General features: G+C 40.1%; 47 protein-coding genes and 2 tRNA genes (1 of these 49 running past the window's edge). 23 read left to right on the plus strand and 26 right to left on the minus strand.

The genetic code is table 11. From position 1 onward, the window contains the following. Window positions 1-208 precede the first annotated feature (208 nt). Complete coding sequence (locus VF06_RS16140; protein ID WP_306419476.1) at window positions 209-1,117, minus strand: LysR substrate-binding domain-containing protein; 909 nt, start codon at window positions 1,115-1,117, stop codon at window positions 209-211. Window positions 1,118-1,344: 227 nt separating this feature from the next. On the opposite strand from VF06_RS16140, the gene VF06_RS16145 reads away from it, so the two are divergent. Both VF06_RS16145 and VF06_RS16150 read left to right on the plus strand, forming a co-directional pair. Beyond that, on the plus strand, window positions 1,345-2,223 hold the full coding sequence (locus VF06_RS16145; protein ID WP_099067506.1) for an aspartoacylase: 879 nt from the start codon (window positions 1,345-1,347) through the stop codon (window positions 2,221-2,223). 91 nt (window positions 2,224-2,314) lie between these two features. Further along, a complete protein-coding gene (locus VF06_RS16150) occupies window positions 2,315-2,617 on the plus strand; it encodes a hypothetical protein (RefSeq protein WP_099067505.1) in 303 nt (100 codons plus the stop codon). 351 nt (window positions 2,618-2,968) lie between these two features. Here VF06_RS16150 and VF06_RS16155 read toward each other — a convergent pair whose 3' ends face one another. Further along, window positions 2,969-5,068: an NHL repeat-containing protein gene (locus VF06_RS16155; RefSeq protein ID WP_099073274.1), complete on the minus strand. Its 2,100-nt coding sequence runs from the start codon at window positions 5,066-5,068 to the stop codon at window positions 2,969-2,971. A gap of 779 nt (window positions 5,069-5,847) precedes the next feature. On the opposite strand from VF06_RS16155, the gene VF06_RS16160 reads away from it, so the two are divergent. Both VF06_RS16160 and VF06_RS16165 read left to right on the plus strand, forming a co-directional pair. Then, window positions 5,848-7,017 carry a glycosyltransferase family 4 protein gene (locus VF06_RS16160; protein WP_099067503.1) on the plus strand — a complete coding sequence of 390 codons (1,170 nt, stop codon included), beginning with the start codon at window positions 5,848-5,850 and terminating at the stop codon, window positions 7,015-7,017. 68 nt (window positions 7,018-7,085) lie between these two features. Continuing rightward, window positions 7,086-8,225 (plus strand): glycosyltransferase family 4 protein, encoded by a 1,140-nt coding sequence (locus VF06_RS16165; RefSeq protein ID WP_099067502.1) that lies wholly within the window; start codon window positions 7,086-7,088, stop codon window positions 8,223-8,225. 59 nt (window positions 8,226-8,284) lie between these two features. Here VF06_RS16165 and VF06_RS16170 read toward each other — a convergent pair whose 3' ends face one another. Further along, window positions 8,285-8,656 (minus strand): hypothetical protein, encoded by a 372-nt coding sequence (locus VF06_RS16170; RefSeq protein WP_099067501.1) that lies wholly within the window; start codon window positions 8,654-8,656, stop codon window positions 8,285-8,287. 701 nt (window positions 8,657-9,357) lie between these two features. Between VF06_RS16170 and VF06_RS16175 the strand changes: the two genes are divergently transcribed. After that, window positions 9,358-11,433 (plus strand): beta strand repeat-containing protein, encoded by a 2,076-nt coding sequence (locus tag VF06_RS16175; protein ID WP_099067500.1) that lies wholly within the window; start codon window positions 9,358-9,360, stop codon window positions 11,431-11,433. Window positions 11,434-11,662: 229 nt separating this feature from the next. Here VF06_RS16175 and VF06_RS16185 read toward each other — a convergent pair whose 3' ends face one another. After that, window positions 11,663-11,923 carry a hypothetical protein gene (locus VF06_RS16185; RefSeq protein ID WP_099067498.1) on the minus strand — a complete coding sequence of 87 codons (261 nt, stop codon included), beginning with the start codon at window positions 11,921-11,923 and terminating at the stop codon, window positions 11,663-11,665. Window positions 11,924-12,206: 283 nt separating this feature from the next. Then, entirely contained in the window at window positions 12,207-13,838 is a 1,632-nt protein-coding gene (locus tag VF06_RS16190; RefSeq protein ID WP_242062046.1) for a mechanosensitive ion channel family protein, read from the minus strand. A 584-nt stretch (window positions 13,839-14,422) separates the two neighbouring features. On the opposite strand from VF06_RS16190, the gene ahcY reads away from it, so the two are divergent. Both ahcY and VF06_RS16200 read left to right on the plus strand, forming a co-directional pair. Further along, the gene (gene ahcY, locus VF06_RS16195) at window positions 14,423-15,700 is read left to right on the plus strand and encodes an adenosylhomocysteinase (protein ID WP_099067497.1); all 1,278 of its coding nucleotides are present in this window, start codon (window positions 14,423-14,425) and stop codon (window positions 15,698-15,700) included. Between the two features lie 180 nt (window positions 15,701-15,880). After that, window positions 15,881-17,305 carry a HEPN domain-containing protein gene (locus VF06_RS16200; RefSeq protein WP_099067496.1) on the plus strand — a complete coding sequence of 475 codons (1,425 nt, stop codon included), beginning with the start codon at window positions 15,881-15,883 and terminating at the stop codon, window positions 17,303-17,305. A 33-nt stretch (window positions 17,306-17,338) separates the two neighbouring features. Here VF06_RS16200 and VF06_RS16205 read toward each other — a convergent pair whose 3' ends face one another. Continuing rightward, window positions 17,339-17,656, minus strand: coding sequence for a hypothetical protein (locus VF06_RS16205; RefSeq protein WP_099067495.1), 318 nt, complete (start codon window positions 17,654-17,656; stop codon window positions 17,339-17,341). 301 nt (window positions 17,657-17,957) lie between these two features. Beyond that, complete coding sequence (locus VF06_RS16210; RefSeq protein ID WP_099067494.1) at window positions 17,958-18,242, minus strand: hypothetical protein; 285 nt, start codon at window positions 18,240-18,242, stop codon at window positions 17,958-17,960. A 357-nt stretch (window positions 18,243-18,599) separates the two neighbouring features. On the opposite strand from VF06_RS16210, the gene VF06_RS16215 reads away from it, so the two are divergent. Next, the gene (locus VF06_RS16215; protein ID WP_099067493.1) at window positions 18,600-19,838 is read left to right on the plus strand and encodes a phosphotransferase family protein; all 1,239 of its coding nucleotides are present in this window, start codon (window positions 18,600-18,602) and stop codon (window positions 19,836-19,838) included. Between the two features lie 352 nt (window positions 19,839-20,190). Continuing rightward, window positions 20,191-21,288 (plus strand): T3SS effector HopA1 family protein, encoded by a 1,098-nt coding sequence (locus VF06_RS16220; RefSeq protein WP_099067492.1) that lies wholly within the window; start codon window positions 20,191-20,193, stop codon window positions 21,286-21,288. A gap of 268 nt (window positions 21,289-21,556) precedes the next feature. Here the strand turns inward: VF06_RS16220 and VF06_RS16225 are convergent, their stop codons facing one another. From VF06_RS16225 to VF06_RS16235, 3 genes are all read right to left on the minus strand, one after another. After that, window positions 21,557-21,802 (minus strand): ChaB family protein, encoded by a 246-nt coding sequence (locus VF06_RS16225; protein ID WP_099067491.1) that lies wholly within the window; start codon window positions 21,800-21,802, stop codon window positions 21,557-21,559. A 115-nt stretch (window positions 21,803-21,917) separates the two neighbouring features. After that, window positions 21,918-22,586, minus strand: coding sequence for a DUF1345 domain-containing protein (locus tag VF06_RS16230; RefSeq protein WP_099067490.1), 669 nt, complete (start codon window positions 22,584-22,586; stop codon window positions 21,918-21,920). A gap of 69 nt (window positions 22,587-22,655) precedes the next feature. Beyond that, a complete protein-coding gene (locus tag VF06_RS16235; protein WP_099067489.1) occupies window positions 22,656-23,174 on the minus strand; it encodes an HPP family protein in 519 nt (172 codons plus the stop codon). A 202-nt stretch (window positions 23,175-23,376) separates the two neighbouring features. On the opposite strand from VF06_RS16235, the gene VF06_RS16240 reads away from it, so the two are divergent. Together VF06_RS16240 and VF06_RS40845 are read left to right on the plus strand one after the other, a co-directional pair. Next, complete coding sequence (locus VF06_RS16240; RefSeq protein WP_099067488.1) at window positions 23,377-24,525, plus strand: alanine--glyoxylate aminotransferase family protein; 1,149 nt, start codon at window positions 23,377-23,379, stop codon at window positions 24,523-24,525. 112 nt (window positions 24,526-24,637) lie between these two features. Beyond that, window positions 24,638-24,913 (plus strand): hypothetical protein, encoded by a 276-nt coding sequence (locus VF06_RS40845; RefSeq protein WP_244918048.1) that lies wholly within the window; start codon window positions 24,638-24,640, stop codon window positions 24,911-24,913. 737 nt (window positions 24,914-25,650) lie between these two features. Here the strand turns inward: VF06_RS40845 and VF06_RS16250 are convergent. Further along, on the minus strand, window positions 25,651-27,078 hold the full coding sequence (locus VF06_RS16250) for an FUSC family protein (RefSeq protein WP_099067486.1): 1,428 nt from the start codon (window positions 27,076-27,078) through the stop codon (window positions 25,651-25,653). 228 nt (window positions 27,079-27,306) lie between these two features. Further along, the gene (locus tag VF06_RS16255; RefSeq protein ID WP_099067485.1) at window positions 27,307-28,593 is read right to left on the minus strand and encodes a hypothetical protein; all 1,287 of its coding nucleotides are present in this window, start codon (window positions 28,591-28,593) and stop codon (window positions 27,307-27,309) included. 164 nt (window positions 28,594-28,757) lie between these two features. On the opposite strand from VF06_RS16255, the gene VF06_RS16260 reads away from it, so the two are divergent. Then, complete coding sequence (locus VF06_RS16260; protein WP_099067484.1) at window positions 28,758-29,237, plus strand: hypothetical protein; 480 nt, start codon at window positions 28,758-28,760, stop codon at window positions 29,235-29,237. Window positions 29,238-29,313: 76 nt separating this feature from the next. Here VF06_RS16260 and VF06_RS16265 read toward each other — a convergent pair. The 14 genes from VF06_RS16265 to VF06_RS16330 form a co-directional block, all read right to left on the minus strand. After that, a tRNA-Gln gene (locus VF06_RS16265) sits at window positions 29,314-29,385 on the minus strand. Window positions 29,386-29,782: 397 nt separating this feature from the next. Beyond that, window positions 29,783-30,628, minus strand: coding sequence for an FAD-binding protein (locus VF06_RS16270; protein WP_099067483.1), 846 nt, complete (start codon window positions 30,626-30,628; stop codon window positions 29,783-29,785). A 5-nt stretch (window positions 30,629-30,633) separates the two neighbouring features. After that, the gene (locus VF06_RS16275; RefSeq protein WP_099067482.1) at window positions 30,634-31,743 is read right to left on the minus strand and encodes a polysaccharide pyruvyl transferase family protein; all 1,110 of its coding nucleotides are present in this window, start codon (window positions 31,741-31,743) and stop codon (window positions 30,634-30,636) included. A gap of 626 nt (window positions 31,744-32,369) precedes the next feature. Then, entirely contained in the window at window positions 32,370-33,167 is a 798-nt protein-coding gene (locus VF06_RS16280) for a WecB/TagA/CpsF family glycosyltransferase (protein ID WP_099067481.1), read from the minus strand. Between the two features lie 474 nt (window positions 33,168-33,641). Continuing rightward, window positions 33,642-33,899, minus strand: a complete 258-nt coding sequence (locus tag VF06_RS16285) for a hypothetical protein (RefSeq protein WP_099067480.1) — start codon at window positions 33,897-33,899, stop codon at window positions 33,642-33,644. Between the two features lie 241 nt (window positions 33,900-34,140). Beyond that, a tRNA-Leu gene (locus VF06_RS16290) sits at window positions 34,141-34,224 on the minus strand. A gap of 182 nt (window positions 34,225-34,406) precedes the next feature. Continuing rightward, window positions 34,407-35,528 carry a glycolate oxidase gene (locus VF06_RS16295; RefSeq protein WP_099067479.1) on the minus strand — a complete coding sequence of 374 codons (1,122 nt, stop codon included), beginning with the start codon at window positions 35,526-35,528 and terminating at the stop codon, window positions 34,407-34,409. Between the two features lie 49 nt (window positions 35,529-35,577). Further along, window positions 35,578-35,838, minus strand: coding sequence for an RpnC/YadD family protein (locus VF06_RS16300; protein ID WP_099067478.1), 261 nt, complete (start codon window positions 35,836-35,838; stop codon window positions 35,578-35,580). A 139-nt stretch (window positions 35,839-35,977) separates the two neighbouring features. Beyond that, on the minus strand, window positions 35,978-36,856 hold the full coding sequence (locus VF06_RS16305; RefSeq protein ID WP_099067477.1) for a M48 family metallopeptidase: 879 nt from the start codon (window positions 36,854-36,856) through the stop codon (window positions 35,978-35,980). Window positions 36,857-37,177: 321 nt separating this feature from the next. Continuing rightward, complete coding sequence (murA, locus tag VF06_RS16310; RefSeq protein ID WP_180267311.1) at window positions 37,178-38,539, minus strand: UDP-N-acetylglucosamine 1-carboxyvinyltransferase; 1,362 nt, start codon at window positions 38,537-38,539, stop codon at window positions 37,178-37,180. A 464-nt stretch (window positions 38,540-39,003) separates the two neighbouring features. Beyond that, a complete protein-coding gene (locus VF06_RS16315; RefSeq protein ID WP_099067475.1) occupies window positions 39,004-39,915 on the minus strand; it encodes a bestrophin family protein in 912 nt (303 codons plus the stop codon). Window positions 39,916-40,371: 456 nt separating this feature from the next. Further along, complete coding sequence (locus tag VF06_RS16320) at window positions 40,372-40,776, minus strand: VOC family protein (RefSeq protein WP_099067474.1); 405 nt, start codon at window positions 40,774-40,776, stop codon at window positions 40,372-40,374. 794 nt (window positions 40,777-41,570) lie between these two features. Next, on the minus strand, window positions 41,571-42,413 hold the full coding sequence (locus VF06_RS16325) for an SIMPL domain-containing protein (RefSeq protein ID WP_180267309.1): 843 nt from the start codon (window positions 42,411-42,413) through the stop codon (window positions 41,571-41,573). A 294-nt stretch (window positions 42,414-42,707) separates the two neighbouring features. Continuing rightward, window positions 42,708-43,085 (minus strand): hypothetical protein, encoded by a 378-nt coding sequence (locus VF06_RS16330; protein ID WP_099067472.1) that lies wholly within the window; start codon window positions 43,083-43,085, stop codon window positions 42,708-42,710. Window positions 43,086-44,475: 1,390 nt separating this feature from the next. Between VF06_RS16330 and VF06_RS16335 the strand changes: the two genes are divergently transcribed. The 11 genes from VF06_RS16335 to arsC all read left to right on the plus strand — a co-directional run. Then, on the plus strand, window positions 44,476-45,318 hold the full coding sequence (locus VF06_RS16335) for a YaaW family protein (protein ID WP_099067471.1): 843 nt from the start codon (window positions 44,476-44,478) through the stop codon (window positions 45,316-45,318). After that, window positions 45,300-46,754, plus strand: coding sequence for an O-antigen ligase family protein (locus tag VF06_RS16340; protein WP_099067470.1), 1,455 nt, complete (start codon window positions 45,300-45,302; stop codon window positions 46,752-46,754). Before VF06_RS16335 ends, VF06_RS16340 begins: the two co-directional genes overlap by 19 nt. Before the next feature lie 506 nt (window positions 46,755-47,260). Next, window positions 47,261-48,454, plus strand: a complete 1,194-nt coding sequence (locus tag VF06_RS16345) for a caspase family protein (RefSeq protein WP_099067469.1) — start codon at window positions 47,261-47,263, stop codon at window positions 48,452-48,454. 201 nt (window positions 48,455-48,655) lie between these two features. Beyond that, the gene (locus VF06_RS16350; protein ID WP_099067468.1) at window positions 48,656-51,709 is read left to right on the plus strand and encodes a CHAT domain-containing tetratricopeptide repeat protein; all 3,054 of its coding nucleotides are present in this window, start codon (window positions 48,656-48,658) and stop codon (window positions 51,707-51,709) included. 208 nt (window positions 51,710-51,917) lie between these two features. Beyond that, window positions 51,918-52,439, plus strand: coding sequence for a Ycf51 family protein (locus VF06_RS16355; protein ID WP_099067467.1), 522 nt, complete (start codon window positions 51,918-51,920; stop codon window positions 52,437-52,439). A 1,031-nt stretch (window positions 52,440-53,470) separates the two neighbouring features. Beyond that, window positions 53,471-54,664 carry an iron-containing alcohol dehydrogenase family protein gene (locus VF06_RS16360; protein WP_099067466.1) on the plus strand — a complete coding sequence of 398 codons (1,194 nt, stop codon included), beginning with the start codon at window positions 53,471-53,473 and terminating at the stop codon, window positions 54,662-54,664. Further along, on the plus strand, window positions 54,661-55,866 hold the full coding sequence (locus VF06_RS16365; protein WP_099067465.1) for an aspartate aminotransferase: 1,206 nt from the start codon (window positions 54,661-54,663) through the stop codon (window positions 55,864-55,866). Before VF06_RS16360 ends, VF06_RS16365 begins: the two co-directional genes overlap by 4 nt. Window positions 55,867-55,961: 95 nt before the next feature. Next, window positions 55,962-56,285: an ArsR/SmtB family transcription factor gene (locus tag VF06_RS16370; protein WP_099067464.1), complete on the plus strand. Its 324-nt coding sequence runs from the start codon at window positions 55,962-55,964 to the stop codon at window positions 56,283-56,285. 181 nt (window positions 56,286-56,466) lie between these two features. Continuing rightward, window positions 56,467-57,177 carry an MIP/aquaporin family protein gene (locus tag VF06_RS16375; protein WP_099067463.1) on the plus strand — a complete coding sequence of 237 codons (711 nt, stop codon included), beginning with the start codon at window positions 56,467-56,469 and terminating at the stop codon, window positions 57,175-57,177. 13 nt (window positions 57,178-57,190) lie between these two features. Next, window positions 57,191-57,625, plus strand: coding sequence for an ArsI/CadI family heavy metal resistance metalloenzyme (locus VF06_RS16380; protein WP_099067509.1), 435 nt, complete (start codon window positions 57,191-57,193; stop codon window positions 57,623-57,625). A gap of 6 nt (window positions 57,626-57,631) precedes the next feature. Beyond that, a protein-coding gene (gene arsC, locus VF06_RS16385; RefSeq protein ID WP_180267308.1) for an arsenate reductase, glutathione/glutaredoxin type crosses the window boundary here: on the plus strand, window positions 57,632-57,671 show its 5' end (the start). It continues 356 nt past the right edge of the window; 40 of the gene's 396 nt are visible here — the first part of the coding sequence; it begins with the start codon at window positions 57,632-57,634; its stop codon lies off the right edge, out of view.

Here is a 57,671-nt window from a genome sequence, read left to right on the forward strand (position 1 = left end):
GAGATTGGGAGATTGGGAGATGGGGRGATGGGGAGATGGGGAGATGGGGAGATGGGGGGATGGGGAGATGGGGAGATGGGGGGAAAAGGTTAAAGGTTAAAGGGAAAAAAAATAAATTTAATCTTTCCCCTTTTCCCCTTTCCCCTTTTCCCCTTTCCCCTTTCCCCTTTTTCCCTTGCCCCATGCCCCATGCCCTATTCCCTATTCCCTATTCCCCATTCCCCATTTTTCTCGCCACACTTTTTGTGACTTCTAAAAATTGCTGTAAAACGATGGATGTATCATCTCGTCGCCAAACCACGGCTAGTTCTGAAGTTAAGTTTTTTCCTTGAATTGGTTTGTAGACTACTCCCTTTCGCTGTAGACTTTGGGCGTTAGCGGGAAGCAATGTGACTCCAAGTCCACCTGCAACGGAACTAAGTACAGTTACCATCCAAGTTGCTTCCTGTACTACTTTTGGCGAAAAACCCACCTGCTGACAAAGGTTAATTATTTGACTGTATGATGGTACCAAGTCGGTTGGTGGTAAAACAAAAGGTTCATCTGCTAGGGCAATGAGTGGAATTTGTGACTTTGCTGCTAGAGGGTGTTTTTCTGGTAAAGCAACGACTAAAGGCTCTTGCAAAATCGGCAGAAAACTTAAAGAATTATCATTTAAATTGTTGTTAGGTAGTCTTTCAAAAGCAATATCGATGTAGCGATCGCGCAGTTGGTTTACCTGTTCAGAAGAACTAACTTCCCGCAACACTAGTATCACCTCTGGAAATAAAGGGTGAAAAGTTTGCAAAATATCTGGCAAAACACTGTTAGCAACAGAACTATTAGTTCCCACTACCAAGCGTCCAATTTCCCCCCGGCTGACTTTTTGTGCAGAGGTAATTGCCTGTTCTAACTGAGTTAATACCAAATGCGCTTCTGTGAAAAAGACTTTTCCAGCAGCAGTTAACTGTAGGGGGCGTTTTTTACGCTCAAATAATTGAAGCCCTAGTTCTGCTTCTAGTGCTTGAATTTGTTGGCTTAAAGGTGGTTGAGCAATATGCAATCTTTCAGCAGCACGACTAAAGTTTAATTCTTCAGCCACGGCGATGAAGTATCGCAGATGTCTAAGTTCTATCATTGGGGACTGGGGAATGGGAAAGGAATATTTGTCTGCGTTAATTGTCTGATTTATGACATTAGCGTCTAGCTATTATATCTTTAATATATATTGTATAAGTTCAATAAATATTGGACATATACTAGCATTTTGTTTATTTTGATTTCTATAGAGATTTTTCTCTGAATAAACCAGAGTAGGGTGGGCATTATAATGTCTAGCCTACAAGCTTTGATGACGAGGTTTTTATGAGTCAGATTAAACGAGTGGCGATCGTTGGAGGAACTCACGGCAATGAGTTAACAGGAGTATACTTAGTTAAAAAATTTCAGCAATATCCCAATTTAATTAATAGACCAAGTTGGGAAACTTTGTTATTACTTGGTAATCTCAAAGCTATTGCACAAAGGAAGCGTTATATTGACAAAGATTTAAATCGTTGCTTTAGCAAGGAAAACTTACAAAATTCAAATTTTTTAAATTATGAAGATACGCGGGCACAAGAAATTAAACAAATACTACAACCGCAAAATCAGCCTTTCGTAGATGTAATCATTGATTTACATAGCACAACCGCCAACATGGGGCTAACTTTGATTTTTTGCGATATGCATCCTTTTTTACTGCGGTTAGCTGCTTATTTAACTTCGATAAATTCCTTAGTAAAAGTGTATATTAATCCGCAATCAAAACAAGGCGGTTTTCTGCGTTCTGTATGTGAATTAGGTTTTGTGATTGAAGTTGGTGCTGTCGCTCAAAATGTCTTAAATGCTGAATTATTTCAACAAACAGAACAACTAATTTATGCAATTTTAGAATATTTTACATGGTACAACCAAGGTCATATTCCACAGATAAACAATAATCTGACATTTTATGAATATATTGGAACTATTGATTATCCCAGAGATGAACAAGGTGAAATTCAAGCGATGATTCATCCCCAGGTTCAGTTTCGAGATTATGAACCTCTAAATCCAGGTGAGCCAATATTTAGGACTTTTGCAGATACAGATATTTTATATGAAGGAGTATCTACTGTTTATCCGATTTTTATCAATGAAGCGGCTTATTATGAAAAAGGAATTGCGATGCATTTAACTCAAAAGCAACAAAAGATAGTTTAATACTGTTCGCAATGGGCTACGTTAATACACATGTTATTGTCATTAGTCTTTGGCTATTTGCTAATGACTAATGACCAATGACTAATGACTAATGACTAATAGCAATGCCCGTGGCAATTTCTATGCAGATAGTCATAGTTTCTCAGATAATAACGGTATAGAGGGTCATGAACCCTTTGATGGTAATTCCTGTGTCGATGATGATACCGTCTACGGTAATAAATATCTTCGGGATAATAAATCCTTTGACGGTAATAATTTCTGTGCCATTGACGATAATACCTACGATGGCGATAATATCGACGATGTCTCCGGTGATAGCGCCGATATTTTCGATGTTTTAATTTTTCGCTATCAACTTCTGAATCTTGTGGAATTGAAGAATCTTTTGTAACTGAATTTGACCAGGAATTCAGGATATTTTGATTGCTTTGTGTCTGAGAAATTGGGCTGCTTAATTCTTCAGGGCTTTGTAGCATCTGCAACTCATTTTTTTCAGATGCGGCGGCAATTTCTAATCCCAGACAAGTGGGCAATAATAAAACACTGATGACAAATTTCCAAAACACTGTTTCATGCTCCTAATTTTTTATTCCCTGGCTGAACTAGGGAATGCCAATTGATATCAAACTCTGGCTTAAAGAGGAATTACGCAGTGAAACAAAAAATTAAGGCTTGTTTTTATGAACGAAAAACATAGCCTTAATAAATAATATCATGTCCGGGACAAAATCGATATAAATGCTCACCCTGCTAAGCGATACATAATCACTTTTCCTTTCCAATTTTCTTCAACAAATATTAAATATTCACCATTGGAACGGCGAAAAGCGCGAATACCATAAGGTATATCAATCCAACCACTTTCGCTACCAACTTCTGGGTCTGGTTTTAACTTTTGTACTTGCACTCCTGTGGTTGCATTGTAAACATATACCTCTGCGGTTTTAACTGTGACAGCAAAAACATAATCTCCCGCTACACTCATGGCGGCTGTGGAAACTTCCCGTTTACCGGTGGTGTCGTGGGGAATTACAACCCGCCAACGAGGTGTGCGATTTCCTTTACTCCAATTGTCAAAACGGGCAATTTCAGAACCCGCAACTCCGGTATCATCGCCAAATGCGGGACGATCTACTGTGAAGCCTGACAAATACATGGTATCTGTTTGGGGGAAATATTCAATGCGTCGCAAATCGTTAAAAATCTTAGGAGTGGTTTGCTTTTCCATTGAACTATAACTGTAGATGGGATTCCCCTTGCTATCAATTCCCTGTAATGGATAATGTCGGATACCTATACCATCTTGGGTTCGCAAAGCTTTCCAAACGTCTCCTTTGCTGTCTACCCACCAACCGCCGATGTAGGGATAATCTTTGCTGGTATCGTATTCGTTGTTTTCAAATTTGCCATTACCGTTGCTGTCTCGCCAAATCCATTCACCTTTTTGTGGTTGATAAGGCGGCCAATTTCCAGTCAAAAATGGTTTGTCTGCACCATTAGTACCAACAAACATTCCGGCTGGGATGGCAATTTTACCGTCTGTGGCGGGATTGAAACGATATATTTGCAGAAAGCTGTTATACATATCTGTGAGGAACAAAAACGGCTTTCCTTGGATGCGGCGCACAAAGGTTGCATCTGGGGATGTATGCAGACGTGGATCTTGGGGATATTTGAAGGGATTTAAGGTGTAGGCTTTGTAAGTCCATTGCTTACCAGCAGCCTTACTATAATCCATTTGATATTGTTCTTGTTTGGTGAATAAATCTACACCATCGGTTTTAGGATCGGCGTCTGCATTATCAACAAATATTAAACCTAGCGATCGCCACAGTAATTTACCTGATGGCGCAAATTTCCGCAAGTCTGTTCCTGATTTGTTGAAACCATTACTATTTATATAGATATTACCTGATGCATCTGTGCCAACTCCGGTAATTCCATACAGTTTCAAATCTCGAATCTCACCAGAAATTCCTGTATAAATACCGTTTTTACAGCCAAAACTGCCTATTTGTACTGGCGGATCTTTAATCTCATAAATTAAGATTTGCTGAAGCGAACCATTTTCTGCCACTAACAGCTTACCTTGGGGATTGATGGCGATCGCTGTTGGTTCTACAATATCTGCAATCTCCTGGGGTAATTGCTTGCCACTTGAGGAATAATGTAAAATCTTCGCAGGATTACCACCATTTTTGTTTTGAATTATCCACAGATTTTTTTGCTGATCAACTGCCATCGCCCCCGGATTAACAACACTAAAACTGCGAAGTTCCTTCATGGTCTCAGTATCAAAAATCCGAATTTTATTAGCAGCAAAATCACTCACATATAACTCACTGTCTATAATTGCTAATCCAGTAACTTCACTTTTATTACTGACAATTAACATACTTTTATCCCAGCCACGTCCCCCAGGAAACGGTGCTGTTTTTCCTGACAAATCATAACGTCTAACAGAGTGCCAAGCTGTTTTTTCTGCTGGATAATCTTCTTTTGTATTGCCAATTGAACCTTGAGTCATGGCAAGGTAAATATATTTATTATTTGCTGTTATAGCCTTGCCACCACCACGACCCCAACCGTGGGTATCACTCAGGGCACTGATAATTTTACCATCCTTATAGATTCCTGCTTCCGTTCCCGCTTCATCCCAATGGCTGTTAGTATAAACTGTACCATCAGGAGTAACATACATTGCTTCTATATTGTTTTGTATCCGCAGATTGCCGCTACCAATACTATTACCTATCCACGATGTTTTATAGGTGAGTGTAGATGTTCCACTGGTTGCCCAATCTGTTGTAATGCCAATGGTAGTAATAAAAATTCCAACCATTAGACTAATTAAAAATTTAAAAGTTTTCTTTCTTAACAAATATCTAAAATTCCAGATATTTCTGCACCTTTGATAGAGCCTGATTAACCGCACAATTAATTGATTATTCATATTATTTTATTTAATTCTCTATAAAAATCAAATTTTATCTCTGCGCCTCTGCATGAGATTTTTGATGTTTGCAACTTCTTCACTGATTGTATATACAACTATCATTTTCTAAATCCGCACAAAAAATATAAGTAAATTTAAAAAGATATTCCAGGTATGAATATTTACTATTTATGTTGCTAAAATCGTAAAAAATAATACAAAAATCCTAGACATTGATTAATTTATCTTGTTTTTAGGCTTTCATATTATGTCCACTTGATTACTTATTAAATCCGAAAAACCCCACCCCGCCAAAGCTACGCTTTGTCTCCCCTAAGAGCCGGCGGGGAGGGGATTAAGGGGTGGGGTACAATGGCTGTGGGAATCATAACTAATTATGCGGACATGATATCACTGTCTACCATTTATGTTGTGATAATCACTAGTATTAAATTTATCATCTTCGGTATGATTCAGTTAACTAAAACACAAGTTATTATTGCTTGTTGACGTGAAGATATAAATAGTTTATAAAGTGGTGTTCTCTTAAAAAAAAATAAATCCCAAAGATTTTGTGAAATATCAAATGTTATGTTGACAGTCAACACTGATATTGTTCACAACTAAAATAGGATTGCTATATTATTAGCTGTATATCTTTTAATACATTTATAGGATAAACATCAGTGATAAATCACAAAGAAAATTTTACTTCAAATTCTGCATCAATTCTTACTTTGGGATTAGGCTGGTTTCCTCAAAATCCTGGAGGATTAGAAAGGTATATTTATGAACTAACTCATAAATTAGCAGCGAATCAAGACCAAATTGAATTATGCGGAGTTGGACTTCCAGAAGCTCAACCAAATTCTCCAATTAAGCTGACTAATTTAGCTACAGTTGATACTAATATTTGTCAAAGATTATGGTCAATTCGTAGAAATTTCCAGAAGACTAGAACAAATACACCAGATGCAATTAATCTACATTTTGCATTATATAGCTTTCCGATTTTAGATATTTTACCGAAAAAAGTACCCATTACTTTTAACTTTCATGGCCCTTGGGCTTTTGAAAGTAAGCAGGAAGTAGTTAATAAAAATCTCAGTCTTTTAATTAAGCATTGGCTGATAGAACAAACAACTTATAATCGGTGCGATCGCTTTATTGTTCTTAGCAAAGCATTTGGCAATATCTTACACCAAAAATACCAAGTACCTTGGAAAAAAATTAATGTTATTCCTGGTGGGGTTGATATTAATTGGTTTCAACCAAATTTATCACCGCAGGAAGCTTGTAGACAATTAGGCTGGCCTAATAATCGTCGGATTTTATTTACATCACGCCGCTTGGTGCATCGCACTGGTGTTGATAAATTATTACAAGCGATCGCCATCATTAAACCCAGAATACCAGATATTTGGCTGGCGATCGCCGGTCGCGGTCACATCCAATCTACACTACAACAACAAGCTACAGAATTAGGATTAGACGACAACGTTAAATTCTTAGGTTTTCTACCTGATGACCAATTACCGATAGCTTATCAAGCTGCTGAATTAACTGTAGTTCCTAGTCAATCTTTTGAAGGATTTGGATTAGTAATAGTTGAATCTCTTGCTTGTGGTACTCCAGTTTTGTGTACGCCAGTGGGTGGAATGCCAGAAATTTTAGCAGAGTTTTCACCGGATTTAATTACTACTTCCATCGAAGCATCAGCGATTGCCCAAAAATTAGAACAAGCACTACTAGGAAATATTCCCATCCCTTCACGAGAAGCCTGTCGCCAATATGCGATTACACATTATGATTGGCATCAAATTGCCCAGCGAGTCCGGAGTATTTTATTAGAATAGAATTCAGAATTCAGAATTAAGAGTAGGGGTGCAGAATGAATAAAATTAATTGATAAAACAGAGGTTTTATGAAAATTCTTTTTTTAGACCAAAGCGGTAAACCAGGCGGTGCAGAATTGTGTTTAATCGATATTGCTAAACCCTATGGACAAAATGCTTTAGTAGGTTTATTTGCAGATGGTTCATTTAAACAGTTACTACAGCAAAATAATATTCCGGTAGAAGTTTTGAGAAATGAAGCGATCGCAGTTCGCAAAGAAAGCGGTTTCATCCAAGGTTTAAATAGTTTTAGACAACTAATACCTTTAATTATTAAAGTAATTAAAAAAGCGCGTAAATATGATTTAATCTACGCCAACACCCAAAAGGCATTAGTTGTAGGAGCAATAGCAAGTTTTTTCAGTCGTCGTCCTTTGGTATATCATTTACATGATATTCTTTCCACAGAACACTTTAGCCAAACTAATCTTCGCATAGCCGTCAACCTAGCTAATCGTTTTGCATCATTAGTAATTGCTAATTCTCAAGCTAGTCAAACAGCTTTTATAAAAGCAGGAGGACGGCAAGATATCATCGAAGTTGTCTATAACGGCTTTGAACTTAAAAATTATCAAACTAATGAATATGACATCAAAAAATTACAGCAAAATTTAGAGTTACAAGGAAAATTTGTAGTTGGACATTTTAGCAGACTTGCACCTTGGAAAGGGCAGCATATTTTAATTGATGCCCTTGCTCAATGTCCGCCACAGGTAACAGCAATTTTAGTCGGCGATGCATTATTTGGCGAACAAAATTACGTCCAACAGTTACACGAACAAGTTGCTAAATTGGGACTAGAAAACCGCGTCAAATTTTTAGGCTTTCGTTCAGATATTCCCCAATTAATGGCAGCTTGTGACTTAGTAGCACACACTTCAACTTCTCCAGAACCTTTTGGCAGAGTCATTGTTGAGGCAATGCTATGTGAAAAACCTGTAATTGCAGCCAAAGCTGGCGGTGCAATGGAATTAATAGAACACGGACTCAATGGTTTTCTAGTAACACCAGGAGAACCCCAGGAACTTGCACAAATGATTATCACCTGTCTTCAAGAGACAGAAATAACTGCAACTATAGCGAAGAATGCCAGAATTACTGCTAGTCAACGTTTTGATGTTGCAACTATTAATCAGCAAATTGCTCAACTGCTGTCCGAGAGAATATAACAAATCCCTGTAGAGACGTTGCAATGCAACGTCTCTACATTTGGGTTCATGCTATACAATTACAAACCGACTAATTCGCGAGATTCAAAATCAGTCAATTGTTGAGCGATCGCTAATCTAGCTTCTAACTTTGCTACACTAAACTGGTTACGCAGATATTCTAAATGTCCCAGGGCATTTGCCTTTTCCCCAGTCAAGCGGATTAAAGTATCCATTGCCTTTTGATATTCTTGATTTACAAGCAGCACCTCAAAACGCCTAGCCTTGCGTTGAGCATCATTTTTCAAATCCATCTCAAAGGCGGCGACGCGATCCGCATTACCTTCAAATCTATTAATTTGCTGCTGTACTGCCATCAGCTGAGAATCTATTTCATTAGCTCGTTGAGCAGCTTGGGCGATGGCAGCTGGATAATGACTCAGTTGCATCATCTAATAATTTTCCTCTGTAGTCAATATTTTCAGGCTTCAGCATAAGACTAACTCCGGAATCCATTTTCCAAAAGGCTGTCACAGAGCAGTTTTACACTTAACCAAGTTTGGTGAATGCTATATATCTATTATAGTAAAAAAGTACTGATTTGAACCGACTCAAAGACTTTGTTTTGGTCAGTTTTACCTAACTTTAGCTAAAAGTCTGTAAAATTTATTTCTTGCCAAAAATATCAATAACTAATTTACAGTATCTTTACTTAGTAGAGATAAATATTAAGTTAAAATAAACTCTCAAGAAAATTTAATTTGGAATTTTGTATTTGTGTATAATAGGTTTCTTAAGTCAGGTTTTGAATTCAAACTTATTTGCATAAATCTCCACTAAGTGAGAGACTAATTCCCTAAAGATTTGGCTGAAAAAATCAATAGTTTTACCTGAGTTATAGCAAACCTTGACTACATTTTGAGTTTTGCTAGAACTCAATGAATGCGCTGAGCGCTCAGCACAGTTCGCCGCAAGTATCGCATTTTCATACACACAAACGCAAGCGCTGTTTGGAGCAGCGTTACAGTTTCTCTTTAACAAAACTCACTGTGGAATACCTAGTGACTATGAAAAAATGCCCAAGATTCCCAGGAGTAGAAGCACTAGCCTTGGGCGGAATTTATACACTTAATAAAAAGCAGGAGTCATATAAATGGCTACATTTACCGTCACTAACACCAACAACAGCGGTGTCGGTTCGCTACGGCAAGCAATTCTCGATGCCAATGCCCTTACAGGAAGAGACATTATTAAATTTGGTGGGCTGTTTACTGATAATATTGCTGACACCATCAGTTTGAGTGGCAGTAGTTTCACCATCAAAGATGACCTCACCATTCAAGGTACAGATGCAAGCTTACTAACTATTACTAAAAACAGTGCTTCTCGTGTTTTTGATATTAATGCTGGTGTTACTGCTACCATCAACGGACTGACTATTACCAATAGCTACAGTAAAGTAGGAGGCGGTGGTGCTATTTCCAATAGTGGTATCCTCAGCTTAAGCAACAGCAATATTATTGGCAACAGTGCCGACAACGGTGGTGGCATCTACAACACTGGCACTCTCACACTGAACAACAGCAACATTACTGGCAACGATGCGAACTACAGCGGTGGTGGAATCTACAACACTGGTATTTTAGCTCTGAACAACAGCATCATCAGTGGTAACAATGCAATATCCGACGGCGGTGGGATCTACAACAGTCGTATCCTCACCGTGAGCAACAGCACCATTACTGGCAATGAGGCAATCAACTACGACTACGGCAACTACTACCCCAGTTCAGGCGGCGGTATCTACAATACCACCTTTGGTAATATGACGGTGAATAACAGCACTATCAGTGGCAATCGTGCAGAAAGAGCCTCAGGTGGTGGCATTTACAACTCTGGCATCCTGACTGTTAGCTACACCACCATCACTAGCAATTATGCAGACAATACCTCATTTGAATTAGGTGGGGGTGGCATTTACAACGACGGCATCCTGACAGTAAGAAACAGCAAGATTAGTAATAACACTGGATATTTTGGTGGCGGTATTTACAATAAAAGTACATTAATCGTTAGGGACAGCACCATCAGCGGTAATAATGCCAACTATGGTGGCGGTATCTACAACGTTGGCACTGCGACAGTAATCAGCAGTACCATCAGCAACAACGTGGTAGGGGGGGAATCTGACAGTTCAGGCGGTGGTATCTCCAACAATGGCACCCTCATTGTTAGCAACAGTACGATTAGTGGTAACGATGGAGCTTACTACGGTGGCGGTATCTCCAACGGTTTCGGCACCATCTACAATACCAATAGTACTGCGATGGTCAGCAACAGCATTATCAGTGGCAACACAGCGAGATTTAGCGGCGGTGGTGTGTTCAATGATGGCTTCTTTACCCTGAAGAACAGCACCATCAGTGGTAACGATGCAGATTACAGCGGCGGCATATTCAATGGTGGCACCTTCACGGCGATCGCCAGCACTATCAGTAACAATGAGGTAACATTTAACGGTGGCGGTATCTACAATGACGATGGCATCCTAAAGTTGATCGACACCACTATTAGTGGGAATAAGGCATTAGGCTACGTCAACTACGACTACTACGAAGGCTTTGGCGGCGGCATCTACAACTATGATGGCACTGTAACAGTATACAATAGCACCATCAGTGGTAACTCGGCATTCTACGGCGGTGGCGGCATCTACAACTATGATGGTACTTTAACTGTGAGCAACAGCACTATCGTCCTCAACACCGCTTACAATAAGCCGGAAGGCAAGTACAACAAAGGTGGTGGCATCTACAATCATAAAGGTACTGCCAAGATTAAAAACAGCATCATTGCTGGCAACAACAAGTCTGCAACTAACCCTATCAACCCGGATGTTGTAGGTAAATTCACCAGCAATGGCTATAACCTAATTGGCCGACGCAGTGGCAGTACAGGCTTTAAAACTAGCGAAGAGTTAAAAGTTGCGATCGCCAAAGTTATCGATCTCAAGTTGCAAAACAACGGTGGTTCAGTCAAAACCCATGCCCTAGTTGCTGGTAGCCCAGCCATCAACGGCGGCAAAAATCAAGATATACCTCCCGATATCACAGACCTAGACGGAGACGGTAATACCACAGAGCCAATACCTTACAACCAACGCGGTATTGGCTTCCCCCGCATCTCTGGTTGCAAAGTAGACATAGGTGCATTTGAGTTAGTCTCATAAACTGCCGAGAGTGTTGGTTGTTAACTGTTGACAGTTGACAGTTCGGAAATTCCCAGAAATACAGCGCTTTTGAGGTATATGAGGTACACCAATTTTAGGGAGAGTTTTTAAACTTTGAATTTTAATCTGTTTCTGTACCTCATGTTCCCTGCTTGCTATCAAAAAAATTGAAGTTGGGTTTAGCCAAACGCAACCCAACAATATATGTTGTGAAATCCTGCACCATACCTCAAGCAGCTTCCCGCAGTTGTGAGGGACTCACCTCTGAAAACGAAAGGGAGAGTTGTTCGGCTTGAGGTACGGCAGCTTGTTCTAACACTTGAACTTCGATATTTACACTCACCAAATAACTGCCTGTGTCTGCGCCAACTGCCTCAGCAATTAATTTGGCAATATCCGGACGTTTGGCTGTGAGGGGGTCACGTAAAATGCAGCGATCCCATTCATGCTTAGCAGTCGGATTGAGGTTGAGAATATAATGCTTCATCATCGAACTAACCCTTTAACCCATCTTCCACAAGTTTTTCACGCAGCCATTGTGCCTTTGGCTAGGCTTTGCCAACGCTATCTATATTATAGTACTTTTGTACTAAAATGAAAATGGGCTTTCCAGGCAATGGTGAAAGGGGAAGGGGTAAGGGGGAAAGTTTAACTTTATCCCTTTCCCCTTTACCCTTTCCCCTTTACCCTTTCCCCTTTACCCTTTCCCCTTTACCCTTTACCCTTTCCCCTTTCCCCTTTCCCCTTTCCTCTACCTCATAATCTCCCTATTCCTAATTAGATTTGCCGTTACTCTGTACATTTAACAACTCAGGATCGTTGACCCAAATTGCTTGTTGAGGTACAGAGATGGAAATTCCAGCTTCGTCTAGGGCGATTTTCAGACGACGGCGAAATTCTCGTGCCACATCCCATTGCTTCAGGGGCCGTGTTTTAATCCAAACACGAATAATCAAACCGCGATCGCCAAATTGATCTATTCCTAAAACTTGCGGTGGTTCTAAGATTTGACGCTGCCATTGCAGTTCTTGATTCATCTTGTCTGCAACGGTTTTAATCAACTTCAAAGCTTCTTCTGTGTCTGCTTGGTAAGCGATGGGAATTGTTAAATCGGCTCGCGACCAACGGCTAGAAAGATTGGCAACAACTTTAATTTCACTATTGGGAATGGTGATTAACCGTCCTTCGGAATCCCGCACTTGGGTCATCCGCAAATTTAAGTTTTCTACTAAACCTCCCACATCTCCCACATTAATCACATCGCCCAAGGCATATTGGTCTTCCAGGATGATCAAGAAACCGTTAATGGCATCTTTAATCAAGTTCTGTGAAGCCAAAGATACGGCAACACCAACCAAACTTGCACCCGCTAGCAAGGGAACGATATCTATACCCAAGGATACCAGGGCTAACAAAAAGCCCACTCCCACGCAAATAGCTGTAGCAATACTTTTAGTCACACCAGAAAATGTGGAAACTCGCAATTGTAGACGTGCAGAATCTTCTGGAGTGATAAAAGCACTACTTCTAATCAAAGTGGAGGTGAAGCGGTCAATTAAGGCATAGCTTAGACGCACTGCTACATAAGTTACCAATAACACAACACCTAAGCGCAAAGGAAATTGGGCGGCGGCGAGAATTGCCACTTGAAATCCTCGTGTATAAGGAAACAAACCCAAAATAAAGAAACTTCCACCTCCCCAAATTCCGGCTTGAGTTAGCTGGAACAATCTTCTCTTTGCTTCTTGGACGTGTCGGACTTGCTGTTGATTTAGTTGTGTTGTAATTGGTTGAGCTGCTGCTAAAGTTGGGGAATTTAAGAGTTCCTTTTGGGCTTGGAAGGTAGCGGAGTCGGAATTTTTTTTGGAACGTCTTTGCCAGCCATATACCGCCGAACTCATGACAATCATTACCAGCCCGGTAGCCCCAGCAATCTTACCTTGGTCAATTAAAAATTGAGTTTGTCTCTCTTGTTTTGCCTGTTGTAAGTCTTCTTTTAATGAGTCAGCGATTTGATTTGCGGATGTTGAAATATCCACCTGTCGCAGTCCAGCATCCTCAGAAGTGACGGTCATCAGATATTGGTCGTTGACATAAATTACTGGTAATTCGTTGACTTTGCGAACTTCTACTTTGACTGGTGTGTTCGCTGGTAACTGAAAATAATATTGGCTAATTGCTTCTAGTTTCTTTTGGATGTCTTCTAAACGCTCAGGAAAGTTAGTTTTTGATGCGGCTATTTGAAATAAGCGACGACCATCCAAATAAACCCAGCCAGAAACAACTCTATCATTGGAATCGTTGCTTGCAGTGCTGGGAACTTGTAATTCCGGTAGAAAAGGAATCTGGGCGGTGGCTTTTGGCACACAGACAACGGTTACAGCCATCGAAGTTGCGATCGCCATTATGACACCTAAACCTCTGCGGTCTTTAGGTAAGACACCCTTTTGGGACACTTGATTGAAAGCGTCCAAGTGTGTCACAGGCTTAGTAACCAGGTATGTTCCTGCTTTTAATACCTGTTCCTGCTCCTTTGAACCTTTAGCAAAGCTGGGTAACACAATTCCCTTCGCGGCTGCCAAAAATTGAAAGCGCACTCAAACACCTCCTTGAGTAAAATTTACTATTGACTAATTTCATAACCATCCTGCTCAATAATTTTGAGTAAATGTACCTATCTAAAGTTAAGTATTTGCCTTCTGATGATGAAATTTTGATGTTTTTTTGATTATTATCAATCTTTAGATAGATGACAGTGTACTGAAAATGAACAAGTAAAGCTAAGAATAGTCATACTCTTACCAAAGATAAAACAAAAAGGAAAAAGCTGGCTATGAAGTTGACATTAGACGAATCAAACGTCAAGCTAGTTCTGAGGAGTCTTGACTAGTAATTTGCTTTCTTTGGAGCGTAAATTGCCAGTCGTAGAATAACCTAGTAGAGTGCGTAAGTTTTACGTAACTTTTTCACATTTTTGAGGTAACTTTTGATGACCGCAACTTCTCCCCGATTAAAGCACGAGGTTAAAGACCTCGGCCTAGCTGCCTTGGGAAGACAGCGCATTGAATGGGCTGGACGCGAAATGCCAGTTTTACGACAAATCCGCGATCGCTTTGCTCAAGAAAAGCCCTTTGTTGGCTTACGCCTTGTGGCTTGCGCCCACATCACAACCGAAACAGCACATTTGGCCATCGCTCTCAAAGCCGGTGGTGCTGATGCACTGCTAATTGCAAGCAATCCCCTATCAACCCAAGATGACGTAGCCGCTAGCCTCGTTGTCGATCATGAAATTCCCGTTTTTGCCCAAAAAGGCGAAGATAACGCCACTTATAACCGCCACGTTCAAATCGCTTTAGATCATCGCCCCAATATCATCATTGATGATGGTAGCGACGTGGTTGCGACATTAATCCAAGAACGCCAACACCAAATCGCTGATTTGATTGGTACCACCGAAGAAACCACAACGGGAATTGTCCGCCTGAAGGCCATGTTCAAAGATGGCGTTCTCACCTTCCCCGCAGTGAATGTAAATGATGCTGACACCAAGCACTTCTTTGATAACCGCTATGGTACTGGGCAATCGACCCTTGACGGCATCATCCGCGCTACAAACATTCTCTTAGCTGGTAAAACCATCGTCGTTGTTGGTTATGGCTGGTGCGGTAAAGGTACAGCACTCCGCGCCCGTGGTTTGGGTGGTAACGTAATTGTTACTGAAATTGACCCCATCAAAGCAATTGAAGCTGTGATGGATGGTTTCCGCGTCCTGCCAATGGCAGAGGCCGCTAAAGTCGGCGATTTGTTTATCACAGTTACCGGTAACAAACACGTGATTCGTGGCGAACATTTCGACGCGATGAAAGACGGTGCGATCGTTTGTAACTCCGGTCACTTTGATATCGAACTCGACCTGAAATACTTGGCTAGTCAAGCTAAGGAAATCAAAGAAGTCCGTCCTTTCACCGAAGAGTATAAGTTAAAAAGCGGCAAATCAGTCGTGGTTCTCGGTCAAGGACGCTTGATTAACCTCGCCGCTGCGGAAGGACACCCCAGCGCAGTAATGGATATGAGCTTTGCCAACCAGGCTTTAGCTGTTGAATACCTCGTGAAGAATAAAGGTAAGTTGGAACCTGGTTTACACTCCATTCCTACTGAAGTAGACCAAGAAATTGCTCGACTCAAGTTACAGGCGTTAGGAATTACCATTGATAGTCTAACACCAGACCAAATTGAGTACATCAACTCTTGGACTAGTGGAACTTGATGTTAATTGATTAATTGATTTTTTTGGGGATAGGCTTCGGCTTATCCCTTTTTTTGTGTTTCTTGTAAAGAAGTAAAGGAAGATAAGTAATATTTTTTTAATATAGGAATGAATTATTTAGAATTAGTAAAAACTTGGGCTTGTCACAAAAGTAATTAAATCAAGGAGATTTTTGACAATATGGGTTTACCTACAATTCCAGCATTAGAGGCGCTTCTTGGCAGTTTAACCATCTCACAGCCTCAAAATTCTTCAGATTATAAATCTGTTGTAGCAGTTGAACAAGCTTTTGGTAGCTCAAATACAAAAACGCCTACTGTTGTGTATCCAGAATATAAATTATGGTATCAAGATTCTCCTCAATTTACATTCGATGCACTAACAAGAAAATTACGATCCGAGTTGGAGAAGACAAACCATCCTCATAATGAGGGAATTATAAAAGCGATTTTAGCCGCTTATTGTTTAGAACCTAAGCGTAAAGATAGACCAATAGATTATCTAAATAAAATACTAGACTCTATTGTTTCCATTGAATTATCACAAATTTTTATATTACCATTTTCATTAGATGATTTTTCATGTAGTTTTGGCTCATTCAGAATTCAAAACTTTGATGGTGAAAGATTTAGCCAACTTGAGTATAGATGCAAAAAAGCTGGTTGTGATTACTTTGATAGATATAAAGATGACCTAAAAGGAAAATTAGCTATTCAAAAAACATCTTATAGTGTAAAAATAATACAATATTGGAAGGATTTAGTTAGAAAAATTAATTGTGAATATGGAAGTATTTGGCAGTACTCTGGTAATAACCACTCGGACAATATAATTTATAATTACTTTGAGCAAATCAGTAACGATTATGCAAATAAATTTTGGCTTACCTTCGAGAAAGAGCAACATTTATTGACTGCTGCTGGTGCAAATTTTTTTGATGAGAGAAGTCTGAAACAATTCCCTTTTGGTACTTTTGTTAGTATATTTCTCAAGTTTCAAGGTGATAGTTATGGTTATGGCGTACCTCTAACAAAAGGTATTTTTGCATTTAACTGGCTTGGAGGAGACAAAAAAATTAACAAAATTAAGGATAGATTAAAATCTGAATTTGATACTGATATCGATGACGATAAAATCTCTATACCTCAAACTATACAACAATTTATATCGTTTTTTGGAAAAGCAAAACGAAATTTATTAGATGAACAATTTAATGAATCTTTTTTAAACTTTGTTATTGCACTTGATTTAGTTTTCGGTGAAAAGGGAGCCTCTACAAAGTCTATTTCTGAACGTGTTGCTTTGATTACATTTAAAAAACTTGCTAATAATTTCTTAGATCAAAAGAAGAAGCTCAAAGACATTTATGACGCACGTAGCAAATATGTTCATGAATGTCAAACTGTCGAAACTAAACTTTTAGAGGAAGTAGAGGTAATATGTCAAGAAGTTTTTTTCTGTATGCTAAGACATCGTAATTATTTGCAAAACGAAGAAGATTTAAAAAAATGGCAGAAAAAAATAGATTTTCTGGTTACAGCGATTGATGCTGAAGAGTTACAACCAGACAGTAAGTATGAACAAATAGGGATTTGGGTAAAATAAGAAATGAGCAATAAATACTCGATGACACTAGTATTAATCTGCTAATTGCTCCAAATCTGCAAGAGAATAGCCTTTCCACTGTAAAAGTGCATAAGCATAAGCTTTTTTCAGCATTAAATAATCAGCACTGACTCTTAGAGAACCCAACAAAAACCTATCTGACTCACTTAATTGATTGTTTTGATTTTTTTCTAATAATTGCAAATGTAGTTCTTGTTGTGTGTCTGGAACTTGACTTTGAGCAATAGTTAATAATTCCTCAGTTGTTAATTGTTGCATAGCCATTAATTCCCCTTGTAATTCTAGAGGTGCATAATCAACAGCAGGAGGAGCATTGCTTTGGTTGGCCATAATTATTTAAAATAATTGTTTTTTAAGATAACATAGTGCGCTAGGCTAAAGCTCTTCAGGTTCCTCAGTTGTCTCAACTCAAAGAACCTACCCACAGCACTAGCTCGCCGTAACACACTCTAATCGTCGGTAGCAGCATACAGCTGCACATCCCTAGTTTATAAATTAACGCTTGGCGATCGCTTCACAAAACATTACTTCCATAAGAACCACTCATGTAGCCTTTGTGTACATCGTCGAAAGCTTGCAAGTGACACAAATCACCTAGCAGCAAGGCTTTGGGGTATCAATTATCAAAATTTCACCAGAAAATAATTACCAACCGGAGAAAATTTCCGGTTTTTTTGGCTTTGTGATGATAAATAAAAATAATAACGTTGAAAGTCATGCTTCGTACCCCGAAGAATTGCTGAAATTCTTCGCTGCTTTCAGGATGACTACTGACAACATCTGCCGCAATGCTGCTCGCTTTGTGCATTTTTAACTCGGCATTGGGGAAAGGGGAAAAGGTTAATGGTTCGACAAGCTCACCAACCGGGTAAAGGTTAAAGGTTTTTTCTTTCCCCTTTTCCCCAAAACCCGACAAGTATTGACATCTGCCGCCAATCAGTTTTTTTTGCTGGGGATGCTGCTAATCCGCTACAAACAAGGGACGCAGAGCTAAATAAAAAGGCTCTACCACAAAATTTACTCTAGATGTGTCTAAGTAAGTACGCTGAGGAAGTGTAAAGATGTCACGGAGTCATGGAGGCGATTTTAAAGCAATTATAAAGAGCTAGGTGCCATTTTGGCAGGTTTCCATCGTAAATATGCGATATTAGTAGACTGTACAAATCTTTATTCTTGTTCGCACACACTAGTTACTATCTACTCAAAACTGCCAGGGCTGAGGGAATTCTAACACGGATGAATTTACGGTAATTTACGAAGTAGGAAATAATACATGGTATTATCACTGTCTTCTCACAACGTTATCCAGTATCTGCAAGACGCGGATCTGTGTAACTCAGAAGGTGGCAGAACAGATGAATCTGATTTGCCAGGGAGTAGCAAGAAAAATTTTAATTTAGTGGTAACTCTTGCCGATAATCGCAAACTGCTCCTTAAACAAGAAGGTAACGTTAACAATGAAGGTCAGCCCCATGAATTATTCAAAGAGTGGCTGTTTCATCAATTGCTCCAGCAGTTTCCAGTTTTCGGTAATGTTTCGACAATTGCACCATTGGTAGTGCATTTTGACGAAGAAAATTCTATCCTCGTCCGCAACTACTTAAGTGACTACCTAGAGCTTGGGACATTATACCATAATAATGGAATTTTTCCACCAGAAATTGCTTATGCCATCGGCACAGCTTTGGCAGGATTGCATCGTACAACCTTCCAACGCCGGGAATATAGGGATTTTATGGCAGCTGCTCCCCAAGGAGAGTTTCGCTATGGCTTTTACAATCCAGCCCAGGGGGTAGGTTCGATTAGCCCAGAAATTTTTGGTACTGTTCCCAGCGATGCGTTGAAATTCTATGTTCTCTATCAACAATATGAGAGTTTGGAATCTGCGATCGCAGATTTGGCATATGAGTGGAACCCTTGCTGCCTGACTCACAACGATTTGAAATTGAACAATATTTTAGTTCATTCTCGGTGGCAGCAACTAGACAATTGCCTAGTGCGGCTAATTGATTGGGAAGCTTGTGCTTGGGGAGATCCAGCTTTTGATTTAGGAACTTTATTAGCAAGCTATTTAGAAATTTGGCTTAAGAGTTTAGTAGTAGACCCCACCATTGAATTAGAAGAATCTCTACATTTGGCGTTGATACCCCTAGAGCTTTTACAGCCTTCAATGATTGCCCTCATCAGGTCTTACCTCCATGCTTTCCCGATGATTTTAGAATACCGTAGTGACTTGATTTCGCGGGTTATGCAATTTGCAGGGCTGGTACTGATTCATCAAATCCAGGATAGAATGACTTGCCAAAAATACTTTAGCAATACTGATATCTGTATGCTGCAAGTAGCTAAAAGTTTACTCACTATGCCAGAACAGGCTGTGTTGAATATTTTCGGCATCTCACAGTCAGAAATTGTCAACCCTGTGGCCAAAATTCATAAACTTCCTCAACCTCAAAAAGAGCAGCAGTTACTTCGGATTTATTACGAAAAAACTCGACTTCGTGGTTGCTAATGACAAGAAACCCAACAGCAATAATTCAGAATTCAGGAATCAAAGTAGTTAAACAATCATCAAAATATAGAAATCTCCTTTGATTGCCTAAATCATTGACCTATGGAGGGAACAGGAAAAAAGTAATCAAACTCTACTAATTTTTTCACCCAATGAAATAGAAGTCTATATGTGATGAATTAACACAGCGATCGCACTGTATTTATTGTGAATTCTGAATTTTGAGTATTGAATTTTTACGAAATTTTAAATTCTTGTGCATATTATTTCTCCGATGGTAAATCTCAGAGGATTTTGCCCCATCATAGTTTTATGATTTGGAATTTTATTTTATTGAGTTATAAATGGATTAATGCTATATTCTGCCAATCAACCGCTGACTTCTCTATTAGATATTGCTCACAATATCCAGATTGAGTCAAATTTTTGTATTTACCATCCCAAATATCAACCCTTTGCTCTGCCGACTAAAGTAGCTGAGAGATTTCAGCAAACCCCAGCAGATTTGCAACAAAAGTATCTGACTCTACTACTGCGAAATTTTCTCTATGGTATCTATTACAATGGCTCCCTACAAAATAGTTTAATACCTAATACTAGTATTAAACATCACATATCTCAATCTAATTTAGAAGATAGTTATGTTTCGGATATTGATTGGGATTTCTACAAACAACTACACGAAAATAATCACGGTATAGGCTACTTTGACTCAAAATGGGAAGTGTTGCGGCGAGAAGTTGATGGTACGATGGCGGTGACAAAAGGCGGTTTAACGCTTTATATTGAGCCGGACTGTCACTTAGAATCAAGTAAAAAATCTACCAAAGTAGGTGATATAGTAGCAATTTGGATGCCTAAAAATCGTCTACAAAACGGTTATTATGTGGCAGTTAGTAATGTGGCACAAGAACAGCAAAAAAATCCAGACAGTGACTTAGGAACAGGGCGAATTTACTTTAATTTAACCCCATCTGGTGCGATCGCTCTTATGAATAGCCTAACACTGCAACTCAATGCAGCCTCCATTGCTTTTAACTTTCAGGTTCTCCATAATCCTTCTGTATACGGACGCTATGATTCAGGGGTACTCTATTTTGAACTCCAAGACTATGCAGCAATCCACAGCATCCTTGAAAGAATTTATCCAGAGAATCAATTTCATTTCCACCAAGAAATTCCCTTGTTTACCAAATTTTTAGCACCAGGGTTAGGTTTAGCTGAAGAACCAAGTCAAAAATTTGCCGCCCAAGAAAGTTTTGGTATGAACCGTTGTCAAATCGTTGCTAATGCCTTGTTAGAAGGATGGCAAAAAGGTAAGAACGCAATGGAAGAACGAATGAGGGTGATTAACCAACATTTTACACGCCATGCCATTGACTTACGGCGTCCCTACCTTAACCCTAATTCTCAAGATATTTATATTCCCCTGAAATTACAGCAAATTTAAAGTTAATAAACAGCACACAAATTTTTTCGGTCTACTGAGTTTTGCTGTATTGATGAGTAATTCTAACTTAGTGGTCTGTCCCATTAATTTTGTAGGAAAAATGTTCGTAGTAAGGACTTTAGTCCTTGATTTTTAAGCACTAAAGAAGGCAGCTATGCAAAGGGCACAGGGCAGGAATCAGAATTACCTTCTGCCTTTTGCCTCCTGCCCTCTGCCTTTCTTGCTAAAGTGATTACTACGAACCTATCAGAACTAATGGGACAAACCATTAGTTGCCACCAGAGGTCACAGATTTATTATGTATGGCAGTATCTTCAGGCTTTCTGTGCCATTTGCCATCGCCACCTGGTTCGTACTCATTTCTGACGCTATTCCAAGCAACTTCACGGGCACCTTCTTCACTGAAACCATCTTTTTGAGCGGCGCTAAATGCTGCTGCAAAAATCTGCTGTGCGTGTTCGGGTAATTGTTGTTTAATGTCTTCAGGTAATTGATTGATTCCTTGTTCTGGCATAAACTTAATTCCAATTCTTTTTACTGAAGTTCATACTAAAAAATTAATCATCCAATACCATCTTTCTCTAAGTAGAGAACTAAATAATCATACTTTTGGCTGAGTCAAAAAAATTTTAGATTAACGATGCAATAATATTAATACTCATAGCTAGAATCGTGGTATTGAAAAAGAAGGATAATATACCATGTAGCAACGTCAAGCGCCTCATATCGCGTGATGTCGTTTGCACATCTGAGACTTGGCTAGTCATGCCAATTACAAATGAATAATACAAAAATTCCCAATAGTCTGGATAGTCGTTATGAGGAAAATCTAAACCTCTGGTAATTTTTTCGCTATTATTCTGATTATTATATTTGTAATAAATATGTGCATACTGTACTGCAAATATTGTATGTACCAATAACCATGAACCTATAATTGTCATAATTGAAAGTATGACATGTAGGCTAAGCATCATTTTTGATAACTGTTCTTTATCAGTTAATAAAAATCCAATGGCTAAAACACTAGCACAAGCCGCAGCAATCACGAGTATGAATATAGCCAAATGTCCTTCATATTCATCCTCTGCGTAACGACGAATTTTTTCTGGTGTAGCTTTGAGCATTTTCCACCAAGTTATGGCTAAGAAAAAGTCAGCACCAAAGTTCCAAGCGCAGAGAATACGACTTGCTAAATGCAGCCAAGGTGGAATTATTACCAAAATTAATAAAGCGACTCCAACAGCTATGAAAAGTCGAGGTCGCGGGTCAAAGTTTTTCAATAAATTAAGTTTCACAAAGATTGCGATCGCCAGTGTAATTTATTGGATTTCAATCACGTAAATCTAGAATAAGATGCCTTGATATTACCCTTCAGTATAATGTGATAGTAGCCATAAGGCATAGCGTTCTAAACCGACTAATAAGACAGTTATGCCCAGGGCTAGAGCGAATAAAAATAAATTACTTACATTACCGGCTTTGAAGGCAAAACTTAGAGAAGTGGCAACAGCAGGGGGATGCATTGCATCGAAGAAAATCATGAAAGCAATAGCAATTACCATTGCAATGCCACCAGAAATATACCCATTACCAAAGATTGAATAAGTAATAAATCCAATGCTAGCAGCCATTGTTTGAGCTAAAATCAGCGTCCTCACAGCGTTTGTACCGTGCAGGGGGTCAAGATAAATCAGAAATGCACTGGAAGCTAGGGATGCAAATAGTAGGCGCTGTTGGCTGAGAGCTTCTACCAAAGCCATTACCAATAGGACGATGACAGTTGGCGCAGTTACCAGAGCTATTTCTCCTTTGAGATTTAGCCTGCGTCTGAAATTCCGATTTGCTCCTTGCAAAGGTTTTAAACTCGAACGTTTTTGACTCATCGCTCGAAAAATTTGATTTGAAAAAAAAGTCGAGAGTTGTTTGGTTGGGTAATTTTCCCATGAATGGTTGATTCGCTCTTTCCTTAGACTTACTGTAAAACTTTGTGGCTGTTGCTTCTTCTGGCAAATGATAGACGGACTCAAACATCGGTGATGCGTTCGCTTTATGATGCGGTAAGTACCGTCTTTGCGAAGACAAATTATGACGCCAACAATTTCAATTAACGATTCTCAACGCCTGCAACTCTCACCTTTAGAAATCCCCTCCCGTTTACTGTTGGGGCCAGGCCCCTCCAATGCCCATCCTACAGTCCTGCAAGCGATGAATACTTCACCAGTCGGGCATCTTGACCCGGCTTTTCTCGCACTGATGGATGAAATTCAATCGTTGCTGCGCTACGTATGGCAAACAGAAAACCCACTCACCATTGCAGTTAGTGGTACGGGAACAGCAGCAATGGAAGCAACCATCGCCAATAGCGTGGAACCCGGTGATGTGGTTTTGATTGGCGTAGCTGGTTACTTCGGTAATCGCTTGGTGGATATGGCTGGACGTTATGGCGCTGATGTGCGAACAATTACTAAGCCTTGGGGACAAGTTTTCAGCTTGGAAGAATTGAAAACTGCCCTGGAAACCCATCGCCCAGCGATTCTTGCTTTGGTTCATGCCGAAACTTCCACTGGCGCACGCCAACCTTTAGAGGGAGTTGCTGATTTGTGTCGTGAATTTGGCACTTTATTATTACTAGATACCGTTACCAGTCTCGGCGGCGTTCCTATATTCTTGGATGCTTGGGGAGTTGACCTCGCTTATAGTTGTAGCCAAAAAGGCTTGGGTTGCCCACCCGGTGCTTCGCCTTTTACCATGAGTCCGCGTGCAGCCGAGAAATTGCAAAAGCGTGGCACAAAAGTTGCCAATTGGTATTTAGATATGTCTTTGCTGAGTAAATATTGGGGTAGCGATCGCGTCTATCACCACACAGCACCAATTAACTTATACTATGCATTGCGGGAAGCACTGCGTTTAGTTGCTGAAGAAGGATTAGCAAACTGCTGGCAGCGTCATCAAAAGAACGTAGAATATCTCTGGGAAAGTTTGGAAGACATAGGATTAAGTATGCACGTTGAGCGGGAATATCGACTGCCTACCCTTACCACTGTCCGCATTCCAGACGGAGTAGACGGCAAAGCGATCGCTCGCCAGTTACTCAATGAACATAATATTGAAATTGGCGGCGGTCTTGGCGAACTTGCTGGTAAAGTATGGCGCGTAGGACTAATGGGCTTTAATAGTCGTAAGGAAAGTGTTGACCAACTGATAGCAGCATTGCGGCAAGTTTTACCTCAATAAGCTGAATTTGTGTTGAGTGTTGACTGTTGAATGTTAATCGTCAACAGTCACACTATGAGTTGCTGTTAAAGCTTAACGCTTTTGAGAACAATGGCGATCGCTCTAGCATTGATTGACAAGCAAAGTTGATATTTTACAAGTCGATGCATTCACGATGCAAGCCAATGCATTCACGATGCAAGCCAATGCATTCACGATGCAAGCCAATGCATTCACGATGCAAGTCGATGCATTCACGATGCAAGCCAATGCATTCACGATGCAAGTCGATGCATTCACGATGCAAGTCGATGCATTCACGATGCAAGCCAATGCATTCACAATGCAAGCCAATGCATTCACAATGCAAGTCGCTCATATCATTTTGTTAAATCTTGGCAACACATAAATATACGACTTACGCATTGACGGTAAATACAAAATATGAAGTGCTTGAAAAAACCACATCTGTTGTAGGGGCACAGCATTGCTGTGCCCCTACAGTACGGGTTGACGTATTATCAACAAACGTCTATGAAAGGCTAAAACGACATTAAATAGTTTCACTGCGAGAAAAACCCAACAACTAGCAGAGGCAAAAGTATTAAGATAGACACAATCAAAACGAGGGTTGCTGGCTCAATTTTAATTTGGTTCTTCTGTGGGTCGCTCATTTGCCATTCTCTCAATCAATTAAATATAATAGCCCAGCCTAATAGATGTTTATAGTTTTTTCCAAGACCAACAAAGTTGAGAAGTGTAAATCTTTATCTACCTTTGCTAACTCAGCACAGAGTCTCTTGTAATTTTAAATTCACAATTCTGCTGTATTTTTGATCTTACAAACTTTCAATTCCTCAATTCATCACTCCATTAGCTTATTTCTTCCAAGGAAGTTTAGTACCCATTTCCGTGAAGGCGGAGAAGATGAGATAGAGAATCAGCAACCCAGCAGCTGCAAAGAAAGTTAGTAAATCGCCATCCATAAGTATTGTTAGCTAAAACTTTGCTCATCATAACCAGATTACCGCAATATCATATCTAGAGCAGTGTGCCCTGTAGAGACGTTGCAGTGCAACGTCTCTACAACGATAAATCAAGGGTTTTAGCGTCTAATCCACATCATACGTGAATTTTGAATTGGTATTAATCTCTACCGTTTCTCTGTATCTGTAATCTTTGGTCTTCTGGGTGCAAAGTGAACCAACCGTACCAGTGAAGAACTGCTAGCCAAACGGCGGAAAGTAAACCGGCGAGGCTGAGGGTGAGGCCGCTAAAGGGTACTAATAATCCAAAGATGGGTAATACTGCTCCAGCAATAGTGCAAATAATAGCAGCAAGGGAAGTACTACGGCTAGCACCTAATCCCCATGTTAAAAACAATAAGATAATGGAAATGAAAGCCCAAGCCAACTGAGGATTTATCAAGCGAGCCAGATAGGTCAAAGCTAATAGACAAGCAAAGAAAATACTACCAGCGATCGCGATATTTTTAAAACTCATGGGCAGTGATAAATATAACAATAATATCCACCACAAAAATATCCCTGGTGCTAGCAATAACAGCCTGGGAATGATACCAGTGTGACGAATTGGTTCGGTGTTGGTAAACACTCCAAAGGGATTTTTCACTGAAACATTATCGTTAAATATCCAAGTAAATTGAGTGCTGCGGCCATCAACTTTAATTTCATTGGGTACAATACCACTGGCGAAATCAGCAGGAGCAAAGTTAGCAATTGCTGTGAGGCGGAAGTTAGAAAGCAACTGTCCTTCGGCGCTGTAAACCCAACGCGGCCCTCCTTGAGCTTGATAGGTAACTCGAAAGGTGGTTGCTTCCCCTGATTGTAGACGGAAGGGAAAGCCATAATCCCCAGGATTGGTTTGTTGTAATCTAGTACCGTCACGCTCTACTTTGTAGCTAGCAAGCAGCGAATAGCCATTAGGTGGCGGTGCTTCAAAGAAAAAATTATTAACATTGTTGAGTTGGTTAACTACTTTATAATCAGCAGTGTATTCCACGCGATAAATTGAACTGCGACCGGGAACATCTACGCTTTGGTCGAGTTTGACTTGAATTTGCGAACCACCCAACGTTAAAAACCGGGTAACTTCCCGCGTATCATTGACCTTAACTATCTTGCCGTTGACTTGGGTGGTGTAAGAATATGGCTCTTGAATAGAGTAGCGTACTTGAGGAGCAGACTGTTCGAGTTTTTCACCTGCGACGCTTTCCACCACTTGAGCCACCTTTGCTTGTTCCCAGTGATGGTAGCGGTTGCTCAAAGTTGAACAGAGAAAAAATCCCGGCACTAAGAGAACTAATACTAAAGTTAAATGTTGTAATCCTCGTAAAAGTTGGGAATAACGAACAGCCCATTCACCAATGACAATCACATTTTCGGTTTGATGGCGACGTAGAGAAAAACTCACCAGAGCGATCGCAATTCCCAAAGCTATAACTAAAAATACTAATAATACTGAAGCTGTAAGTGCTTGAGTTCCAAATTGCACAAGCTCAGTCGGATGTGTTAAATCTGGTAACCCAGGAATACCTTGAGCAGAAGATGACATTGGCGTATTCTTGCAGAATTTGGAGAACCAGACTGATAAAATCTCTGAAAAGTTTCTCCACCATAGTTTTATATGATACCCGACAGTAGGGTGGACGAGATGCCCACCTGACAAGAGTTAATTGGATATTTTTTATTTGTCAGTCCCGAAGTCCTAACTAATTCCGAAAATTTTTGCACTCCTCAATTCCAAGTCTTAAATTCTGAATTCTGAATTCTGAATTCTTCCTCAAGATTCATCCAAGCGCCGTTGCCATTCAGCATCAATTTGTGCAGAACGTTCAACTTCTTGTTCTAGTAAGTCGGTTTCGGTGGAGTAAACCAAATCCTCATCGCCAATGAATTTTTCTGCTGCAAATTGACGAGCAAAATCAAGCTTTTGCTGCAAAGAACTATCCGCGCTTGCTAATAGCCTAGCGCGAGAAAGGCGATCGCGATTGCGGGCAGCAATTTTTTGATTCCGCCACTGAATCCAAAAATAACGCAATAATGGGATGCCTAAAAAACCAATTCCATAAGCCAACAGCAACCAATAAATTCCTTGGACAAAAGCCACTAGTCCACCTATTTGAGCAGCAGCGGTACCATTTGCTAATAAATTTCCCAATACTAAAGCACCAACAAAATTGAGTATCCCCAAGCCAGCACTCAGCATAATTTGTCCTGAACTTGCAGCACTAAAACGCCAAGGAAATTCTTCTAAATAAACTGCTATTGAACGACGACGCTTTTTGGCTGCACTTATCTGCAACTCTGGGAAGTAATATACAATTTGCCCTTCGTCGCTAACGGATGGTTGTCCATTAAATCGTGTCAGAACCGGTAGCATATAATCTTCGTAATCTCTTTGATATTTCTCCCCAATGTCATCAAGATACGGCGAAATTTGTTCAGCTACCACTGCACCACGATTATTCCTAATTACCGTAGCAATTTCTTGCCAGCGACGTTCTTCTAAATTAGCGTTAGGATTACCATCACCAAATAAAAACGAAAACACAGCTTCAAAGAAATTTAAATCGCTTTGTTGTCGCCTTTCATCTCGCCGTTGTTGGTAGTGAGTGTCATAATCTGGACTAAAATACCAAAATAAATTTGGGAAATAGAAGAATCCACCACCGGAATTACTGCTCCCGTTATCGCTGTCACGGTCTGAATTGGCCGCGGTCATGATAATAATGATGGTAATAGTTATCAAGGCGATGGAAACAGTTAAGAAAATTCCAAAAGAAATCCGAATCAGGTAAAACAGAACATTCCAAACTTTTTTCCACCATTCCTGCAACCGTAACTGGAAATACTTATTACGTAAAATTGTGCGGAAATTTTTTGGAAATAGGTAAACAATGTCACCTGAATCTGCTACTTGTAAATGTGCGCCAGCTTCAGATGCTAATGCCAATAAACCTTGATTAGCTTCAGCCACGTTCAATCCTGCCTGAATTGCCACATCACCAACGGTGACACGGTAACCCATCTGTTCCACTGCTTGCATAATGGTGGGATTGAGAGTCATTCCTCTCCCCTCCTGCGAAAATAAATATACTCTTTCTTTTCAAGTATAAAGTTTTATTTTAAATCCCTCGTCTCCGGCATAAATAAACCAACAAATAAGATGACACGCAACATGTTATAATTATTGTCCTTGGTTTAATTAACCAGCAAATTTTTTGCTTAAATATGGTTCAGTATACTCTCGCCCAAAGCCCAGAAATTATCCTCACTGTTTCTGGTAAAGATTCAGCTAAAGCCCGTGACAAAGCAATGGATCAGTTAATGGAACTGATGGATGCAGGTAAGTTACCCACGGAACTAGAAGAAGGATTTGGCCCCCAACAATTAATTGAGGTTAAAGAGCCAAGTGCTGATACTGCTAACGGTGAGGATGCCATTACCCAAGCCGTGCAAGTTCTCAGTAATCTAGCAACCCTCAAGCTGAAAGTTCAAGAATCACGAACTGAAGCCTTGGAAATTCGTCAAGCAGTTGATGTTCTGTTCACTGACGAATCAGTGAGTGAAGAGGAAATTACTCGCCTCAAGGAAGGCTTTAAAGTTCTGAAAAATTTTGCTCAAGCTAATGTGCGTTACCAAGAAGCACGAGCTAAAGCACAAGAAGCTAGGCAAGTTCTAGATCGAGCTCTGAAGTCGCCTGATAAGTAATTGTTCGAGTAATGTATTTTAAGTTGTTTGAACCCAAATGCAAAAAGACAGGCATAAGCACCTGTCTTTTTATTTACTGGGGCGCTAGGATTCGAACCTAGGAATGGCGGGACCAAAACCCGCTGCCTTACCACTTGGCTACGCCCCAACAACTTCACCCTACTTAATATAGCAGCTAGTCATGGGTTTGTGTCAAGTACTTTTATCGTTGATTTTAGTAGGTGAATTTTTGCACAATCCTAGAGTCAAGCAGTGAGTGTTTGAAGCGATGACACAAACCTTGGTTTACGGAAAAGCCAATTCTCTATGAAGATGCGCCTAATTATTTTGCAATGTAGCAAATTAACCTCAGCGTACTTATACGTTGAAAAAATCTAATATTTGGCATAGCCTCATCAAGAAACGGCATCAGAATTCAGGAGCCAGAAGGGTTAAACAATGAGGAAAAATATTTAATGAACCAGTGTACTATTGTAGTAGATACCCCTAAATTCTGATTTCTGACTCCTGGGTGCTGAATTCTGACATTTTTTCCCACCAATTAATTAATCGATAACAATTACTTCGAGTTCAATTTTTTGCCCGCTGACAAAATGTAAAAATTGAGCCATTTTAATCAACAAAAGTATTGCATAGCTATTTTGTGATTTAGTCAGTATCCAATTAGTTGTTTTAGCTGAGAACATCGCTTTGCCAATCGACATTCCTCTAAGCTTACTCAGTATTTTGAAATTAGCAGTTTTGAATACTGAACCACAGTTTGGTGCTGTATTATCTTGATGTTTTTTTGCCCAATGTTGTCTGAAAACTATAGGATTTTCTGTGAATGTTTGCGGTTCAAATTTAAAAACTGCACTCAATATTAGTTTGGAGTGGACACCAGTGAATATAGTTTGTCGATAATCTCGTACAATTTGACTGTTATCAAGTGTTTTTATTGAGCCGTCTTCAAAGAATGTTACACTTTCCACAAAATCATATATAGTACATCCATGTTGCCTTCCCCTACCAGCGTTCATTGCTAATGCACCACCAATAGTTGCCGGTACAGACGCCAGATAATAAAAAGAGTCCGCGGAGTTTTGGTAACAGTGTTTTAATACCTCCATAATCGAAACAGAAGAAGACACTTCTACTCTGTTATCACCTAGACTTTTTATGTACTTGGGTAGTTTATTTTTCAATATCAATGATTGGATATTCTTTCTGGCAAACAACGTGTTAGAGCCATTTCCAATTATGTAAATATTGACTTTATTTTCTTTGGCCCAATTACAGTATTCCTGTAGTTCTTCAATACTATTAATCTCTCCTACTCGCTGAAAATTATGTTGGGTTCTGTAGTGAGAAAGATTATTTGATGTTAAAGATTCAATTTTCAAATTAGACATTTTAATTATTTTAACTCCTGATTCAATACCGCCTTACTTGCATAATCATTACTTGTTTGTGGTGAAATCGCTTGAAGTAAATGTTGTTTCGATTCTAGTATTTTTGATTCTAATATTTTTGATACTGACGCATAATCAATATCAAAAGTTTCTTCGCGAGTTGGCTGTTCATTGAAAGAAAATATGCGGTTTTCCAAATTTAAATTCTTCAGCAAATCTGCAACTTTATTCTGTTTATCACTACGCAGAAATACATTAAAAGGTTTTTGAAAAATAATAGAAAATATAGTGCCGTGAAAAGTATTGGTGGCTATGTAAGATGCTTCACTAAATAGTCCTAACCACTCTTTTGGACTAGCACTTTCTAGATTTATCTGTGCTATTTCCTTGGGTTCATCTACTGAAACTATTGTAAGATTTTCAGATTTTGCTAATGATTTGATAAATTCTGCTTCTTTTGGTTCTATTTCATCATGAAAATATAACAAAATATATTTACCGGGGATTTTTGGAGGAGTTTTAATTTTGTCATATTCAATTAAAAAAGTAGGATCTAAAACTTTTATAGCTTTTTGATTACATTCGTTATTAATAATATTTGCGCTATTAGAATCCCGAACTAAAATAGTTTCAAATTCAGCAATTAAATTGGAAATCGTTTCGCGGTAATTTCCTAACTTTACGGTATTTCCAAAACTAGCGGCGTAGCTAATTTTACGAGTAGTTTCTTTATTAATAAAATCCAAAAAAAAAGCAGAATCAAAACCTCTAAAGGAATCTAGACACCATACTTGGTCGCTGCCACATATTACTACGTCATATTTATCGCGATAGTATTCTAAGCCTTTTTTATCATAGAATTTTTTCGGACTCAATTTAACAAGAGAAAGTAAAAACCGTCTCATTTTCCAAGCCCTGGGAATGTTCACAAAGATTTTTTCAGGCTTTTTCAGGGGAATTAAAGGTCTGAAGTATTTCCATACTATTTTTAGGGGTCGATAGTCTATGATTTCAACATCATAGCCTTGGCTGTTAAGGAAAGTCCAAAGCGCACAAGCTTGGAGTGTTGCTCCATAATTGGTGACATGGTGAAAAGTTAAAATTCCAATTTTCATCTTTGCTCTCTGCAATCTAATATGAATTCAGGACTAATTTGATGGTACTCAACTAAACTTCCTAGTTCTCTGTATGTCAAATCTAACAAACACTGGCAATCCAAATCTCAGCAGTTATGCATCTTGGATGAATCAAAATCTTGCACAATCCAGTATGAAGATGCTGAGTAATTAAAGCTAGTGTTTGTTGATTAACTCAAGGGATTAGGACGAAAAAAATAATTATAGAAGCTACTTGGTTTGGTTGACCATCGCAACTTTCTAGAGGATGTGATTAATTTGATCGATAAATATTGGGATAATTTCATTCAAGTATCTGCAATGTAATTAAGTGTAAGGATTCTTTGAAAAATTTAATAGAATTTCAGCATTTATTAATGTGTACTTACTGGAGTACTAGTGTATTTTTATTCCTTAAAGCTCAACCTTGAATAAGAGTCTACCATAACATTTTTGTAGTTTTATTATTTTTTAATAAACTTTTGTCCATAAAATTCTTTGAGAAGTGAGTCTTTGGAATTTCAGTATTAAATATATCGCTAGTTATATTGTTCGAGTTTAGTTGATGTATAAATTCGCTAATAATTGCTTATAAGAGCATAAATACATTTATATTTTTTACTTACTTAGTCTCCAGTTTCTTGCAGGAAGACAGCTACAATACGACTTGATGAAAGTAATTGCTTAGTAGCTAGCCATATAAAGAGTGGAATTGTTCTAGAATAGCGACCAAAAAGCCGACGTGGTTCTTGAATCCATCGATATAGCCACTCAAGTCCTAAGTCTCGAATTACACGGGGTGCGCGTTTGTGGATTCCTGCATAAACTGGGAAAACTCCACCTAGTCCAATCATCACAGCTTGTATTTTGCCCTTGTGTTGAGCTATCCAATTTTCTTGTTTTGGGCATCCCAAAGATACTAAAACAGCATTTGCACCACTAGAGTTAATTTTTTTAATCAAAGCTTCATCTTCCGTTGGAGTCAAAGGACGAAACGGTAGAGGTTCCATAGCCGCTATCTTTACTTGAGGAAATTCGCGCTTTAACCTTTTTTCCATCCTCGAAAGAATTTCTGTTTGCGAACCTAAAAAGAAAATACTGAGATTTTGTGTTTGAGATAACTGACACAAAGCCAGAAAAATATCCATCCCCGCTACGCGGTCTTGGTGGATAGCTCCCATTTTCCGCATCATCCAGACAAGAGGCATACCATCTGGGGTAACTATATCTGCATTTCGTAATAGACCGGCAAACTCTGGATTCCAGTGAGCTTCAATCAGCATATGTACATTTGCTACATATACACTTCTACTCTCACGCTTACTGGCCCATTTGATTATTGTTTGCACCTGGTCGTGAAAGCGTAGAGCCGTAATAGGAAAATCAAGTACTTTTTGAGTAGGTAGAAGCACTCTTGCCACCATAAATAATTCCTGTGTCCAATAAAAGAATCCATAGATTACCTAGACCATTCCGAATATTGAACAATTCAGATTAGATAACTCCTGACCTTTTTTAGGCTTGTGTTATCTTTGGAAGCTAACACATGGAGGTGCAATTGCCTTCTTTATACACTTTTTGGCTTTTCTGGTAATACTAGAATTATTCGTTGCTGTGTTTTAGTTTACTGGTATAACCAAAGGATTTCAGAGGCTGTTTGATAAAATTCATGTTTCCTTCATAATTAATTTTTAATTGATTCATCTAAGCATTACAATTGCGATAAACTTCTCAAAGATTATATTTTGTATTATGTAATATTGGTTACTCTTTATTTTTGGAACAGTAAAAATACTATAAATTTACTGTTATAATTTTGGCACCTAAGTATGCAATTGAGTTAAAAATCTAAATTATACTTATTTTTCTGCTAAAAAAGTTTTATTATTTCTTTATTATTACAGATTCAACTCAAAGCCTGTATTTAAAATACATAATTTTAATTTTCGTTGAAGGTAACAGGCAAAAAATAAGGGGAAGATAAATGCATCTTCCCCTGCTGTATTATTTTTGTTTTGGTTAGCTTTGTTACCTTCCTTAAGTTTTTGCCTTAACATTTGTCTTTGCTTTTTGAGTTGTCGCTTCCTGGCAGAACCGCCTCTACCCTTATCATTCCTCCCTTCTTTACGGGGAGATTCCCATCTTTTGAGTCGCATAACCTTTTACCTCTTGTGATATTCAATATTTAACTACGAAAGACAAAAAATACTATAATTCTGTGACTTCTCTAGTAGATATGTTGTTTTTTAAGTGTAGTTATTTACTTTTATAGTATGTACTGTACTATATTACATAATATAACATAAATTCCAAGTAATTTATTGATTATTCTTCGATCGCGACGTAATTTTTAGCGACTATAGAATAACAACCCCTATATATCAAGTTTTTTGGTAGTGGGCAGGAGGAGAATCGAACTCCTATGACCGCAAGGTCGCCACATTTTGAGTGTGGTGCGTCTACCAGTTTCGCCACCCGCCCTAATATTCAACTTCACTATTATACTCTATTTACTAATTTTGCAACAACAAATCTCAAAATTGATTCTCAGAGTTTTGTTGTGATGAATAACTTGATAATAAACACATATCTGGATCTTACTTTTTTAGCTACCAGGCGATGATTTGAATGTAAGCCAATACGGTTCAATTCAAGTTTATCGCTTAAATACGTGTAAACTTTAATAAACTAGCATCAATATCTTGTAGCTTGGCACAGCCGCTAAGCGCCATCGCGATGTTTAACTCATCTTGCAACAGAGAGATGACATGAGATACACCAGCTTTTCCTGCTACTGCTAGTCCCCACAAAATTGGTCGTCCGATGAGTACAGCTTTTGCTCCTAATGCTAAGGCTTTGAGAATGTCTGTGCCCCTACGAATACCTCCATCCAACAATACTTCTACCCTACCATTGACAGCTGGTATAATTTCAGCTAGAGCATCTAAAGAAGCGATCGCACCATCGAGTTGTCTGCCTCCATGATTAGAAACAATAATTGCTTGGGCACCATATTCCACAGCCCGCAATGCATCATCTGGGCGTAAAATTCCTTTGAGTACTAGGGGTAGTGGAGATATAGACTGCAACCATTCCAAATCCTTCCAAGTGACTGCTGGGTTGAGCTGTTGAGCAAAATAGGTAAACAACCCCGATTCACCTTTTTCATGGGAAATGTCCAACCCTGAGATAGTTGCTAGATTAGCTAAATGTAAGTCCAAGGGTAAAGCAAACTCATTACGTCTATCTTTTTCCCGTTGTCCAAGCACTGGTGCATCTACAGTAAGACAAAGTGCTTTATAACCTGATTTATACGCTTTTTCTACCAAAGCACGAGTTAATCCTCGGTCTTTGTGGATGTAAAGTTGAAACCAGCGTACCGAATCTGGAAATTGCTCGCACGCACTTGCTACTTCTTCAATGCTCTTTGTTGCCATTGTACTTAAAATCATACCCATACCAGCTGATGCCGCAGCTAAAGCCGTAGCAACTTCGCCATCGGGATGAGCCAGACATTGAAAAGCCATCGGTGCAATCAACAAAGGTAGTTGCAGGGGTTGTCCTAAAATGGAAGTATTGAGATGGCGATCGCTAACATCGACTAATACACGAGGTCGTAACTTGATTCGCTCAAAAGCGGTACGATTGTCTCGCAGGGTGATTTCGTCCCAGGCTCCACTACTGTAGTAGTCAAGGGCCATTTGGGATAAATAGTCTTTCGCGAGTTTTTCGTACTCAAACAGGTTAATGGGTTGAAAGCGATATTCGTTGGGTACAGCTGTCATGGTAGCGATGGGGCATTAAGCAATGAGATATTTTTGAATCCCACCACAGTTATGATAAATCCTTCAGGAACCTGTTTAATAACTCTTCCCGCGATCGTTGTAGCAATAAAGAAGTGAATTCTTCTGGAGATAATACCAACAAAGGTTCAATAATTCTGATTAGTTCTGCATCTAAAGAGCCAAACCTAACTCGCAACAAATTTTCTATAACATTACGACGTTCTGCTCGGATTCCTTCGTCAAGTCCTTCTTGAATTCCTTCTTGTTTAGCTGCTGCTAATTTTTGTTCGTAAATAGGTGATAACCGCATAATTAAATCTCTGCTACTGTTAATTGTTGACCTTTGACGGTTCACAGTCAACAGTTAACAGTTAACAATTTTAAGGAAATCATTTATCTTTTGGACTTCCCTATGCTGAATGAAAATTGAGGAAAAATTTTAAGTAAATTTACCAGTTTCGCCAGCCGCCTTTGGGTGCGACTTCATCATTTGTAGGCTTGAGTCCGTGACCTTGAATTAAAGATTGATATTCTGTGCTGCTTGCCCAGCGGTCAATTTCTCGCGCCCGTAGCACTGGTACTGGATGGGTTAATTGGGCTGTGCGCGCAGCTTTCACCATTTCACCGAGTTCGGTCTTGCTAATATCATCGTAAGCACGGGCTTGGGCAACAAAAGCATCGAGGTTGAGTTGCGGTGCTAAAGCCGGAGAACCACCAGCTAGTTTCATCAACACCGACATCACAACTTTGGGGTCTTGGGTTGCTAGCAATGCGGCGCGATCGCAGGTAAACTCAGCACAGCGTACCCATTCCAAAAGTTGCGCTTGTATTGCTTGGGCAATGAAGCCACCGACATTGGGGACAATTGCCGCAGCTAATATTAATAAATTCACAGGGGTCAAGTAAACGCTATGGTCGCACTTGAGATGTCCCAACTCGTGGGCAATTACGGCTTGGATTTCCTCTGGTGTGAGAATATCAATTAAGGATGTGTGCAAGACAATAAAAGGCTGCTTACCCCGCACCGCAAAAGTATAAGCATTAGGAGCCGGATGCTGTCGGACGTACAACTGGGGAGGCTCTATATCCAAGATTTTGCAAGCTTCTAACAGCAACTGGTGTAAATCAGGCAGTTGTTTTTCACCCACTAGAACGCTTGAGGCAATATTTTCCACATAAAAAACCTGCTCTGCCATTGGCCCTAGCCAATTTCGCACCAACATATCGATGCCTGGTATCTGCTTGAGGGCATTAGTAGATTCTAGGTCTAATGGATGGCGAAATGAGTCAGCTTTTAAACCAATCAGGGGGGTTTTGAAGAAGGACATAGTGCAGCAAGCTATCAAAAATACAACTATGGAAGCTGGCTGGTTAAATCAACAGCCTCCCACAGATAGTATAGCGATTAAGTAGGGTCGGCTTTATGGAGGGGGTAGGGGAGAAAGGGAGACAAGGGAGAGGGGGTAGACAAGAGACTTCTTGCAGAAGTCGGGAAAAGGGGAAGGGGAAAGGGGGAAAGGTTTGTTATTTTCCCTTTTCCCACCTCTTACAAAAAGAACTTTTGCAAGAGATCTAAGGAAGAAAGATTGCTATCTTATCCCCCTTGTCTACCTTGTCTACCTTGTCTACCTCATCAGAGCATCACAACTTCACAAACTACTGACGCTGGGAAGGATTTCTACATCTGCTGCTACTTCGCCCACCCGCAGGATTTTAGCGCCTAATTGCTGCAACTTCATATCAAGTCGATCGTAGCCGCGATCGAGGTGCTGTAATCCTTGAATTGTGGTTTGTCCTTCTGCGGCTAGTCCTGCTAAGACTAGGGCTGCTGAGGCTCGTAGGTCTGTGCCTAATACAGGTGCGCCAGATAGCTTGGGTACTCCCCGAACGAAAGCAGCATTGCCTTTGACGCGAATATCTGCCCCCAAACGATTTAACTCTGAGGCATGACGCAAGCGATTTTCAAATACAGATTCGTTGATTACGCTGTCGCCTTCAGCCAATGTCAGCAAAGCCATAAACGGCGCTTGCATGTCTGTGGGAAAACCTGGATGGTATTGGGTTTCAATATCTGTTGCCTTGAGGGTTTCTGCTGGCAGAATACGTAAGTGTTCTGGGGCTTCCTCAATGATTGTGACTCCAATATCCCGCAGCTTAGCAATCACTGGTATGAGATGTTCTGGAGCTACTGGTGAGAGAGTGAGTTCGGAGCGAGTAATTGCGGCTGCGACTAAAAACGTTCCTGCTTCAATGCGATCGGGGATAATACTGTAGTCAACAGAATGCAATTTGGGGACTCCTTCAATGATAATTCTGCTAGTCCCCGCCCCAGTAATTTTTGCTCCCATCGCGTTACAGAAGTTAGCTAAATCAACTACTTCTGGTTCTCTGGCAGCGTTTTCGATAATTGTTTCGCCGTCTGCTAAGGTAGCCGCCATCATCAAGTTTTCTGTGGCTCCGACGCTGGCGATATCTAAGTAAATCTTCGCTCCTTTTAACCTGCGGCTGCTGCCAGGAACGTAAGCATTACAAATGCCATGTTCAATTTGCACTTCAGCTCCCATTGCTTGCAGTCCCCGCACATGCAAGTCAACTGGTCTTGCGCCAATGGCACAACCACCTGGTAAGGGCATTTGCGCGACTCCTAGTCTTGCCAGAATTGCACCAATGGCAAAAAAACTCGCCCTCAACTGGGTAACTAGTTCGTAGGGAGCTTTTGAGGTTTTAATTTCGCTGGCGTTAATGTCTAAGATGTCACCTTGTCGTGTCAGGCGTACACCCAAAGCCGATAACACCTGACCCATGCGCTCTACATCCGCTAATAGGGGAACATTACGGATGCGGCAATCACCTGGACACAGCAAGGCTCCAGCCATGATTACCAATGCTGCATTTTTCGCCCCGCTAATTTTCACATGACCTTGTAAAGGATGCCCACCCCAAATTTGCAAGACTGAGGAGTCTGCTTTCGGAGCAAATTTGGCATCTGATAAGTTACTAGAAGGATTAATAATCCTACCTCCAGAAGTAATACGTATTTTAAATGTTTGAAGTTGGTTTTGATTCTACAGTAAAGATTCAAATTGTCCACGTTTTAGGACAAGATATTTGATTGAAAAATTGTGTTTCTGCCTATAAATCAAGACTAAAAGCCAATATTGGCAAGCTTTTCAAGATTTTGTCAACTCTCACAAAAAGTAGCAACTAAGTAATACTTACAAGTAGCACTTAATACTCAAGAATCTAACTTACGTGTTTGCTAAAAATCAATACTCCAAGCCATCAGTTAAGTCTTGTCAGCTGGAAATAGACTGAGACTTGAATTAATGACTGAGTTAATTTAGTATGGAACATTGACTGTTGACTGTAAACTGTCAACAATCAACGATGATATGCTGTTGTTTCTTTTTTTAGAGTTCCCTATCTGTTTCGTTTGTGTGAGGTTGCAAATAGTCAATTAAATGACTAAGTTTAGTTAATAAGTGGGATGATTTTGAGGCGATCGCGTATTTGGAGTTAAGCTCATTAAATCATCGATGTTGTGCTTCATTGTCTTGCAAATCGCATCTAAGGGTAAGTCATTAGCATCATACCCAAACGGATTTTCTATTTCTAAACCGATGGCTTCAATGCCAAACAATGTAAAACCGACTAAAGCAGTAATCATACCTGTCCACCAACCCAGGCTATTGACAATTTGAAACGGCAGTAGAAAACAATATAGTATCAGTAATTGCTTCAGATGAATTGCATAAGCCAGTGGCATTGGGGTTTTTAAAATCCGTTCGCAAGCACCTAAATTATCCACAAGATTATTCAATAATTCTTGCATTGAAGTTAATTGGTAGCTATTGATACAATGATGATTGTATTGTTGCTGTAAATAATCTCCTATCCAAAAAGCTACTTCTATAGGAGGATTATTCATAATTTTTAGCTTCACATATTTACTAGATGACATTAATTCTTCTAATTCGTCATTAATCGGTTCTCCACGCAAGTGTATTTTAGTGGCCACAGCAAAAGCTACTAATAAATTTAATGCTGCAATTTTATGATTTTTATCTTCTGGAGAGGTTTCGTCAACGGATACCCAAATTTGCCGTGCTAGATTTCGGACATTATTTACTATAGAACCCCAACATTTCCTCCCTTCCCAAAATCGTTCATAAGCAGTATTTGTCCGAAAAACAAGTAACAAGCCCAAAACAATACTAGGAATAACGCTACCTAAAATAGGTTGGGATACAGGCTTATCCAAATGATGAAGTATAGAAACAAAAAATCCAAAAATCCCGCACCATAAAACGTTTTTGTAAATGGCTTTTATTACTGAACCTTTGAGTTGTAATGTCGTGTTTACCCATTTCAGGCTTACGGCACTCATGTAGTCACCCTAAGAGAACATCTTAATAATTACTTAAAAATAATAACTCTAGAATCAGCATTATTGCCAAGGTATGTAGCGTAAAAAGTAGCCCGAAAAACCCGTGATATCAAGTTCGCCTAAATACTCACCATAAGAATAACGCAAAGAATTTTTAATCGTAAGTGATTTTCCGAAGTTGATGTGAAATATTTTTAGAGCAACGAGTATATAGCAATGAACAATTCAAAAGTGATACCTAAGAACGGCTATGTCTACGCAGCTAATTGTTAAGAAATGTAAAAAATACTGGCTGGCTGCATAAATGTCCCAAACTGCCTTGATAACTCTGTAGAAGAAAAGGTACATGCCCATCGATGATGACCATAGGGTATTAATCTGTATCATGTACCCCAGTAAATCAGCAAGTTCTAACCTGTACAAATCCTGCCCTGTAAATTCAGTGTCTAGACATAACTAAGTGTTATGTCTTTTTTCGTCATTAGTCTCAAAACTTTGAATTTCAATCAAATAACCACTGGGATCGCGTAAAAAACAGTGATAAATATTATACCTTTTATTCATTGTGGGTGGCTTTTCAAACTTGACGCCACGTTCTTGGAGATATTTAAACCATTCATCCACCTGCTGTGTCACCAAGGTAAAAATAACAGATGATTGGTTTTCCGGTGAAAGAATTGATGTTTCGCTTGCTTGGCAAAATCCCAAGTATCCAGAGCCAGTAACACTGTAAATTCGACAGGTACCTTGGTCAAGCCACAACTCCAACCCTAGCTTTTGTTCGTAGAATTCTGTAGATGCATTGAGATTGTGGGTATAAAAGAAGGTAATTTGTTGCTCGATTTGGGGTTGATGAGACATAAAATACATTTGAGTATATACCCTAACGACATATAGCGATCGCATAGGTAAAAATTTATTTATGTTAGAAACCTGTTACTGCTCCAGAGCGCCATAGGCGTATCTGGAGTTTCTTTTTGAGACAGCTACGAAAATTTTATAAATCATCCGGATATACCAAAACAAGCTTGAAAGAGGATGCATACTGAATTATTTATATCTAACACGGAGCATCATTTTTGGTGTACTCCTTCCAGTAGCAAACAACTCTCGCAATATAGCCCCAGCAGAACTGGGGCTGTTTTGCGTTGAAGGTAGTAAACTAAAACTACAACAGCAAGTCATACTAAGTTGTAATCAAAGATATAGCAGTCCTATGTGATTATGTCTATGTGGGTAGGCAACAGGTTTATAGAAGATTAAAGCGTAGGGAATTTTATTCACAAATTAAATCAGAGTCCTATAGTAATTTGAGTAGGAAGTAAGAATATTCTGAAGTATTAGCAAACATAAGTTACAATATTTGAGTGTATACCCGGATGACGTAGGATTCATTCATGGAAAAAATTGATATAGGTAAATGCGTATCTTTCCTGACTCCAGATTTGTCATCAAACATTTCTGGAGTTTTTTCATTGTTAAAGTTTAAAATTACTCATTGAGTCTCAGCTAAAGTGGATATTTTCTTTTTAGATGAATTTATAAATAAAAAAATAGAATAATATAAAAGCCCTATATTTTCTTGTTGGAATATACTGCGATCGCACTTTCACCTTTAAGGCTAACTTCAATGCGATCGTAGTTCATAAAAATACTTATTTAACTGTAAATGTTACATAAATATCCTTTTTCATCTCTACTTCTGCTGGAGCATCAGGATCGTAAGTTGGTGTCAATAAAAAACTAGCAAAAGACGGTAAAGTAACTCCAGATTTGGAATTACACGAAGGATAGAATAAGGTGTAAAATGGCTCGGCTACAGAAGCAGCACCAAGTTTAACACCCATAGCACTTGCTAAAGCCTGAGCGCGACTTTGAGCATCTTTGATTGCTGATTGATAAACAGAATTTTGCAAAGCTTGGCAATCATTAACTGCATATTCGACGCCGACGTTATTGATACTTAAGTTTTCAATTTTGCTGCTTGCTTGATTCGCTGTACCAACAATTTCCTGAATGCGATCGCGGGTTGGTTTTTCCACTCTCACTAATATTTTGGCATTATTTTCACTGGAACTATTGTTAACTTTTACTTGAATTTTATCAGCACTGATTCCATTGGCAATTAAGCTATTAACTATTGGCTGGAGAGTTGCTTTAGTTAAGGATTGTTTGTTTTCTAAAGCAGGTGTAAGTGGATTTTGTCCTATTGATGTTTTGCCATTTGATGAGAGAACTAATAAAGTTCTCCCAGGGACTTGGGATAGTGTTGATGGTTGCGTTTGTAATTCTTCATTACTATCTTTATTACTGAATACCAATTCAATATCCGCTGTATCCGCTGGTACTCTTACTAGTCCTTGACCCATTACCATTAATGAATGGCGATCGCTCGCTGGTGGATAAAATAATTGGGCATTAGCGACTTTAGGTCTCAACGCTTCCATCCCCACAGTCATAGTTATACTTACTAGCATCACAGCAGTTATTTTTTTCATGTTCTGGCAATGTCCTTTAAACATACTATTTGTCAAAGTTTACACGTCAAGAACAATATACTTAAGCTTTGATCTAAATAATTTAGTAATGATTGGGGATTGGGGAGATGTAGCTTAAGCTTTCCGCAGGGTGGGAGACAAGGGAGACAAGGGAGACAAGGGAGACAAGGGAGATGGGGTAGGTCTGTGCTGGGGGTAGGGGAGAATAATAACTCTCCACTCATCAGTCAACAGTCAACAGTCATCAGTCATCAGTCATCAGTCCCCACACCCGCTAGCTATACGTCAGGCCTATTAGCCAAACCAATGAGAAGGTTCACAACCAAGTTGAACTATTTCACAAAGGTGATGGCTAATCCAATCTGACTTTTCTTGAACGATTGAGCAAATACCTTGGTGAATTAAATTTTGTAAATGTAGTTGCTGTTCTAAGCGTTTACGAGGCAACTGATAGTTTAGCAAGCTTTCTTGTTCAGCCTCAGCTAGGGGAATATTTCCGTCAGATATGACACTGTAAAAAGAGGGAATGCGGTTGAGGACGAAAGCAATTAACTCTTGGCGCAAGTCAGGAATTGCAAAGGCTTGCTGATATGGATGATATGGATATGTATCCAAAACGCTTTCAATCTCTCCTATTACTGATTGCTGAGTCAAATTAACTACAGTTTTCATAATTTTTTTAAACTCCTTTTTTAATTCAGTGAAAGATTAATTAAGTAAACAACTTTTTTAGATGTAAAGTTGCCATGACGATCAGTTATAAATGATTCAACTGATAGATGCAATAGACTCTGAAGTTAGCCTTTTATGAAGGTAAAATATCAAACATTTTACTGTGCTGATTTGAGTTAAAGCTTATACTTACTTTTCAAGTATTTTGTATCAAAACAGCACGGGCTAGATTGAGAAGCTACGATATTTTATATTTATAATACTTATTATTTCAAAATTATGTCTTTTTGGCAGAAATCTACATAAAACGCAGCATAAATTTTGAGGGATCAAGATTATGAGGAGAAGGCAACTTGTCTTGGTTATAAATTTTTAGTTAAATTTAACATTTTTGGTAATTAAGATTACTTTTAGGTTTGCTAGACAATTTACTGTTTCATAGACAGAATTTATTTGTTGCACATTAGTTGTATTAAGCTGGAAAATACTCAACTGCTAGACTGTCAAATCAGTCTAGCGACAGATGAAATAATTGAGTAAAAACGTTTAAAAAGTTCACATTATCTGAAAGCGTGACTAATACTAAGTTGAAGTCAAAGATAGTCAGTTGTGCTGGGAGTTGGGAGTGAGAACTCATTGGTGTCAACTTAAGGTAAAACCCTTGTAAAAACGCGATTTTGAATTTACTAACTTACCATCATGCTTGGCGTTACCCGACCCCGGCTTTGCTGGCGCAAAACCGCCCCTCCCCGAACTTCGGGGAGGTAATAAGCGTTTGAGCTTGAATTGACATTAATGGTGAGAACTTTGTGTCTACGTTGTTTCAATTATTTGGTGTGAGTCCTCTAAGTATTTAAACTACTACTGAGATGGAAAGGTGAGTAGTATAAAGTCTAGGACTCATATATAGCAATGCTATTTCAGTTGTGAACAATATCGGTGTTGACTGTTGACTGTTGACTGTCAATAACCCTAACACGTAATATTTCACAAATTATTTGGGATTACTACGCGATCGCTCGTAATGATGAAATTATCTTGTGAGGAATTACGCAAGTACTATTTTGTCATTGCGACTGGAACGTAGTGTAGGGAAGCAATCCCAATGTCAGGGGGAGTGTCAACCCACCCCCTCTATTGAGGAAATTACGTTATTTTTGCGTAAGTCCTCATTCAGGGATGAATCTTTTGAAGTTGTCATGGTTAGTAATCCTTCATAGAAGCAAGCTATAACTAGTGTCTTTGCACCAGAAAGGTAATCAGGCAAGAGACTTATCTCTCAATCGTTAGTTATCATCAAATGACAAACGAGAAAATTACTACTAATGACTGCTGAAAGCTAATAGTAGAATAAGGTACAGAAAAGCTGCACGGAAAGGAGGAAGCAAAATTGGATGAGATGAGGGCGGCGCTAGAGTTAGCGACTGAGGAAGAACTACAAGACTTAACGGCAATTTTATTTAGTCGTAAGTTCAATCCCCTAGACTACGTTCATACACCCGAACCCATCGAAGTGCAAAGCCAAGACCGTAAAGCTTGGCTAGATGCACTAGAAGGTCGCTTCCGCTTTTTGGCGGCAGATGGGATTACAGTATTGCGGGGACGCACAGACCAAGTAACTTACCGACAAGCACTCGTTCAAGTATGCAAGTATCTAAAAATTACTTATTCTAATCAGTTGACAACCGTTGATTTAGAAGCAGAAGTATTTTTACATCTGCTAGGACAGGTGTGGAAAAAATTGCCAGAACAAGAAAAACAAAAATTGACTCTACGGATACAGCGTCAGCTTATCAAATCAGATTTAAAACAACCTTTACCACTTTTATTGCAACGCGATCCCTTGGGGCTACTTTTTAAAGGCGGTAGTGCGTTGGTTGTTACTTCCATCCTCCAACCAGTTGTACTCAAGCAAATTGCCCGTCAATTTGCCATACACCTTGCCACCTACGAAGTAGCTAAACAGGCGGCCATTAAAGGCACGGAAGCTGCAACAACTCAGTTTCAAAGCTATGTAACTATGCAAATGGCCAGACGTGGTATGACGGTGAGTGCAGCTCGTTATGGAGCAGTTCGCACCATGTTTACTGTGATTGGGCCAGTGATGTGGGCTTGGTTTTTTGCGGACTTGGGATGGAGAGCGATCGCTACTAACTATGGTCGCATCATCCCCACTATTTTCGCCTTAGCTCAAATTCGTCTCACTCGCGCTGAATGTTGGGAGCCAGCTTGAATAAAGCTTTTTACCATTTCAACTGCCGTTGGAACTACTCTTTATTAGCACTGTTAATTTACCCGTTGAGTCCTTTTGTGGGGGCTGTGACTGTAGTTTTGGTATCATTCATCACTTGGATGAAAGAATACCGCCAAATTAGCCGCCGCCCCCTCAATTGGGGATTTGCCCTTTTAAGTCTGTTGCTAATAGTTAGTTGTGGCTTTGCCCAAAACAAAATAGAAGCCTTCCTCGGCTTATTTAATTTTTTACCATTTTTTCTCGTTTTCGCCGCTTTCAGCACCCTGATTCAAACAACTTTCCAATTGCGGCAAATGGCTTGGGCTTTGGTGATAGGTTCAATGCCAGTGACGATTCTCGGCTTGGGACAATTATTTTTAGGCTGGAATTTTAAGTTAAAAATTTTGTGGATTGTCTTGGAATGGACGATCGCACCAGGAGGAAATCCACCAGGGCGAATAGCTTCATTATTCTTGCACGCCAACACCTTTGCAGCTTACTTAGTAATAGTGTTCATCGTCAGTCTAGGGTTGTGGCTGGAACAATGGAAATTGGGCATGGGGAGGCAAGGGAGACAAGGTAGCCATTTTTCTCTCCGAAGTTCCGATGGTCGGAAACCTCCGATCAGACTTCTCTCCTTGTCTACCCCCTCTCCCTTGTCTCCCACCCTGCGAGTTCGCGCTAGCGTCTCCCAAAGAGAAGATAAAGCTACATCTCACCACTCCCCACTCCCCTTTATCTTCCTAACCATCGTGGTGATTATGAATTTCATCACCTTGATTTTTACCAATTCGCGTAATGGATGGGCGATCGCTATTTTTACCTGTTTAGCTTACGCACTGTATCAGGGTTGGCGGATTCTTGTCGGTGGGGTTGTCGGTATCGTCACCAGCGTACTTTTAGCGGCTTTTGCTCCCTCAGCAATCGCTCAGTTTTTTCGCCAGTACGTTCCTGCTTTCTTTTGGGCAAGGTTAAACGACGATTTGTATCCAGATAGACCAGTGGCTTTGATGCGAAAAACTCAGTGGGAGTTCGCCTGGTCTTTAGCTTGGCAACATCCTTGGACGGGGTGGGGCTTACGTAGTTTTACTGCGCTTTACAAAGCACAGATGCAAATTAAGTTGGGTCATCCCCATAACTTGTTTTTAATGTTATCTGCTGAAACTGGTTTTATTGCTACTTTTGTATTTTGCAGTTTACTTGGTTGGATTTTGATTACAGGAGTCCAATTACTGCGAAATTCCAAACACATAGATACAGGAGATAGATTGCTAATTTTCAGTTATCTTCTCACCGTTGTGGGGTGGATTTTATTAAATACTGTAGACGTAACCCTCTTTGATTTTCGTTTGAATACTCTTTCATGGTTAATTTTGGCTGCTACTTGTGGAGTAGTAAATCACTATAAGCAACAAGAAAAGCTTGCATCTAATTGAAATGGCGACTGGCGATTGGAGATTAGGGACTGGGTAATAGAAAAGCTCTGAGAGTGTGTCAGTTGTAGATATTTATAGTGCAGTAGTTGTATGATTTTCCCACCAACCTACAGATTGAATATTTTTAAATAAAAGTTTCTTTATTGTTTTTCAGTGTATGCACTGGGGACATATAAAGGTTGAAGTTAATAACATAACTATATTCACGTCTGTGACTGTGAGTGTGACTAAAACCTAATTAGTCACTGTTGCTGATTGTTGGGAAGGTGTAGGGACAACCCTTTGGGGTTTTCCTGCATGACGGGCATCTCTTGTAGATGCCCTTTTGTATGTTTATTTTTCAGCAAGAAATTGGAATTTTCACATTAAATTATTTTCTGATTTTTGTCATTATTTTTGATCATTTCTTTCTTAAATATTTTGTAAAAAATTACACTTCTATATGGTTGTTTACATACACGAGATGCCATAATTTGGAAAAAATCTCTGGGATGTAAGTAATAAATATGACGTTCAATCGCCGTCAATTTTTGCAATTTACTGCTTCGAGTGTTGCGGGATTTGGATTAAGTCAATTCTTTACGCAAGCCGATCGCTTTGGTAAAGTTCTCGCAAAAACTACACCACGCAAACTTGCATTCCTGGTTGGGATTAACAAATATCCTGGAGAAGGTGCGCTACGAGGCTGTGTTAACGATGTTGAAACGATGCGCCATTTGCTCATATATCGGTTTGGGTTCCAGCCAACAGATATTTTGACTTTGACAGATAAAAAAGCAACTCGTACTGGTATTCTTCAAGGATTTGAAGAACATTTAATTAAACAAGCCAAGTCCGATGATGTGGTAGTGTTTCATTATTCCGGGCATGGTTCGCAAGTTTACGATCCAAATCCCATAACTGAAGAACTAGGATTAAACGGTACTTTCGTCCCTGTAGATTCGGGTTTGCCTGCTGGCTATCCCGAAAAAAGCGGTACAGTGGAAGACATCATGGGGCACACGTTATTTTTGTTGATGTCAGCTTGTCAAAGTGAAAATTTTACAGCGGTTTTGGATAGTTGTTTTTCAGGTGGTGCGATGCGGAATTACAAAGTGCGATCGCGTCCTGGTGGTAAGTCAGCCCTAATTTCAGCAAACGAAAAAGACTATCAAAGAAAATGGCTATCAAAACTCAACCTTTCGCCTTCAGAATTTATCCGCCGCTATCGTGCTGGAGTTGCCAAAGGTGTAATACTCGCAGCCACAAACCCCGAACAAACCGCCGCCGATGCAAGATTTAATGGTTTCTATGCAGGAGCGTTTAGTTATCCACTAACACGCTATCTCTGGCAAAATAGCAGCACCCCAGAAAAAGCGATCGCCCAAGTACTTGAATATTTACATCAAGAAGATTACGAACAAACACCCATCCTTGAAGTCAAGCCTCAAAGCAGGAATGAAAAACAACCTATATTTTTCGTTGATGCAGCAAATACCACAGCCGATGCTGTGATTACCGAAATTACTGGTAATCGAGCAAAACTTTGGCTTGGTGGCGTTGATGTTGGAAATATAGAAGAAGGTTCCCAATTTAGGGCAATGGGTGTCAATAAAGCTAACTCTGCCGAGGTGCAATTAATATCGCGTACTGGATTAGTAGGAATTGCTACAGTTAAAGGTCTTGTAAAACCAGGGATGTTATTGCAGGCGATGGCATAAGCAAGGAGTCAGAATTCAGAATGGGCTAAACGCCCCGCTACCGCTAACAGGAGTCAGAATTCAAAATTGGAAAAGACTCCAACAGTAAAAGTATGGAGTTTTAACAATGAAGAACAAGATCCCCGACTTCTTAAAGAAGTCGGGGATCTATAGCTTTAAGTATTAACCAATCCCCAGTATTTTTTAGTAGAATTTGAGAAAATGTATCAAAAAAAATCCTTTATCTTATTTGCAAGTATTGTCTTAGTTTCGCAAACAGTAGTTACCATAGTTGGACAAATAGAGGCGAGTTTTGCTCAATCTTCAACTACGCGATCGCCACAGACAAGTGCCACTGCTGACAAATTATATGAGGAAGGAATAGAACTATATAATCAAGGCACACCAGCATCATTACGAGAAGCAATCTTCAAATTACAAGAGGCATTACAACTCTCGCGCGATATTGACGATAAAGAATTAGAAGCTAATACCATTCATAATATTGGTAAAGCATACTTTGATTTGGGCAATCAACAACAAGCTATTAATTTTTACAATCAATCTCTATCTTTAATTAGGGCTTTAAATGATAAAAAATCGGAAGCCATTATCCTGGATGATATTGGCACGAGTTACTTAGATTTAGGGCAAAAACAAAAGGCTCTTGAATATTATAATCAAGCACTGTCTATTAACCGCAATCTTGGTAACAAATTTGAACAAGCTATTACTCTCAGTCACATTGCTTCGGTCTATTATCATTCTGAAGATATGGCAAAAAGTCTGGAATATCTTCAGGAATCTCTATCGCTATATCGTACTATTAGCGATAGTAATGGTGAAGCCTATATACTTTTAATTATTGGTAGAACCTATGATAAGTTTAGACAAAACCAAAAAGCTTTAGAGTTTTATAACCAATCTTTATCTATGTATCGTACTTTAAAAGATAAGGCATGGGAAGCAACTGCTCTGAGAAATATTGGTGGAATTTACAAGAAATTAGAAGAAAAACAAAAAGCTCTGGAATATTACAACCAAGCTTTATCTTTGAGGCGTGAAATAGGTCAGACAGCAAAAGTAGTCAATACCCTCAATTTGATCGGCATTATTTATGATGAATTGGGACAACAACAAAAAGCCCTAGAAATTTACAAAGAAGCTTTATCCCTATCACGTAGTATAGGCGATGCCGAAGCAGAAGGAAATACTCTTAGTAATATGGCGCTCGTCTACGATAATTTAAATGATGAGTTAACAGCAATTGGCCTATACGAAGAAGCTTTATCTTTGCGACGTGCGACGGGAGATAAGTATGGTGAAGCAGTTACTCTTAATAATATGGGTAAAGCTCACTGGGTTTTGCGGAACACACAACGAGCGCTTGAGTTGTACAATCAAGCTTTAGATTTGATGCGTCAACTAGGGAGTAAGGAAGGAGAATCTTCTGTACTTGGTAATATTGGTACTCTTTATTCTTCTGTAGGAGAGAAAGAAACCTCTCTGGAATTATTTCACCAATCTCTATCGCAAAACCGTGAAATAGGTGATAAGGAAGGAGAAGCCGTTGCACTTTTCAACATTGCTTCAGTGGAACGAAAAAAAGGAAATCTGGAAGCATCTGTAGATAGTATCAAAAGTGCGATCGCCATTATTGAAGAATTACGTTCTAAAGTGATAAATGAGGAATTGCGAGCAAGTTATTTTGGCTCAAAGCAAAATTATTATGAATTCTACATTGACTTATTAATGGAGTTGCACGAAAAGCAACCCAACAAAGGATATAACGCCCAAGCCCTCCACGCCAGCGAACGCGCCCGCGCCCGCAGTCTCATCGAACTGCTTACCGAAGCCGGTGCAAACATTCGTCAAGGAGTAGATGCAAAATTATCTCAACGTCAGCAAAGCCTGGAAAAAGAACTTAACGCTACCGAATTTCGCAAGTATCAACTACTCCAAGGACAATACACTAAAAAAGAATTAGCCCAAATCAAACAACAAATAGCAACACTCCTCAATCAACTCGAAGAAGTCAAAACACAAATTCGTCTCAAAAGCCCCCGTTATGCTGCATTAACTCAACCGCAACCCCTGACACTCAAAGAACTTCAAAATGAAGTACTTGACGAAAATACAATACTTTTAGAGTATTCGCTAGGCAAAAAGTACAGTTATCTTTGGGCAGTTACTAAGACAGATATTAGCAGTTATAAATTGGGCGATCGCCAAACTATCGAAGAAACTGCCCAAGCATATTACAAGCAAGTCACATCAAGCCAAGAAGTCAATCCTAAAATTGGTCAGCGATTAAGTCAAATGTTACTCAGTCCTGTCGCCAGCAAACTTAAAGGAAAACGTTTGTTAATTGTTGGTGATGGTGCATTGCAATCAATTCCCTTCGCCGCCTTACCTACCCCTGAAACCTCTGTTTCTTCCTTACCAAAGAACGCAAAAGAAAACTTTACTCCTCTGTTGGTACAAAACGAAATCGTTTTGCTTCCCTCGGCTTCAACCATCGCTATCCAAAGACGCGAATTCAAAAACCGACCGCCAGCACCTAAAACCGTTGCAATTCTGGCAGATCCAGTTTTTAACCGCGATGATACACGCTTGCAGGTTACAAATAATCATACTGCCGCAGCCGCAACAACCAGCGAAGTAGTACGTTCGGCGCGGGATATAGGCGTCGTTCTTGACCGCCTGAAGTACAGCCGCCAAGAAGCTGATGCAATTACCAAACTAGTAAGCAATACTTCTCAACGCCTATCATCCCTAGATTTTGAGGCTTCCCGCACCACCGCTACCAATCCCAATCTTGCACAATACCGGATGGTACACTTTGCCACCCACGGACTGATTAACACTATTAACCCAGAATTGTCAGGAATCGTTTTATCTTTAGTCAACCAAAAAGGTGAAGATACCGATGGCTTTCTCCGCCTCCACGATATTTTCAACCTCAATTTACCCGTTGAACTCGTAACTCTTAGCGCTTGCGAAACCGGACTTGGAAAGGACGTGAAAGGAGAAGGTTTAGTGGGCTTGACAAGAGGTTTTATGTATGCTGGAGCAAAAAGAGTTGCTGTCAGTTTGTGGAGTGTCAACGATACAGCAACCGCCAACTTGATGACCAAATTCTATCAACAGATGTTACAAAAAGGCTTGACACCAGTAGCCGCGCTGCGTGCCGCACAGTTGGAAATGTGGCAAACTCAGCAATGGAATGCACCTTATTATTGGGCGGCGTTTGTGGTGCAAGGCGAGTGGCGGTAAGATTTTTGGGAAGCAGGGGAGTGGGGAAGATGACGGAGCAGGGGAGATGAGTTTTTCCCCTGGAGTCCCTGGAGCCTCTTCTGCCCAATGCCCCATACTTCGACTACGCTCAGTACAAGTGCCCAATGCCCCATGCCCTGTTTGGCCGATGTATCAGTAAAATGGTGTTGTCGGTAACGAAAAGAAAGACGCCTCAGTAACTAACCTTATGCTCACAACAGCTGACTTTTTTCAATACACCCAATGGTCTGGTATCGCCACCTTGGTATTCGCTGCTTTAGCAGTGTTGGGTTTTGTTCTCAAATGGGGCATCCGCTTTCGGTTGGTGGGTACAACTGGCTTTATGGTGGTGCTAACAGCTGGTTTATTTGCACTGTCCATAGTCCCCTTGAGTCGTACTGTGATTCCCGGAGCAGTGCGCTACAGTCTAGTTTATGACAATGGCTCAACACAAGCGACGATCGCGGTGTCACCCCAAATTTCTCCCACAGAATTAGATGCAACCTTACGTCAAGCAGCCAGCAATCTTTATTCCTATGGTCGTTCGGGTACACTCCAAGACGACAAGCTAACAGTCCGCGCCCGTACCATTCTGCACCCAGAACCAGGGATTTCTGTCCCAGTTTACTTGGGTCAAGTCAAGCGATCGCTAATTTCTCGTGACAACTCCTCAATGACAGTGGAAATCTATCAAGACAAATTCGCCCAATTGCCGAAATCGAAGGCTTAAGGGGAGATGAGGAGATGGGAAAAAGGGAAAGGGGCAAAGGGCAAGGGGCAAAGTCATAGGAAGAAGCAAAGACCCCTCCTTTAACCTTTAACCTTTTCCCCTATCTTTACCCGAAGGGTTTTGCCCTATGCCCCATTTCCAATGCTTGTGACCAGGATGACATGATTTATTTTGTATTTACTGATACTGTAAATATACAAGCGTTCCTCAACTAATGTGCGTTCGCATAGCGTTCCGAAGGGAAGCACGAGGGAGGGTAACAGCGACGAAACGAGCAAACTGTTGTGGTAAACTTGAACCATCTTGACCCTCACTGCCGTAAGCGAAAACCAAGCTAATAGGTACAGGTTGCAAGGAAAGTTATGGGTCTTGGGAATCAGGACTCCTGCCCTTGGAGGCAATCTAAGACCGATAGGATTATAGAGTCCTGGAGGTAGTTGCCGTTGAATTGGGAAGCCTACAGCATACTGCGTAGCGGTTGATGTAGGTAGTTCACATTAAGATATTCACACTTTAGCGGTTAGACTGTAAGCAAAAATTAATTAGCGTGCGGGTAATGGGTACTGGCAATTGCGATCTGTCAGTTGTTTTTCTAGTTACCGATTTTGCCATTTGCAAAAATATTTGCAGCAAATGAATTGGCTGTAGGACGTACAAATCTACGCCCCTAGTTGATATATTCTGTAGCTGCAATTGCTTGAATGGTAGGACTACGAAGAAAACCCCACTTAGCGATGCCTGCGGCGGTAAACTACGCTTTTTTTGGGAATCTAAGAGTGCTAATGTTATTTAATTATACGGTTGTTCAAAACTTTGATAGTTCGGAATTTTAGATCGATGAGCAGCATAGATTCAAGCAATGTCGTCAAATTACTTAAACGGTGGGCAACAGGCTTTGCTATTTCATGGCTCGGCTAAAATCCAGTTGAAGGGGTGTAAAATTTGTCGTCATCTTTAAAGCTGGCAACAAGTATCCCTGAGGAAAAGTCAATTTGGTTAAGAAATATCAAAGTTTTGGCACACTAGTTTATATGTCTAATCAATTTTCTACTCAACCTTCTTTGTCTACTCAAACTTCTAGTTCATTATTTACCCTGACAATTGCCCCAGCAAAAGTAATCCGTGGTTCTGGTGTGTTGCCAGCCGCCGCAGCAGAAATCATTGGTTTGGGAAATCGTCCTTTGATTGTGGCAGGAGAAGGCACTCTTGCGATCGGCCAAGAAAATCTGCAACCAATTTTAGAAAACCAACATTTACAGACTGCCCAAGCTTCATATAGTCCAGATTGTTGTGAAGCTAGCTTGAAAAGTTTACGCAAGGCAGCCAAAGAACATAAAGCTGATGTGATTATCGGTGTTGGTGGCGGCAAAGCTTTGGATACAGCGAAATTAGTCGCGCAACAATTACAGCTACCAGTGGTGACGATTCCCACTTCTGCGGCTACCTGTGCAGCTTGGAGTGCCTTGTCTAATGTTTATTCAGAAGACGGGGCATTTCTTTATGATGTGGCGCTGTCTCGTTGTCCGGATTTATTGATACTCGATTATGATTTGATTAAAACAGCACCGCAACGTACTTTAATCGCTGGCATTGGTGATGCGATCGCTAAGTGGTACGAAGCCTCAGTTAGTAGCGGGCATTTACAAGACACTTTAATTATCGCCGCCCTCCAACAAGCACGAGTTTTGCGAGATATCCTCTTGCAAAAGTCAGCCGCCGCCCTTAAAGAACCAGGTAGTGAAGTTTGGCGAGAAGTTGTAGACGCCAGTGTGCTACTTGCTGGCGTAGTTGGCGGATTAGGAGGAGCGCAGTGTCGTACTGTTGCCGCCCATGCAGTGCATAATGGTTTAACGCACATTTCGGGACACGGCAGTATTCACGGCGAAAAAGTTGCTTTGGGAATTCTGGTGCAACTGCGTTTAGAAGAAATGCTACAAAACAATCAACTAGCAGCATCGGCGCGGCAACAGTTGTTAAAGTTCTACGCAGAAATTGGACTACCCCAGAAATTAAGTGATTTGGGATTGGGCAATATTACACTAGGTGAGTTGCAAACAGCCGCCGAAATTGCCCTAGCTCCTAATTCTGACATCCATCGACTACCTTTTAAAGTCGCACTGGAACAGTTGATGGCGGCAATGGTTTCTACCACTGCACCTATAGATAGTAGAGATACGATGAATCGAGTTTCGCCCAAGGGAATGAGTGACGAGGTTGAAGCATGAGTTTAAATTGGATAGTGCCAGCAGAACGCATACAAAAATTACCGCCTTATGTATTTGCCCGTTTAGATGAACTAAAAGCTAAAGCACGGGAACAAGGCTTAGATTTAATTGATTTGGGCATGGGAAACCCCGATGGTGCAACACCACAACCAGTGGTAGAAGCTGCAATGGCCGCTTTACAAAATCCCGCCAATCACGGTTATCCTCCCTTTGAAGGCACTGCGAGTTTCCGCCGAGCGATTACTGATTGGTATCGTCGGCGTTATGATGTCATTCTTGACCCTGATAGCGAAGCTTTACCGCTACTCGGTTCTAAAGAAGGATTAGCACATTTAGCGATCGCTTACATCAACCCAGGCGATGTAGTTCTGGTTCCTTCTCCTGCCTATCCCGCCCATTTTCGCGGCCCCGTCATTGCTGGTGGTCAAGTTCATAGCTTGATTCTAAAACCAGAGAATGACTGGTTAATCGATTTAGACGCCATTCCCGATGAAGTTGCCCGAAAAGCCAAAATCCTCTATTTCAACTATCCCAGCAATCCCACCGCCGCCACCGCACCCCGCGAATTCTTTGAAGAAATCGTCGCTTTTGCCCGCAAATATGAAATTTTGCTGGTACACGATTTATGTTATGCCGAGTTAGCGTTTGATGGTTATCAACCTACTAGCTTATTAGAAATTCCCGGCGCGAAGGAAATTGGTGTGGAATTTCACACTTTATCTAAAACCTACAATATGGCTGGTTGGCGCGTTGGGTTTGTGGTGGGTAACCGTCATGTGATTCAAGGTTTGCGGACGCTGAAAACTAACTTGGATTACGGCATTTTTGCCGCCTTACAAACAGCAGCCGAAACCGCTTTGCAACTGCCAGATGTGTATTTGCATGAAGTACAACAACGCTACCGCACCCGCCGCGATTTCCTGATTGAAGGATTAGGGCAATTGGGTTGGGATATTCCTAAAACCAAGGCGACGATGTATCTGTGGGTGAAATGTCCTGTAGGGATGGGTTCCACAGATTTTGCGTTGAATGTGTTGCAGCAAACAGGCGTTGTGGTGACTCCAGGTAATGCCTTTGGGGTTGCCGGTGAAGGATATGTGAGAATTAGTTTGATTGCAGATTGCGATCGCTTGGGTGAAGCTTTACATCGCTTGAAGCAAGCTGGCATCCGCTATCAACCGGAAGCTGTAGTTTCTGCTTGAAAAGCGATCGCCGTTGTCGTTAGTTGATTAGATGAAAAAATACTTGCCTATTCTCACGTGAAAAGAATTCTTCCTTGATTATCAAAACCTAATTCATGCAAACTCCCGCTGCCACTTTTCCTCATTTAATTGCTGCGGGCTTTCACGCCCTTTCCGAACCACTGAGGATTAGTGTGTTGGAATTGTTACGACAGCGAGAATTATGTGTGTGCGATTTGTGCGAAGCCTTGGGGGTAAGTCAGTCGAAATTAAGCTTTCATCTGAAAACCCTCAAGGAAGCTGGCTTAGTTAACTCCCGTCAGGAAGGACGCTGGATTTATTACAGTTTAAATCTGCCCCAATTTAGTCTTTTAGAAGAATATTTGGCAGGTTTTAGGCTTAATAGCGTAATTTCATCTGTACGTCCCTGCTGTGATTAGTGTAGCGTTTTGAAACGCAGAGTAACGCCAAGTCAGCGCCAAGGTACGCAGAGTTTTTATCGAAAAATTCCCTACAAAACTTATGCAAAGCTAAATACTTGACATATCAACTTTTTTTGAAATAGTATCTAATGCATCAACTTTTTTTGAAATGTAGGACGTTGATATGCCTGCAAGGGGCATGGAGTCAAGTTTGCAGATTTGGCTAAGTAAATCGCTGGTGTCTTGCTGGCGAGAGGCTTTAGCAGAGGGAATTGGCACTTTTATTTTAGTGTTTGCGGGTACTGGTGCAGTGATGGCGAACTACCTCAGTGAAGGTGCTATTACACATATTGGTATCAGTTTTGTCTTTGGTGCTGTTGTTGCAGCGTTGATTTATTCTTTGGGGCACATTAGCGATGCACACTTTAATCCGGCGGTAACGTTAGCGTTTTGGAGTAGTGGATTTTTCTCGAAAAAGCGAGTTTTGCCGTATATTTTAGGACAGTTGATGGGGGCGATCGCCGCTTCAACTTTACTATTAATTAGTTTGGGGCGAGTTGCCAATTTGGGGGCGACGATACCGCTAAATGGCAATTGGTTGCAATCGTTGGTCTTAGAATTTGTTCTGACTTTTATATTGATGTTTGTCATTTTGGGTTCGGGATTAGACCGACGCGCCCATATTGGTTTTGCAGGGTTAGCCATTGGGTTGACGGTGGGAATGGAAGCAGCATTTATGGGGCCGATTACCGGTGCAAGTATGAATCCGGCGCGTTCCTTTGGCCCGGCTTTAGTGGGAGGAATTTGGCAGCATCATTGGGTTTATTGGGTTGCGCCTATTTTAGGAGCGCAATTAGCAGTGATAGTATATCGACAGCTTTCTTATGGATTTCGCGATTTCCAAGAATAAAGGAGCAAAATTGATGGCAACTTTAAAAACTCATGTAGCTTTGAATGTGACTAATATTGAAAAGTCTGTGGCTTTTTATCGGGCAATGTTTGGTGTGGAACCTGTTAAATATAAGGTTGACTACGCTAAATTTGATATTGCGAATCCAGCGTTAAATTTAACTTTGAATTTAACTGATAAAGTGCAGTCTGGCGGTGCATTATCTCATTTGGGGATACAAGTTGAAAGTACGCAAGAAGTACAAGCAGCGATACAGCGATTTACAGACGCGGGATTGGCATTATTTACTGAAGATAATACTGATTGTTGCTACGCTTTGCAAGATAAAGTTTGGGTAACAGATCCAGATGGTAACCGTTGGGAGGTGTTTGTGGTGAAGGTAGCAGATACAGCACCGGAAAAAAATGTGGCTGTGGCACAGGGTGTAAGTAAGTCTTGCTGTGGGTAATTAGTGATGAAAAAGGTGATGTTTGTTTGTAAGAAAAATTCTCGGC

The sequence above is a fragment of the Nostoc linckia z4 genome (assembly GCF_002608075.1).
In the GTDB taxonomy this organism is placed as follows: Bacteria; Cyanobacteriota; Cyanobacteriia; order Cyanobacteriales; family Nostocaceae; genus Nostoc; species Nostoc linckia.

Excerpts from the sequence above, each read along its gene's own strand:
- VF06_RS16285 (WP_099067480.1), bottom strand. The coding sequence starts at position 33,899 with ATGCGACTCAAAAGATGGGAATCTCCCCGTAAAGAAGGGAGGAATGAT.
- VF06_RS16345 (WP_099067469.1), top strand. The coding sequence starts at position 47,261 with ATGACGTTCAATCGCCGTCAATTTTTGCAATTTACTGCTTCGAGTGTT.
- VF06_RS16350 (WP_099067468.1), top strand. The coding sequence starts at position 48,656 with ATGTATCAAAAAAAATCCTTTATCTTATTTGCAAGTATTGTCTTAGTT.
- VF06_RS16325 (WP_180267309.1), bottom strand. The coding sequence starts at position 42,413 with ATGAAAAAAATAACTGCTGTGATGCTAGTAAGTATAACTATGACTGTG.
- VF06_RS16360 (WP_099067466.1), top strand. The coding sequence starts at position 53,471 with ATGTCTAATCAATTTTCTACTCAACCTTCTTTGTCTACTCAAACTTCT.
- VF06_RS16355 (WP_099067467.1), top strand. The coding sequence starts at position 51,918 with ATGCTCACAACAGCTGACTTTTTTCAATACACCCAATGGTCTGGTATC.
- VF06_RS16255 (WP_099067485.1), bottom strand. The coding sequence starts at position 28,593 with ATGACTCTCAATCCCACCATTATGCAAGCAGTGGAACAGATGGGTTAC.
- VF06_RS16250 (WP_099067486.1), bottom strand. The coding sequence starts at position 27,078 with ATGTCATCTTCTGCTCAAGGTATTCCTGGGTTACCAGATTTAACACAT.
- VF06_RS16235 (WP_099067489.1), bottom strand. The coding sequence starts at position 23,174 with ATGAGTCAAAAACGTTCGAGTTTAAAACCTTTGCAAGGAGCAAATCGG.
- VF06_RS16375 (WP_099067463.1), top strand. The coding sequence starts at position 56,467 with ATGGAGTCAAGTTTGCAGATTTGGCTAAGTAAATCGCTGGTGTCTTGC.
- VF06_RS16305 (WP_099067477.1), bottom strand. The coding sequence starts at position 36,856 with ATGTCCTTCTTCAAAACCCCCCTGATTGGTTTAAAAGCTGACTCATTT.
- VF06_RS16220 (WP_099067492.1), top strand. The coding sequence starts at position 20,191 with ATGCTATATTCTGCCAATCAACCGCTGACTTCTCTATTAGATATTGCT.
- VF06_RS16145 (WP_099067506.1), top strand. The coding sequence starts at position 1,345 with ATGAGTCAGATTAAACGAGTGGCGATCGTTGGAGGAACTCACGGCAAT.
- VF06_RS16225 (WP_099067491.1), bottom strand. The coding sequence starts at position 21,802 with ATGCCAGAACAAGGAATCAATCAATTACCTGAAGACATTAAACAACAA.
- VF06_RS16190 (WP_242062046.1), bottom strand. The coding sequence starts at position 13,838 with ATGGCGATCGCAACTTCGATGGCTGTAACCGTTGTCTGTGTGCCAAAA.
- VF06_RS16165 (WP_099067502.1), top strand. The coding sequence starts at position 7,086 with ATGAAAATTCTTTTTTTAGACCAAAGCGGTAAACCAGGCGGTGCAGAA.
- VF06_RS16275 (WP_099067482.1), bottom strand. The coding sequence starts at position 31,743 with ATGAAAATTGGAATTTTAACTTTTCACCATGTCACCAATTATGGAGCA.
- VF06_RS16170 (WP_099067501.1), bottom strand. The coding sequence starts at position 8,656 with ATGATGCAACTGAGTCATTATCCAGCTGCCATCGCCCAAGCTGCTCAA.
- VF06_RS16380 (WP_099067509.1), top strand. The coding sequence starts at position 57,191 with ATGGCAACTTTAAAAACTCATGTAGCTTTGAATGTGACTAATATTGAA.
- VF06_RS16140 (WP_306419476.1), bottom strand. The coding sequence starts at position 1,117 with ATGATAGAACTTAGACATCTGCGATACTTCATCGCCGTGGCTGAAGAA.
- VF06_RS16370 (WP_099067464.1), top strand. The coding sequence starts at position 55,962 with ATGCAAACTCCCGCTGCCACTTTTCCTCATTTAATTGCTGCGGGCTTT.
- VF06_RS16215 (WP_099067493.1), top strand. The coding sequence starts at position 18,600 with ATGGTATTATCACTGTCTTCTCACAACGTTATCCAGTATCTGCAAGAC.
- VF06_RS16300 (WP_099067478.1), bottom strand. The coding sequence starts at position 35,838 with ATGCGGTTATCACCTATTTACGAACAAAAATTAGCAGCAGCTAAACAA.
- VF06_RS16205 (WP_099067495.1), bottom strand. The coding sequence starts at position 17,656 with ATGGCCAACCAAAGCAATGCTCCTCCTGCTGTTGATTATGCACCTCTA.
- VF06_RS16155 (WP_099073274.1), bottom strand. The coding sequence starts at position 5,068 with ATGGTTGGAATTTTTATTACTACCATTGGCATTACAACAGATTGGGCA.
- VF06_RS16295 (WP_099067479.1), bottom strand. The coding sequence starts at position 35,528 with ATGACAGCTGTACCCAACGAATATCGCTTTCAACCCATTAACCTGTTT.
- VF06_RS16330 (WP_099067472.1), bottom strand. The coding sequence starts at position 43,085 with ATGAAAACTGTAGTTAATTTGACTCAGCAATCAGTAATAGGAGAGATT.
- VF06_RS16260 (WP_099067484.1), top strand. The coding sequence starts at position 28,758 with ATGGTTCAGTATACTCTCGCCCAAAGCCCAGAAATTATCCTCACTGTT.
- VF06_RS16315 (WP_099067475.1), bottom strand. The coding sequence starts at position 39,915 with ATGAGTGCCGTAAGCCTGAAATGGGTAAACACGACATTACAACTCAAA.
- VF06_RS16200 (WP_099067496.1), top strand. The coding sequence starts at position 15,881 with ATGGGTTTACCTACAATTCCAGCATTAGAGGCGCTTCTTGGCAGTTTA.
- VF06_RS16280 (WP_099067481.1), bottom strand. The coding sequence starts at position 33,167 with ATGGTGGCAAGAGTGCTTCTACCTACTCAAAAAGTACTTGATTTTCCT.
- VF06_RS16320 (WP_099067474.1), bottom strand. The coding sequence starts at position 40,776 with ATGTCTCATCAACCCCAAATCGAGCAACAAATTACCTTCTTTTATACC.
- VF06_RS16270 (WP_099067483.1), bottom strand. The coding sequence starts at position 30,628 with ATGTCTAATTTGAAAATTGAATCTTTAACATCAAATAATCTTTCTCAC.
- VF06_RS16150 (WP_099067505.1), top strand. The coding sequence starts at position 2,315 with ATGACTAATAGCAATGCCCGTGGCAATTTCTATGCAGATAGTCATAGT.
- VF06_RS16365 (WP_099067465.1), top strand. The coding sequence starts at position 54,661 with ATGAGTTTAAATTGGATAGTGCCAGCAGAACGCATACAAAAATTACCG.
- VF06_RS16175 (WP_099067500.1), top strand. The coding sequence starts at position 9,358 with ATGGCTACATTTACCGTCACTAACACCAACAACAGCGGTGTCGGTTCG.
- VF06_RS16240 (WP_099067488.1), top strand. The coding sequence starts at position 23,377 with ATGACGCCAACAATTTCAATTAACGATTCTCAACGCCTGCAACTCTCA.
- ahcY (WP_099067497.1), top strand. The coding sequence starts at position 14,423 with ATGACCGCAACTTCTCCCCGATTAAAGCACGAGGTTAAAGACCTCGGC.
- VF06_RS16185 (WP_099067498.1), bottom strand. The coding sequence starts at position 11,923 with ATGATGAAGCATTATATTCTCAACCTCAATCCGACTGCTAAGCATGAA.
- VF06_RS16340 (WP_099067470.1), top strand. The coding sequence starts at position 45,300 with ATGTTGGGAGCCAGCTTGAATAAAGCTTTTTACCATTTCAACTGCCGT.